48 protein-coding genes and 2 tRNA genes (2 of these 50 cut by a window edge) are annotated in these 57671 nt (G+C 62.3%); 31 read left to right on the top strand and 19 right to left on the bottom strand.

Annotated features, from left to right (window positions below; all coding sequences use genetic code 11):
- A protein-coding gene (locus F6X62_RS19925; protein WP_153774493.1) for a hypothetical protein crosses the window boundary here: on the top strand, positions 1–79 show its end. Its footprint begins 659 nt before the window's first position; 79 of the gene's 738 nt are visible here — the last part of the coding sequence; the start codon falls outside the window, past its left edge; its stop codon occupies positions 77–79.
- A gap of 50 nt (positions 80–129) precedes the next feature.
- Here F6X62_RS19925 and F6X62_RS19930 read toward each other — a convergent pair whose 3' ends face one another.
- The 3 genes from F6X62_RS19930 to F6X62_RS19940 form a co-directional block, all read right to left on the bottom strand.
- The gene (locus F6X62_RS19930) at positions 130–1740 is read right to left on the bottom strand and encodes a methyl-accepting chemotaxis protein (protein WP_153774494.1); all 1611 of its coding nucleotides are present in this window, start codon (positions 1738–1740) and stop codon (positions 130–132) included.
- A gap of 180 nt (positions 1741–1920) precedes the next feature.
- A complete protein-coding gene (locus tag F6X62_RS19935) occupies positions 1921–3840 on the bottom strand; it encodes a methyl-accepting chemotaxis protein (RefSeq protein ID WP_153774495.1) in 1920 nt (639 codons plus the stop codon).
- A 189-nt stretch (positions 3841–4029) separates the two neighbouring features.
- Positions 4030–4914: a neutral zinc metallopeptidase gene (locus F6X62_RS19940; RefSeq protein ID WP_125930820.1), complete on the bottom strand. Its 885-nt coding sequence runs from the start codon at positions 4912–4914 to the stop codon at positions 4030–4032.
- Positions 4915–5156: 242 nt separating this feature from the next.
- Between F6X62_RS19940 and pcaH the strand changes: the two genes are divergently transcribed.
- Together pcaH and pcaG are read left to right on the top strand one after the other, a co-directional pair.
- Complete coding sequence (gene pcaH / locus F6X62_RS19945; RefSeq protein ID WP_063542708.1) at positions 5157–5876, top strand: protocatechuate 3,4-dioxygenase subunit beta; 720 nt, start codon at positions 5157–5159, stop codon at positions 5874–5876.
- A gap of 11 nt (positions 5877–5887) precedes the next feature.
- Positions 5888–6493 (top strand): protocatechuate 3,4-dioxygenase subunit alpha, encoded by a 606-nt coding sequence (gene pcaG / locus F6X62_RS19950; RefSeq protein ID WP_065861563.1) that lies wholly within the window; start codon positions 5888–5890, stop codon positions 6491–6493.
- 42 nt (positions 6494–6535) lie between these two features.
- Here pcaG and trmA read toward each other — a convergent pair whose 3' ends face one another.
- The 6 genes from trmA to F6X62_RS19980 all read right to left on the bottom strand — a co-directional run bounded on the left by trmA (position 6536) and on the right by F6X62_RS19980 (position 16382).
- Positions 6536–7621: a tRNA (uridine(54)-C5)-methyltransferase TrmA gene (gene trmA, locus F6X62_RS19955; protein ID WP_054892636.1), complete on the bottom strand. Its 1086-nt coding sequence runs from the start codon at positions 7619–7621 to the stop codon at positions 6536–6538.
- The gene (locus F6X62_RS19960) at positions 7618–8913 is read right to left on the bottom strand and encodes an NCS2 family permease (RefSeq protein ID WP_054892635.1); all 1296 of its coding nucleotides are present in this window, start codon (positions 8911–8913) and stop codon (positions 7618–7620) included. The genes trmA and F6X62_RS19960 overlap by 4 nt, the downstream gene beginning before the upstream one ends.
- Positions 8914–9129: 216 nt before the next feature.
- Entirely contained in the window at positions 9130–10353 is a 1224-nt protein-coding gene (locus F6X62_RS19965; RefSeq protein WP_063542712.1) for an MFS transporter, read from the bottom strand.
- A gap of 264 nt (positions 10354–10617) precedes the next feature.
- Positions 10618–13428 carry an FAD-binding and (Fe-S)-binding domain-containing protein gene (locus F6X62_RS19970; protein ID WP_153774496.1) on the bottom strand — a complete coding sequence of 937 codons (2811 nt, stop codon included), beginning with the start codon at positions 13426–13428 and terminating at the stop codon, positions 10618–10620.
- Between the two features lie 74 nt (positions 13429–13502).
- Entirely contained in the window at positions 13503–14648 is a 1146-nt protein-coding gene (gene lldD / locus F6X62_RS19975; RefSeq protein ID WP_153774497.1) for an FMN-dependent L-lactate dehydrogenase LldD, read from the bottom strand.
- Between the two features lie 63 nt (positions 14649–14711).
- The gene (locus F6X62_RS19980; RefSeq protein ID WP_054892631.1) at positions 14712–16382 is read right to left on the bottom strand and encodes a lactate permease LctP family transporter; all 1671 of its coding nucleotides are present in this window, start codon (positions 16380–16382) and stop codon (positions 14712–14714) included.
- Between the two features lie 254 nt (positions 16383–16636).
- Here F6X62_RS19980 and F6X62_RS19985 point away from each other — a divergent pair, with 254 nt between their 5' ends.
- Positions 16637–17404, top strand: coding sequence for an FCD domain-containing protein (locus F6X62_RS19985; RefSeq protein WP_153774498.1), 768 nt, complete (start codon positions 16637–16639; stop codon positions 17402–17404).
- 35 nt (positions 17405–17439) lie between these two features.
- Here F6X62_RS19985 and smpB read toward each other — a convergent pair whose 3' ends face one another.
- Positions 17440–17922, bottom strand: a complete 483-nt coding sequence (smpB, locus tag F6X62_RS19990) for an SsrA-binding protein SmpB (RefSeq protein WP_027917703.1) — start codon at positions 17920–17922, stop codon at positions 17440–17442.
- Between the two features lie 160 nt (positions 17923–18082).
- Between smpB and F6X62_RS19995 the strand changes: the two genes are divergently transcribed.
- Both F6X62_RS19995 and F6X62_RS20000 read left to right on the top strand, forming a co-directional pair.
- Positions 18083–18517, top strand: a complete 435-nt coding sequence (locus tag F6X62_RS19995) for a type II toxin-antitoxin system RatA family toxin (RefSeq protein WP_054892629.1) — start codon at positions 18083–18085, stop codon at positions 18515–18517.
- Positions 18510–18812: an RnfH family protein gene (locus F6X62_RS20000; RefSeq protein WP_065861569.1), complete on the top strand. Its 303-nt coding sequence runs from the start codon at positions 18510–18512 to the stop codon at positions 18810–18812. The genes F6X62_RS19995 and F6X62_RS20000 overlap by 8 nt, the downstream gene beginning before the upstream one ends.
- Positions 18813–18881: 69 nt before the next feature.
- Here the strand turns inward: F6X62_RS20000 and F6X62_RS20005 are convergent, their stop codons facing one another.
- On the bottom strand, positions 18882–19403 hold the full coding sequence (locus F6X62_RS20005) for an outer membrane protein assembly factor BamE (protein ID WP_054892627.1): 522 nt from the start codon (positions 19401–19403) through the stop codon (positions 18882–18884).
- 97 nt (positions 19404–19500) lie between these two features.
- Between F6X62_RS20005 and fur the strand changes: the two genes are divergently transcribed.
- Complete coding sequence (gene fur, locus F6X62_RS20010) at positions 19501–19905, top strand: ferric iron uptake transcriptional regulator (protein ID WP_046788147.1); 405 nt, start codon at positions 19501–19503, stop codon at positions 19903–19905.
- 81 nt (positions 19906–19986) lie between these two features.
- On the opposite strand, the gene recN is transcribed toward fur, so the two are convergent.
- Positions 19987–21660, bottom strand: a complete 1674-nt coding sequence (gene recN, locus F6X62_RS20015; protein WP_153774499.1) for a DNA repair protein RecN — start codon at positions 21658–21660, stop codon at positions 19987–19989.
- A gap of 180 nt (positions 21661–21840) precedes the next feature.
- On the opposite strand from recN, the gene grpE reads away from it, so the two are divergent.
- From grpE to F6X62_RS20055, 8 genes are all read left to right on the top strand, one after another.
- Positions 21841–22395: a nucleotide exchange factor GrpE gene (gene grpE, locus F6X62_RS20020; RefSeq protein ID WP_054892625.1), complete on the top strand. Its 555-nt coding sequence runs from the start codon at positions 21841–21843 to the stop codon at positions 22393–22395.
- A gap of 101 nt (positions 22396–22496) precedes the next feature.
- On the top strand, positions 22497–24422 hold the full coding sequence (gene dnaK / locus F6X62_RS20025) for a molecular chaperone DnaK (protein WP_054892624.1): 1926 nt from the start codon (positions 22497–22499) through the stop codon (positions 24420–24422).
- Between the two features lie 201 nt (positions 24423–24623).
- Positions 24624–25748 (top strand): molecular chaperone DnaJ, encoded by a 1125-nt coding sequence (gene dnaJ, locus F6X62_RS20030; protein WP_054892623.1) that lies wholly within the window; start codon positions 24624–24626, stop codon positions 25746–25748.
- Between the two features lie 13 nt (positions 25749–25761).
- Positions 25762–26568: a 4-hydroxy-tetrahydrodipicolinate reductase gene (gene dapB / locus F6X62_RS20035; RefSeq protein ID WP_063542722.1), complete on the top strand. Its 807-nt coding sequence runs from the start codon at positions 25762–25764 to the stop codon at positions 26566–26568.
- A 222-nt stretch (positions 26569–26790) separates the two neighbouring features.
- The gene (gene carA / locus F6X62_RS20040) at positions 26791–27927 is read left to right on the top strand and encodes a glutamine-hydrolyzing carbamoyl-phosphate synthase small subunit (RefSeq protein WP_153774500.1); all 1137 of its coding nucleotides are present in this window, start codon (positions 26791–26793) and stop codon (positions 27925–27927) included.
- A 106-nt stretch (positions 27928–28033) separates the two neighbouring features.
- Complete coding sequence (gene carB / locus F6X62_RS20045) at positions 28034–31255, top strand: carbamoyl-phosphate synthase large subunit (protein WP_153774501.1); 3222 nt, start codon at positions 28034–28036, stop codon at positions 31253–31255.
- Positions 31252–31734 carry a transcription elongation factor GreA gene (greA, locus tag F6X62_RS20050; protein WP_162714345.1) on the top strand — a complete coding sequence of 161 codons (483 nt, stop codon included), beginning with the start codon at positions 31252–31254 and terminating at the stop codon, positions 31732–31734. Before carB ends, greA begins: the two co-directional genes overlap by 4 nt.
- Positions 31712–32161: an MFS transporter gene (locus F6X62_RS20055; RefSeq protein ID WP_081255198.1), complete on the top strand. Its 450-nt coding sequence runs from the start codon at positions 31712–31714 to the stop codon at positions 32159–32161. Before greA ends, F6X62_RS20055 begins: the two co-directional genes overlap by 23 nt.
- Before the next feature lie 12 nt (positions 32162–32173).
- On the opposite strand, the gene yhbY is transcribed toward F6X62_RS20055, so the two are convergent.
- Complete coding sequence (yhbY, locus tag F6X62_RS20060; protein WP_054892619.1) at positions 32174–32482, bottom strand: ribosome assembly RNA-binding protein YhbY; 309 nt, start codon at positions 32480–32482, stop codon at positions 32174–32176.
- Positions 32483–32584: 102 nt separating this feature from the next.
- Between yhbY and rlmE the strand changes: the two genes are divergently transcribed.
- From rlmE to F6X62_RS20140, 16 genes are all read left to right on the top strand, one after another.
- Positions 32585–33211: a 23S rRNA (uridine(2552)-2'-O)-methyltransferase RlmE gene (gene rlmE / locus F6X62_RS20065; RefSeq protein WP_054892618.1), complete on the top strand. Its 627-nt coding sequence runs from the start codon at positions 32585–32587 to the stop codon at positions 33209–33211.
- 203 nt (positions 33212–33414) lie between these two features.
- Entirely contained in the window at positions 33415–35322 is a 1908-nt protein-coding gene (gene ftsH, locus F6X62_RS20070) for an ATP-dependent zinc metalloprotease FtsH (RefSeq protein ID WP_054892617.1), read from the top strand.
- An 8-nt stretch (positions 35323–35330) separates the two neighbouring features.
- Complete coding sequence (folP, locus tag F6X62_RS20075; RefSeq protein WP_153774502.1) at positions 35331–36182, top strand: dihydropteroate synthase; 852 nt, start codon at positions 35331–35333, stop codon at positions 36180–36182.
- Positions 36183–36199: 17 nt separating this feature from the next.
- Positions 36200–37540, top strand: a complete 1341-nt coding sequence (glmM, locus tag F6X62_RS20080) for a phosphoglucosamine mutase (protein WP_054892615.1) — start codon at positions 36200–36202, stop codon at positions 37538–37540.
- A gap of 66 nt (positions 37541–37606) precedes the next feature.
- Positions 37607–38362 (top strand): triose-phosphate isomerase, encoded by a 756-nt coding sequence (tpiA, locus tag F6X62_RS20085; RefSeq protein ID WP_153774503.1) that lies wholly within the window; start codon positions 37607–37609, stop codon positions 38360–38362.
- A 4-nt stretch (positions 38363–38366) separates the two neighbouring features.
- Positions 38367–38759 (top strand): preprotein translocase subunit SecG, encoded by a 393-nt coding sequence (gene secG, locus F6X62_RS20090; protein WP_054892613.1) that lies wholly within the window; start codon positions 38367–38369, stop codon positions 38757–38759.
- Between the two features lie 21 nt (positions 38760–38780).
- A tRNA-Leu gene (locus F6X62_RS20095) sits at positions 38781–38866 on the top strand.
- Positions 38867–38964: 98 nt separating this feature from the next.
- Positions 38965–39041 (top strand) — tRNA-Met (locus tag F6X62_RS20100).
- Between the two features lie 130 nt (positions 39042–39171).
- On the top strand, positions 39172–39630 hold the full coding sequence (gene rimP, locus F6X62_RS20105) for a ribosome maturation factor RimP (RefSeq protein WP_054892673.1): 459 nt from the start codon (positions 39172–39174) through the stop codon (positions 39628–39630).
- A 59-nt stretch (positions 39631–39689) separates the two neighbouring features.
- On the top strand, positions 39690–41171 hold the full coding sequence (gene nusA / locus F6X62_RS20110) for a transcription termination factor NusA (RefSeq protein WP_054892612.1): 1482 nt from the start codon (positions 39690–39692) through the stop codon (positions 41169–41171).
- A gap of 27 nt (positions 41172–41198) precedes the next feature.
- Complete coding sequence (infB, locus tag F6X62_RS20115; protein WP_153774504.1) at positions 41199–43736, top strand: translation initiation factor IF-2; 2538 nt, start codon at positions 41199–41201, stop codon at positions 43734–43736.
- Positions 43737–43854: 118 nt separating this feature from the next.
- Positions 43855–44253 (top strand): 30S ribosome-binding factor RbfA, encoded by a 399-nt coding sequence (gene rbfA, locus F6X62_RS20120; RefSeq protein ID WP_054892610.1) that lies wholly within the window; start codon positions 43855–43857, stop codon positions 44251–44253.
- 3 nt (positions 44254–44256) lie between these two features.
- Positions 44257–45174, top strand: coding sequence for a tRNA pseudouridine(55) synthase TruB (gene truB, locus F6X62_RS20125; protein ID WP_065861581.1), 918 nt, complete (start codon positions 44257–44259; stop codon positions 45172–45174).
- Between the two features lie 151 nt (positions 45175–45325).
- Complete coding sequence (gene rpsO / locus F6X62_RS20130) at positions 45326–45595, top strand: 30S ribosomal protein S15 (protein ID WP_029613930.1); 270 nt, start codon at positions 45326–45328, stop codon at positions 45593–45595.
- A 259-nt stretch (positions 45596–45854) separates the two neighbouring features.
- On the top strand, positions 45855–47960 hold the full coding sequence (gene pnp / locus F6X62_RS20135; RefSeq protein ID WP_065861582.1) for a polyribonucleotide nucleotidyltransferase: 2106 nt from the start codon (positions 45855–45857) through the stop codon (positions 47958–47960).
- A gap of 264 nt (positions 47961–48224) precedes the next feature.
- Positions 48225–48578 (top strand): BON domain-containing protein, encoded by a 354-nt coding sequence (locus F6X62_RS20140; protein ID WP_054892607.1) that lies wholly within the window; start codon positions 48225–48227, stop codon positions 48576–48578.
- 96 nt (positions 48579–48674) lie between these two features.
- On the opposite strand, the gene F6X62_RS20145 is transcribed toward F6X62_RS20140, so the two are convergent.
- The 6 genes from F6X62_RS20145 to panB all read right to left on the bottom strand — a co-directional run.
- A complete protein-coding gene (locus F6X62_RS20145; protein WP_153774505.1) occupies positions 48675–51611 on the bottom strand; it encodes a DUF748 domain-containing protein in 2937 nt (978 codons plus the stop codon).
- 76 nt (positions 51612–51687) lie between these two features.
- A complete protein-coding gene (locus tag F6X62_RS20150) occupies positions 51688–52557 on the bottom strand; it encodes an oxygenase MpaB family protein (RefSeq protein ID WP_153774506.1) in 870 nt (289 codons plus the stop codon).
- 30 nt (positions 52558–52587) lie between these two features.
- Complete coding sequence (gene acs / locus F6X62_RS20155; RefSeq protein WP_153774507.1) at positions 52588–54522, bottom strand: acetate--CoA ligase; 1935 nt, start codon at positions 54520–54522, stop codon at positions 52588–52590.
- Between the two features lie 157 nt (positions 54523–54679).
- Complete coding sequence (gene pgi / locus F6X62_RS20160; protein ID WP_153774508.1) at positions 54680–56344, bottom strand: glucose-6-phosphate isomerase; 1665 nt, start codon at positions 56342–56344, stop codon at positions 54680–54682.
- Positions 56345–56544: 200 nt separating this feature from the next.
- On the bottom strand, positions 56545–57408 hold the full coding sequence (gene panC, locus F6X62_RS20165) for a pantoate--beta-alanine ligase (protein ID WP_153774509.1): 864 nt from the start codon (positions 57406–57408) through the stop codon (positions 56545–56547).
- Positions 57405–57671: the 3' end of a 3-methyl-2-oxobutanoate hydroxymethyltransferase gene (gene panB, locus F6X62_RS20170; protein ID WP_153774510.1), read on the bottom strand. The gene runs 534 nt beyond the window's last position; 267 of the gene's 801 nt are visible here — the last part of the coding sequence; its start codon lies beyond the right edge, outside the window; its stop codon occupies positions 57405–57407. The genes panC and panB overlap by 4 nt, the downstream gene beginning before the upstream one ends.

Raw genomic sequence — 57671 nt, forward strand, 5'->3', positions numbered from 1 at the left:
CGGTTGGTTTGCCTACAGCCTGAGCAAAGTGGCAGGCGACAGGGTGTTCTCGGAGCTGCGAGAGTACGATAACTGGTGAACCACCCTGCCACAGTATGACCGGGGCCATGGCACGGCACCGTTCATGACTCAGACGCGGAAGTGGCTGACCATCGTCTGCAACTGCCCGCCCAACCGCGCCAGCTCCACGCTTGACGCTGCTGTTTCCTCGCTGGCTGCCGCCGTTTGCTCCGACACATCGCGCACATTCATGATGCTGCGGCCGATTTCGTCGGCCACGGCGCTCTGCTGCTCGGCTGCCGCTGCGATCTGCTGGTTCATCGCCTGGATCCCCGACACGGTACGGGTGATGCTGGCCAATGAGGTGCCCGCCTTGCGTGCCAGTTCCACGCTGCTGTCGGTCAGCCCGCTGCTGCCTTGCATGGCGGTGGCCACGCGCTGGGTGCCGTTTTGCAGGCTGGCGACCAGCTCTTCGATCTCTTCGGTGGATTTCTGCGTGCGCTGGGCCAGGGCACGGACCTCATCGGCGACCACCGCAAAGCCGCGCCCGGCTTCACCGGCACGCGCCGCTTCGATGGCGGCATTCAGTGCCAGCAGGTTGGTCTGCTGGGCCACCGACTTGATCACGTCCATGACGCTGCCGATCTTCTGGCTTTCCTGTTGCAGCAGGTTCATCGCCTCGGTGGAGTGCTGTACTTCAGCGGCCAGGCGTTCGATCTGGCCGATGGCCTCGTTCACCACCCTGTCGCCGGCACGGGCCTCGCCGTCGGCCTGGGTGGCGGCCTGGGATGCCTGCTCGGCATTGCGTGCGACCTCCTGTACGGTCGCCGTCATCTCGTGCATGGCGGTGGCGACCTGGTCGGTCTCGACCTTCTGATTGTTGACCCCGGCACTGGTCTGCTCGGTCACCGCCGACAGTTCCTCGGCGGCGCTGGCGATCTGGGTCACGCCGTCGCGGATACCGGTGATCAGTGCGCGCAGGGTGTCGCCCATGCCCGCGATGCCCTGCTGCAGGGCACCGAGTTCGTCATGCCGGGTGATTTCCAGGCGCTGGGTGAGGTCGCCTTCGGCGATCTTCTTCACCACCTCGAGGGTTTCCTGCAAGGGGCGGGTGATCTGGCGGGTGATGACCACGGCGCCGAGCAGGCCGAACACCAGCGCCAGCAGCGCCACGCCCAGTTGCAGGTTGCGCGCCTGGGCGGTATCGACGTCGCGTCTGCCAAGTTCGATCTTGTACAGCTCGTCGCTGCGCTTGGTGATCTGCGCCTGCTCCTCGATCATTTCCTGGCGTGCCGTGGCGATCGCCGCCCGGGCGTCGCGTACCGGCTGCTCGGCGTCGGGTTTGCTGGCGATGGTGCGGTAGCCCTGGCGCATCTTGTCCAGCGAGGCGCGGTACTGGTCGATGTAGGTGGCCTGTTCGCGCAGCAGTTGCAGGCTCTGGGGATGGTCGAAGCTGGCGAGCAGTTCCTGCTTGTGCTGTTCGAAGGTGTCCAGGCGGGCCAGCACGGTGGCGGCGGCGCTCTCGTCGCCATCGGCGAGCATGTATTGCAGACGCGCCACGCGCAGGTTGTTCAGGTGCGTGTTGAATTGGGTGATCTGCCCCATCGAGTTGCTGCGTGCGACGAGGTTTTCCAGGCTGTTCCAGCCGGTCAAGGCCAGTGCAGTGGTGAGTAGAAGGACCAGGCCGAAGCCCAGCATCAGTTTGAGTTTGACGCTGATGTTGGCAAACCAGTTGCTCATGGAGGTTCCCCGGGGGAAAGCGCCTGCTCGCGGGATGTCCCGTCACTCGGCATTTGTTTTTGTGATGGGCCCTCCGTTGCCGCAGAAGAGATATCGGCAATGTTTGCAGGAGCTGAAACGCCGTTCAGCAGATTTTTTGGGGGAAGGATTGGGGCCGCGACGCGGCCCCGGAAGGCGTGGTCAGACGCGGAAATGGCTGACCAGGGTTTGCAACTGTCCACCCAGGCGCGCCAGCTCGACGCTGGAGGCGGCTGTCTCGTCGCTCGCGGCGGCGGTCTGCTCGGACACATCGCGTACGTTGAGGATGCTGCGGCTGATCTCTTCGGCCACGGCACTCTGCTGCTCTGCGGCGGCGGCGATTTGCTGGTTCATCGATTGGATGCCCGACACGGTACTGGTGATGTTCTCCAGCGACGCGCCGGCCTTGCGTGCCAGTTCCACGCTGCTGTCGGTCAGGGTGCGGCTGCCGAGCATGGCGTTGGCCACCTGCTGTGTGCCGTTCTGCAGGCTGGCGACCAGCTCTTCGATCTCTTCGGTGGACTTCTGCGTGCGCTGCGCCAGGCCACGCACTTCGTCGGCGACCACGGCGAACCCACGTCCCGCCTCACCGGCACGAGCCGCTTCGATGGCGGCATTGAGCGCCAACAGGTTGGTCTGCTCGGCCACCGACTTGATCACGTCCATGACACTGCCGATCTTCTGGCTTTCCTGTTGCAGCAGATTCATCGCTTCGGTGGAGCGGTTGACCTCGGCGGCCAGGCGCTCGATCTGGTTGATCGCCTCGCCCACCACTTTGTCACCGGCACGGGCTTCGCCGTCGGCGTTGGTTGCTGCAAGCGACGCCTGTTCGGCGTTGCGCGCGACTTCCTGCACGGTGGCGGCCATTTCGTGCATGGCGGTGGCGACCTGGTCGGTCTCGACCTTCTGGCTGTTGACACCGGCGCTGGTCTGCTCGGTCACCGCCGACAGCTCCTCGGCCGCACTGGCGATCTGGGTAACGCCGTCACGGATGCCGCTGATGAGGTCACGCAGGGTCGTACCCATGCGCGCAATGCCTTGCTGCAGCACGCCCAGTTCGTCGCGGCGGGTGACCTGCAGGTTGTGGGTCAGGTCGCCACCGGCGATCTTCTCCACCACGGCGAGGGTCTCGCGCAGCGGGCGAGTGATCTGGCGGGTGATGATCACGGCGGCGAGTACGCCGATGAGCAGAGCCAGCAGCGTCGCGCCGATCTGCAGGGTGCGGGCCTCGGCACTTTCGATGTCACGGCGTTCGAGCTGGATCTTGTACAGGTCGTCGCTGAGCTTGACGATGTCGCCGCCCTGCACGGTCATTTCCTGGCGGGACACAGCGATCTGGGCTGTCGAGGCGCTGAGCTGGCGAACCGACTCGCCATAGGCACGCACTGCGCCTTCGAACTGCTCGATGGCAGCGCCATCGCTGGTCAGCTGGCGCTTGAGGCCGTCGATCTCGGTGAAGGTCTGCTGCAGTTGGCGCAGCACCGCTTGCTCGGCGACGTCGCTTGGCGCCGCGACATAGCTGCGTACGTCCAGGCGCAACTGGGTAAGTTGCTGGCGGGCCTTGCTGATCACCAGGTACTGCTGCAGGCGGGTCGCATCGCTTTCGTCACGGGCCAGGACATCCTTGCTGATCGTTTCGATCAACTGGATCGCCTTGGTCGCGTTCTGGTCGAGGGTTTCACGGGCCGCAAGGGTGATCTTGTAGCCTGCGCGCATCTTGTCGAGCGAGATGCGATAGTCGGCGATGATCTTGCCCAGCTCACGCAGCAGCTTGAGGTTCTCGGGGCTCTTGAAGGTGCTTTCCAGGTGCTGCTGCTGGGCGCTGAAGGTTTCCAGCTTCGCCAGCGTGTTGGCGGCGGCGGCGTCGTCGCCGTTGGCGATCATGTATTGCAGGCGCGCCACGCGCAGATTGGTCAGGTCAGTGTTGAGGCGGGTAATGTCGCTCATCCAGTTGCTGCGATTGATGAGGCTGCCCAGGCTGGTCCAACTGGCCAGGGCCAGCAGGCCGGTCAATACCAGGACCAGGCCGAAGCCCAGCCCGAGTTTGAGGTTCACGCTCTTGTCGGCAAACCATCTGTTCATGCACGCTCTCCAGAAAATGTGTCTTGCAAAATCTCACGTCGCCGGGCGTTGTTCTTGTAGGGGCCAGCTGATGGGTCCACGGGGTTATCGGCCGAATCGGCTGCGGCTGAAACGTTTATCAGCAGAAAAATGACCCATTGGTCGTATTGCGTTCTGGAGAGGCTCTGCAACGCCCGTTGCAGCAGGGCGTTACAGGTTGCGTGCGTTGAAAGTATCGCAGCGGTTGAGATCGCCACTGCCGAAGCCAGCCTTGAACCAGCGTACCCGCTGCGCCGAGGTGCCATGGGTGAAGGAGTCGGGCACCACGCGCCCTTGACCCTGTTGCTGGAGGCGGTCGTCGCCGATGGCGTTGGCGGCGTTGAGTGCCTCTTCGACATCGCCGGGCTCCAGCCAGTTGAGACGTTTCTGAGCCTGGTAGGCCCAGACACCGGCCAGGCAGTCCGCCTGCAGTTCCTGGCGTACCAGCAGGCCATTGTCGCCCTCCAGGCGCTGGCCGCTGCGGCGTGCGGCATCGACCTTGGCCGAGACGCCGAGCAGGGTCTGTACGTGGTGGCCAATCTCGTGGGCGATCACGTAGGCCTGGGCGAAGTCGCCGGCGGCAGCGAAGCGGGTTTCCATTTCGCGGAAGAACGACATGTCCAGGTACACCCGCTGATCAGCCGGGCAATAGAAGGGGCCGACCGCCGAGGAGGCGAAGCCGCACGCGGAGTTGACCTGGCCGCTGAACAGCACCAGCTTGGGGTCGCGGTATTGCTTGCCGGCCTGGGCGAACAGGGCCTTCCAGGTATCTTCGGTGTCGCCCAGGATCGAGGCGACGAACTCGGCCTGTTGATCATTGGCCGGCGGTGCCTTGCCGCCAGCACCGCTGGGCGCTGCCTGCTGTTGCTCCATCTGGCCGGCGAGCTGGCCGAGGATCTGCAGCGGATCCTGGCCGGTGATCCAGCCGATGCCGATGATCAGCAGCACGGCACCCAGCCCCAGGCCCTTGCCACCGCCGAAGCGCATCCCGCCGCCACCGCCTTCGCCGCGTGCATCCACCACATTGTCGCTGCGTCGGCCTTTTCGCCAATCCATAGAAGTTCTCCGCTGTGAAGGTCGTGCCTGGTTGAAGGGCCGTGGGCTCTGCGCAGCCAGCACCGCAGTCCATCCAGAATAGTCCAGCGCTTCAGATCAGGTGGTCTGACGAAAAGTTGCATAACCAAATGGTTATGTCTGGCGCCCATGTTTTCAGTTTTCGCCCTGCGCGACCTGCCGGAAACTGCGAGTCCGCCTGCCACGCACAGGTGGTTCGAACAATTCCAAGAGAGGAAAACGGCATGCCCGCTCAGGACACCAGCCGCTTCGTGATCCGTGATCGCAACTGGCACCCCAAGGCCCTCACGCCTGATTACAAGACATCCATCGCCCGCTCGCCGCGCCAGGCGCTGGTGAGTATTGCCCAGTCGGTCAGCGAAAGCACCGGCCCTGATTTTTCCCACCTGCGCTTCGGCGAGCATGACCATGACCTGTTGCTGAACTTCAACAACGGTGGCCTGCCGATCGGTGAGCGCATCATCGTTGCCGGGCGGGTCGTCGACCAGTACGGCAAGCCGGTGCCCAATACCCTGGTGGAGATGTGGCAGGCCAACGCCGGTGGTCGCTACCGCCACAAGAACGACCGCTACCTGGCCCCGCTCGATCCCAACTTCGGTGGCGTCGGTCGCTGCCTGACCGACCGTGACGGCTACTACAGCTTCCGCACCATCAAGCCCGGCCCCTATCCCTGGCGCAACGGCCCCAACGACTGGCGTCCGGCGCACATCCACTTCTCCATCAGCGGCCCTTCGATTGCCACCAAGCTGATCACCCAACTGTATTTCGAAGGTGATCCGCTGATTCCGATGTGCCCGATCGTCAAGTCGATCGCCAACCCGGACGCGGTGCAGCGCCTGATCGCCCGGCTCGACATGAGCCACGCCAACCCGATGGACTGCCTGGCCTATCGCTTCGACATCGTGCTGCGTGGCCAGCGCCAGACCCACTTCGAGAATCGCTGAGGAGACCCGTCATGCCTATCGAACTGCTGCCGGAGACCCCCTCGCAGACCGCCGGCCCCTATGTGCACATCGGCCTGGCCCTGGAAGCTGCCGGTAACCCGACCCGCGACCAGGAAATCTGGAACCGCCTGGCCCGCCCGGAGGCTCCGGGCGAGCACATCCTGCTGATCGGCCAGGTGTACGATGGCAATGGCCATCTGGTGCGTGATTCCTTCCTCGAGGTGTGGCAGGCCGACGCCAACGGCCACTACCAGGACATGTTCAACCTGGAGAACACCTTCAACAGCTTCGGCCGGACCGCCACCACCTTCGATGCAGGTGAATGGACCTTGCACACGGTCAAGCCAGGCGTGGTGAACAATGCTGCCGGGGTGCCGATGGCACCGCACATCAACATCAGCCTGTTCGCCCGGGGGATCAACATCCACCTGCACACCCGTTTGTATTTCGATGACGAGGCCGAGGCCAACGCCAAGTGTCCGGTGCTCAACCTGATCGAGCAGCCGCAGCGGCGCGAGACGCTGATCGCCAAGCGTTGCGAGGTGGACGGGAAGACGGCGTATCGCTTCGATATCCGTATTCAAGGGGAAGGGGAGACGGTGTTCTTCGACTTCTGAACGAATGCCGGGGCCTGTCAGGTGGCCCCGGCAATCCATCGATCAGCGCCGCACCAGCAGGACCCCGCTTTCCATGTGGTGGGTGTAGGGGAACTGATCGAACAGCGCGCAGCGTTCGATACGGTGGGTATCGTGCAATTGAGCGATGTTCTGCGCCAGCGTCTCGGGGTTGCAGGAGATGTACAGGATCCGCTCGAAACGCCGGGTCAGCTCGCAGGTGTCCGGGTCCATGCCGGCGCGTGGCGGGTCGACGAACACGGTGCCGAAGTCGTAGCTTTTCAGGTCGATGCCTTCCAGGCGACGGAATGGGCGGACCTCGTTCAGCGCCTCGGTCAGTTCCTCGGCCGACAGGCGTACGAGGCGCACGTTGTCGATGCCGTTTTCGTCGAGGTTGTGCAGGGCGGCGTTGACCGAGGTCTTGCTGATCTCGGTGGCCAGCACCTGGCGCGCGCGGGTGGCCAGGGGCAGGGTGAAGTTGCCGTTGCCGCAGTACAGCTCCAGCAGGTCGTCGCTGCGCTCGCCCATCGCCTCGCAGGCCCAGCCCAGCATCTTCTGGTTCACTGCACCGTTGGGCTGGGTGAAGGCGCCCTCAGGCTGGCGGTAGCTGAAGGTGCGGCCGGCGATGTCGAGCTTCTCCACGGCATAGTCACGGCCGATCACCACGCGCTTGCCTTTGGAACGACCGATCACGCTGACGCCCAGTTGTGCGGCCAGTTGCTGCGCGGCAGCTTCCCAGGCCTCGTCGAGCGGGCGGTGATAGCACAGGGTGACCATGGCATCGCCGGCCAGTGTGGTCAGGAACTCGACCTGGAACAGACGATTGCTCAGGTCTTCGTTGCCCTGCCAGGCGGCCTTGAGACGGGGCATCAGTTCATTGATGCGCTGGCTGGCGATGGGGAAGTCGTCGATCAGAATTGCCTTGTGCTTCTCGCCCGGGGCGAACATCGCGTAGTGGCGTTGACCCTCTTCGCGCCACAGACGGAACTCTGCGCGCAGGCGATAGTGCTCGCGCGGCGACTCGAACACGGCAGGTTGCGGTGCATCGAAGGGCGCCAGCAGCTCGCGCAGGCGCTCGACCTTGGCCTGCAGTTGGGTCGTGTATTGCGAAGGGTCGAAGACGGCACTCATGCGTTGAACCAGCCCAGCTTGATGACGAACAGAATGGACAGGATCACCAGGGCCGGGTTCAGGTCGCGATGACGACCGGAGATCAGCTTGATGGCGGTCCAGGCGATGAAGCCGAAGGCGATGCCGTTGGCGATCGAATAGGTCAACGGCATGGCCAGGGCGGTGACCACTACCGGCGCGGCCTCGGTGACGTCGTCCCAGTTGATCTCGGCCAGGCCCGAGGCCATCAGCACGGCAACGAACAGCAGTGCCGGCGCGGTGGCGTAGGCCGGCACGCTACCGGCCAGCGGCGCGAAGAACAGCGCCAGCAGGAACAGCACGGCTACCACGATGGCGGTCAGGCCGGTGCGTCCGCCGGCACTTACGCCGGCAGCCGATTCGATATAGCTGGTGGTGGTCGAGGTGCCCAGCAGCGAGCCGGCCATGGCTGCGGTGCTGTCAGCGATCAGCGCACGGCCCATCTTCGGCATGTGGCCGTCCTTGCCCATCAGGCCGGCGCGCTTGGCCACGCCGATCAGGGTGCCGGAGTTGTCGAACAGGTCGACGAACAGGAAGGCGAAGATCACGCTGATCAGCCCGACGTCCAGCGCGCCCTTGATGTCCAGTTGCAGGAAGGTCGGGGCCAGCGATGGCGGCATGGAAACGATGCCGCCGAATTGGCTGGCACCCACCAGGATCGACACCACCGTCACGGCGAGGATGCCGATCAGCACGGCGCCGCGCACTTTCAGCGACTCGAGGCCGACGATGAGGAAGAAGCCGAGGGTGGCAAGGATCGGTGCAGGCTGCTTGAGGTCGCCCAGGCCGACCAGGGTGGCTGGGTTATCGACGACGATGCCCGCATTGTGCAGGGCGATGAGTGCCAGGAACAGGCCGATACCGGCGGCGATCGCCGAGCGCAGCGGCAGCGGGATGCTGTTCACGATCCACTCACGGATGCGGAAGATCGACAGCAGGAAGAACAGCACCGCCGAGAGGAATACCGCACCCAGTGCCACCTGCCAGGTGTGGCCCATGTGCAGGACCACGGTGTAGGTGAAGAAGGCGTTCAGGCCCATGCCCGGGGCGAGGGCGATCGGATAGTTGGCGATCAGGCCCATGGTGACCGAGCCGATGGCGGCGGCAAGGCACGTGGCGACGAAGATCGCGCCCTTGTCCATGCCGGTTTCGCCGAGGATGCTCGGGTTGACGAACAGGATGTAGGCCATCGCCAGGAAGGTGGTGACGCCCGCGAGGATCTCGGTGCGCACGTTGGTGTTGTGTGCTTTTAGTTGAAACAGCCTTTCCAGCATGCCTGCTCCCATGGCGCCGCGGCGCCGTGAATGTATTCGACCCCATCAGCAAAGCACAGACCGTACCGGTTGCCGTGGTTTTGTGGGGGCGGAAAAAAGCCGCGCATCATACCAGCATGGGGGGCGGGGGCCTATGGCTGTTGGTCTTTGTGGCGTGGCGCCCACTGTCGGCGCGGCCTGGTGCCGCGAAAGGGCTGCCAGGCAGCCCCATGAAGACTATTGCGGAGTGTGCATGCGGTCGCGGTTGGCCAGGGTCGGGAACAGCTTCATCCACACGCCGGTGACCACCAGCGTGCCCACACCACCCAGTACCACCGCCGGAACTGTGCCAAACCAGTGCGCAGTGACCCCGGATTCGAACTCGCCGAGCTGATTCGAGGCACCGATGAACAGCCCGTTCACCGCGCTGACCCGGCCGCGCATTTCATCGGGTGTCTCCAGTTGCACGAAGGCGCTGCGGATAACCATGCTGATCATGTCTGCCGCGCCCAGTACCACCAGCACCGCCAGCGAGAACCAGAACGAGGTCGACAGACCAAAGGCGATGGTCGCCACGCCGAACACGCCGACGGCGGTGAACATGGTCCGGCCGACCTTGCGTTCTACCGGGAAGCGCGCCAGCCACAGCGACATCAACAAGGCACCTACCGCCGGGGCCGAGCGCAGCAGACCCAGGCCCCAGGCGCCGGTGAGCAGGATATCCTTCGCGAACACCGGCAGCAGCGCCGTGGCACCGCCGAGCAGCACGGCGAACAGGTCCAGCGAGATGGCGCCGAGGATGTCCGGGCGACTGCGAATGAAGCGGATGCCGGCCAGCAGCGACTCCAGGCTGGCACGGCCGCGCTGGGGTGTCTGCTGGCGCGAGTCGAGGCTGAGCATCAGCAGGCAGGCAATGGCGTACAGCAATACCGTCGGGCCATACACCCAGATGCTGCCGAAAGCGTAGAGCAGGCCGCCGACCGCCGGGGCGACGATGGTCGCTGCCTGGGTCGCCGACGCCGACGCAGCGACGGCGCGCGGGAACAGCCCCGGCGGCACCACGTTGGGCAGCAGTGCCTGGGTCGCAGGCATCTCGAAGGAGCGGGTGGCACCGAGCAGGAAGGCCAGCACGAAGATCAGTTCACGGGTGACGCTGTCGGTGGCACTGCCCAGCGCCAGGGCCAGGGCGATGAGCCCTTGCAGGCACTGGCACAGGGCGGCGACCTTGCGCCGGTCGTAGCGGTCGGCGACATGCCCGGTGTGCAGCATGAACAGCACCCGTGGGGCGAATTCGACCAGGCCGACCAGGCCCAGGTCCAGGACGTTGCCGGTGAGCTGGTAGAGGTGCCAGCCGATGGCCACGGTGAGCATCTGGAAGCCACTGGCGGTGAAGACCCGCGCAAGCCAGAACGCGATGAACGGACGGTGGTGACGCAACAGCAACGGTGCGGACTCAGACATCGGGGGCCAACGGCAGCGGAAGAAGGGGGCTGCAGATTAGCATTTACTTGTAACAAATGGTTGCTAGCTGCTGGGTCAATCGCCTGGGTAGCCGCTCAATTGTAGGAGCGGGTTTACCCGCGAAAAAAACACCGCGCTGCCTGGCACGGGCTACGCCCGTGTTCGCGGGACAAGTCGCAGCGGCGAACCGCCGCTCCCACAGGGGATTGGGCTGACCTTTAGATTTTGAACAAGACAGTTGCACACACAGGGATTGGGCAGACCTCAGATAGCTCGTGCGCGCGTCACCCGGTCCACCAGATAGACCAATCCGTGATAGTCGATACCACTATGGCTCGACAGCCCGATCTCGCAGGTACGGCTGGTGGAAATCCCTTCGCTGCAGTACTGCACCGCATCTTTCAGGCTGCGCAGGGAATGGGCATTGAGCTCTGGCGTGGTGAAGCCCTTGTCGCCAGCGAACCCACAGCAGTGGATACCCTCGGGAATCACCACCTGCTTGCTGCAACGCCGCGCGAGGTCGATCAGCGCCTGGCTTTCGCCCAGGTGCTGGGTGCTGCAGGTGACATGTACGGCCACAGGTTCCTCCTGCGGAGTGAACTCCAGCTTGTCGAGCAGATGCATGCGGATGAAGCGCACCGGATCGTAGAGGTCCAGCCGGGTTTCGCCCAGGTCCTGTACCAGGCGCAAGGTGCAGGGGCTGGTGTCGCAGTAGATTGGATCGAGGCCGCCGCGGCTGGCATGCAGCAGGGCGGCGATCAGTTCCTGGCGCTTGTGCTCGGCCTGCTCGGCGTAGCCCTTGGAAGCAAATGGCTGGCCACAGCAGAGGCTGTCGGCGTTGTCGGGGAAGATCACCTGGTAGCCGGCCTTTTCCAGCAGGGCCTGGGTCTTGTCCAGCAACGAGCGCTGCTCGCGATCGCCATAGGCCGGACCCATGACACGCGACACACAGGCCGCAAGGTAAACCACCCGGGGTCGTGCATCGTGGCTTGCCGGGCCGAAGTCGATCGGTTTGAGCGGTTGCGGCATGGCTGCTGTCCACTGCGGCAGGCGACCGTTGCTGACCTTGCGCAGGCCACTGCTTAGGCGCGCCAGGCGTGGGGCACCGAGCAGCTTGCGTGCGCCGTTGGCCGCGGCGAGGGTCAGGCGTGCGCCATTGAGGGCCGAGTGGAAGTGCTCGGCCAGCCAGTCGGCAGTCTTCAGGTGATCGGCGGCCTGGCCGCGCAGTTTTTTCACCAGTTCGCCGGTATTGATCCCCACCGGGCAACGCTGGGCGCACAGGCCGGTAGCGGCGCAGGTATCGATGCCCTGGTATTGATAGGTCTGCAGCAGCTCGCGGGTGTCGAGGCCGGCACGACGCTTGGCCTGGATATCGCGCCACATGACAATGCGTTGGCGTGGGCTGAGGGTCAGCCCCTTGGACGGGCACACCGGCTCGCAGAAACCGCACTCGATGCATTTGTCGACGATCTCGTCGGCCGCCGGCAGTGGCTTGAGGTTTTTCAGGTGGACGTCCGGATCGTTGCTGAGCACCACATCCGGGTTGAGGATGCCGTTGGGGTCGAGCAAGCGCTTGAGTGCCCACATCAATTGGTAAGCGTCGTTGCCCCATTCCAGCTCGACGAAGGGCGCCATGTTGCGTCCGGTGCCGTGCTCGGCCTTGAGCGAGCCGCCGAATTCCACCGCCACCAGTTGCGCGACGTCCTCCATGAAGGCCTGGTAACGCGCGACTTCCTCGGCGCTGTTGAAGCCCTGGGTGAAAACGAAGTGCAGGTTGCCTTCCAGTGCATGGCCGAAAATGATCGCCTCGTCATAGCGATGCCTGTCGAACAGCTGGATCAGGCGGTTGACGCCCTCGGCCAGTTGTTCGACCGGGAAGGTCACGTCTTCGATGATCACTGTGGTGCCGGTCTGGCGCACGGCGCCGACGGCAGGGAAGGTGTCCTTGCGAATCTTCCACAGCAGGTTGTACACCGTCGGGTCTTCGCTGAACTCGACCTTCTGCTCGAGCGGGAATTCGGCGATTGACCCCATCACCAGCGCCAGTTGTTCGTGCAGCAGGCTCTGGCTGGCGGCGCGGGACTCGATCAGCAGGGCGCAGGCGTTGTTCGACAGGCCTTTCACCCAGGCCGGCATGCCTGGCATCTCCTGCACCGAGCGCAGGCTGCGGCGATCGAGCAGCTCGACCGCCGACACGGGCTGGCGCTTGAGCACGGTCACTGCCCGGCAGCAGCTTTCGACAGTGGGAAACACCAGCAGGGCGCTGGCCTTGTGCGGGTGGTCAGGCACGGTGTCATAGGTGACTGCGCTGATGAAACCCAGGGTGCCTTCTGAGCCGACCAGCAGGTGCTGGAGGATATCCAGCGGCTGGTCGTAGTCCACCAGTGCGTTGAGCGAGAGGCCGGTGGTGTTCTTCAACCTGTACTTGTGGCGGATGCGGTCGGCCAGTTCGGTGTTGGCGCGAGTCTCACGGCCAAGGCGGGCAAGTTCCTCGAGCAATGCGGCGTGGCTCTGCTCGAAGGCGGCGACGCTGGCCGGGTCTTCACTGTCCAGGCGAGTGCCGTCGGCCAGTACCAGGCGCAGGCCAGCAAGGGTGTGATAGGTGTTCTGCGCGGTACCGCAGCACATGCCGCTGGCATTGTTGGCGACGATACCGCCGATCTTGCAGGCATTGATCGACGCCGGATCAGGTCCGATCTTGCGCCCGTAGGGGGCCAGCCAGGCATTGGCCTGGGCACCGATGACCCCGGGCTGCAGGCGGATCTGTTCGCCCTGGTTGCGAATCTCGCGGCCGTTCCAGTTGTCGCCCAGCACGATCAGCACCGAGTCGCTGATGGCCTGCCCGGAGAGGCTGGTGCCTGCAGCGCGGAAGGTTACCGGCACGCGCTCACGCTGGGCCAGGCGGATCAGCTCGACCACCTCGTCCTCGGATTCGACGCGCACCACCAGCTTGGGGATCAGCCGGTAGAAACTGGCGTCGGTGCCGAAGGCCAGGGTCGAGGTCGGGTCGTCGAAACGGCGTTCGGCAGGGATCAGGCGCTCGGCATCACGCAGGAACGCAGCGGGCAGGCTCATGCAATCTCCTCGCGGGGCCGGCGCGTCTGGCGCGCGACGTGCCCCGGACTATCAGGCGTTTGTTTCGTAAGGGCTCAGGCGCCCAGCTCGCGTACCAGTGAATCGCGGCTGATCTCGCCGATCGACTTGGCGCCGGTCAGCACCATGGCCACGCGCATTTCTTTCTCGAACAGCTCCAGCAGGTTCTTCACCCCAGCCTGGCCATGCACGGCCAGGGCCCAGAGGAAGGCGCGGCCGATCAGCACCGTGTCGGCGCCCAGGGCGATCATGCGCACCACGTCCAGGCCGCTGCGGATACCCGAGTCGGCGAGAATCTTCAAATCACCCTTGACCGCGTCGGCGATGGCCGGCAGGGCGCGGGCGCTGGACAGCACGCCGTCGAGCTGGCGGCCGCCGTGGTTGGAGACGACGATGCCGTCGGCACCGAACTTCACTGCGTCGCGGGCGTCATCGGCGTCGAGGATGCCCTTGATGATCATCGGGCCGTCCCAGAATTCGCGGATCCACTCCAGGTCCTTCCAGGAAATCGACGGGTCGAAATTGTTGCCCAGCCAGCCGATGTAGTCGGCAAGGCCGGTCGGGTTGCCGCGATAGGTGGAAATGTTGCCCAGGTCGTGGGGGCGTCCCATCACGCCGACGTCCCAGGCCCATTGAGGGTGGGTCATGGCTTGCAACACACGACGCATCGGGCCGTTGGCGCCACTCATGCCGGAATGGGCGTCGCGGTAGCGGGCGCCGGGCACGGGCATGTCGACGGTGAACACCAGCGTCTTCACCCCGGCGGCCTTGGCACGCTCCAGGGCGTTGCGCATGAAGCCGCGGTCCTTGAGGACATACAGCTGGAACCACATGGGCCGGTCGATGGCCGGCGCCACTTCCTCGATCGGGCAGACCGACACCGTGGACATGGTGAAGGGAATGCCGTGCGCCGCCGCCGCGCGCGCCGCTTGCACTTCGCCACGGCGCGCGTACATGCCGGTGAGACCGACCGGGGCCAGGGCCACGGGCATGCTCAGGGTTTCGTCGAACAGCCGGGTCTGAAGGCTCAGCTCCGACATGTTTCTCAGGACACGCTGGCGCAGGGCGATGCTGGCCAGGTCCGAGACGTTGTGGCGCAGGGTGTGCTCGGCGTAGGCGCCGCCGTCGGCGTAGTGGAACAGGAAGGGGGGCAGCTTGCGCTGGGCCGCGGCGCGATAGTCGGTGGAGGCTGAAATGATCATGGATTCTCGCAGCGTGGGTGGGGTGGGTTGCCGGGCACATGCGCGCGCCCGGCCCCTGTCACTTTAGTGATGAACCAGCATACCGGTCAGCCAGTAGGCCTGGACCAGGGTGATCAGGCCGACGATGGTCGCGAAGAACAGGCTGTGCTTGACGGTGAAGCGGAACAGGTCCGACTCCTTGCCGACCAGGCCGGTAGCGGCGCAGGCCACGGCGATCGACTGCGGCGAGATCATCTTGCCGGTCACGCCGCCGCTGGTGTTGGCGGCGACCAGCAAGGTGTCGCTGACGCCGATCTGGTGCGCAGTGGTGGCCTGCAGCGAGCTGAACAGGGCGTTGGACGACGTGTCGGATCCGGTCAGGAACACGCCCAGCCAACCCAGGAACGGCGAGAAGAATGGGAACGCCGCGCCGGTGCCGGCCAGGACCAGGGCCATGGTCGAGGACATGCCCGAGTAGTTGGTGACGAAGGCGAAGGCCAGCACCATGCCGATCGACAGGATCGGCCAGCGCAGTTCCCAGAAGGTCTCTTTGAAAGTGGTAAGACCAGTTTTGACATTGATCTTCAGGACCCACATCGAGATCAGTGCCGACAGGAAGATCGCGGTGCCGGTGGCGGAGATCGGGTCGAGCTTGAACACGGCCGGCATTGCGGTCGGTGCGGTGACAATCGGGGCAGTCTTGATCACCAGTTGATCGAGGTGCGGGATGGCGAAGTTGAACACGAAGTTGTACATCGCGCCGCCCGGCGCGAACGCAGCCTTGAAGGGCTTGAGGGTCCAGATGGTCACCAGCACGGTGAGAATCAGGAATGGCGACCAGGCCTTGAAGATCTCGCCGAAGCTGTACGGCGAAGGCTGGCTGCCGCCACTGCTGACCACGGCTGCACCGACGCTGCCCTTGGCCTCGGCGAACGCGCGCTTGGGCTGCCAGACCTTGAGGAACAGGGTCAGGGCGATCAGGCTGGCCAGAGCCGAGGTGATGTCCGGCAGTTCAGGGCCGATGAAGTTGGACGTGAAGTACTGGGTCACGGCGAAGCTCAGGCCGGCGACCAGCGCGGCGGGCCAGGTCTCTTTCACGCCACGCAGGCCATCCATCATGAACACCAGCCAGAACGGCACGAACAGCGACAGCAGCGGCAGCTGGCGGCCGGTCATGGCGCCAATGTGGAAGGCGTCGATACCGGTCACTTGCCCGGCGACGATGATCGGGATGCCCAGGGCGCCGAAGGCGACCGGCGCGGTGTTGGCGATGAGGCACAGGCCCGCGGCATACAGCGGGTTGAAGCCCAGACCCACCAGCAGTGCGGCGGTGATGGCCACGGGCGCGCCGAAGCCGGCTGCGCCTTCGAGGAAGGCACCGAAGCAGAAGCCGATCAGCAGCACCTGCAGGCGCTGGTCGTCGGTGATCGACAGTACCGAGCTGCGGATGACTTCGAACTGACCGCTCTTGACCGTGAGTTTGTACAGGAACACCGCGGCAACGATGATCCAGGCAATCGGCCAGAGGCCATAGAGGAAGCCGTAGCCTGCTGCGGCAAGGGCCATGTCGACAGGCATCTGGAAGGCGAAGATCGCCACCAGGATTGACAGACCGAGGGTAATGCTGCCTGCCACGTGGCCCTTGAGGCGGAACACGGCGAGGGCGAGGAAGAAGAACACGATGGGGATGACCGCCGCCAGTGCGGACAGGCCGAGACTACCAAGCGGTGTGTAGAGTTGTTGCCAGGTTTGCATATGGGGTGACCCCTAATTGTTGTTGGTCAGCACTGGCATTGGATAATTGGTAAGACCAATTTACAATGACTGGTCGCTAGGTTAAAAGCCGGATACGGGGTGTGTCAATTTGTCCCAAGCAAAACTTTGGTCGAGTGCCGATGAGCGGAGGGCGAGATCGCGTCGGATCAATCGAGGAATATCTGTCGGGCTGTCGCGGATAGGCGCAGAATAGGCGCCCCGAAATCGGTGCCGGGGTTTGTGGAGAGCATGTGATGGTTTTTGATCAGGTCCGCCAACGGCGCCTGTCCGACGATATCGTCGATCGACTGGAAGGGATGATTCTCGAGGGGACGTTGACCTCAGGGCAGCGCCTGCCCGCCGAACGCGCCCTGGCCGAGCAGTTCGGCGTTTCCCGCCCGTCGTTGCGCGAGGCGATCCAGAAACTGGTGGCCAAGGGACTGCTGGTCAGTCGCCAGGGGGGCGGCAACTATGTGGCCGAGTCGCTGGGATCGACGTTCAGTGATCCCTTGTTGCAGTTGCTCGAGCACAACCCTGAGGCTCAGCGCGACCTGCTGGAGTTTCGTCACACCCTTGAGGCCTCATGCGCCTTCTACGCAGCCCAGCGTGCTACCGAGCCGGATCGGGCGCGGTTGAAGGCCGCCTTCGATGCGCTGCAGGATTGCTATGCCCGCGTCGATGAGGTCAGTCGTGCAGAAGAAGGCGCAGCGGATGCCCGTTTTCATCTGGCGATTGCCGAGGCCAGCCACAATGCCGTGCTGCTGCATACCATTCGTGGTCTGTTCGACCTGCTCAAGCGCAATGTGGTGACCAACATCGGGGGTATGTACCAGCAGCGTACGGAAACGCGCGACATGCTGATCAGTCAGCATCGCGAACTGTACCAGGCGATCGTCGAGGGGCGTGCAGAAGATGCGCGGGAGGTGTCGAGCCGGCACATCCTGTACGTGCAGGAAGTGCTGGAAGAAGCGCAGCAGGAAGCCCAGCGCGTGGCGCGCGCTGAGCGACGCAGTGGGCGCTAGGCAGGTATCGCAGCTATCGCAGGCAAGAGGAAGATCTACTCTTCCTTGCCCTTGTTGCGCACCGCACGCTGCAGCTCGCGGTTGGAGTCGCGCTCGCGCATCGTGTCGCGCTTGTCGAACTCCTTCTTGCCCTTGCCGAGCGCGATTTCGCACTTGATCAGGTGCTTGCTCCAGTACAGCGCCAGGGCCACACAGGTGTAGCCTTTTTGCGCCACGGCAGCCTCCACGCGCTCGAGCTCGCGCTTGTTCAGCAGCAGCTTGCGGGTACGCATGGGGTCGGCGATGACGTGGGTGCTGGCGGTGTTCAGCGGGGTGATGTGGCTGCCGAACAGCCAGGCTTCGCCATCCTTGAGCAGCACGTAGCTGTCGGTCAGGTGCGCCTTGCCGGCCCGCAGGCTTTTTACTTCCCAACCGGACAGGACCAGCCCGGCCTCGAACTTGTGTTCGATGAAGTAATCGTGTCGCGCTTTCTTGTTCTGCGCGATGGTCCCGGTCGGATGTTTCTTTTGCTTAGCCATAGGGGCGGCATTATAGGCAGTCGCCACGTCCTCTGGCTATGGGGTTCGGTGCGCTTGAGCCAGCAGGATGAATCCCGGACAATGCAGGCCTCGTTCCGTTGTACGGAACCGTTCCGAAGCGCTGCGATGCGCTGCCGCCCAGCTTGGAAGTGATGCCTGGATGACTACCCATATTCAACGCTCCGCCCTGCTGCCATACCCTGCCCAGGCGCTCTACGACCTGGTCAACGACGTGGCCAGCTACCCTGAGTTTCTTCCCTGGTGCTCGGACTCGACGGTGCTCGAGGCGAGTGACACGCACATGCGGGCGAAGCTGGAGGTAGCCAAGGGTGGCATGAGCCAGCAGTTCGTCACGCGCAATGTGTTGGTCCCGGGGCAATCCATCGAGATGAACCTGGAAGAAGGGCCCTTCACCCAGTTGCATGGTGTGTGGGTGTTCAAGGCGTTGGGCGAGAAAGCCTGCAAGATCAGCCTCGACCTGTCGTTCGATTACGCCGGGCCGCTGGTGCGCGCCACCCTCGGGCCATTGTTCAACCAGGCAGCCAACACCCTCGTCGATGCCTTCTGCCAGCGAGCCAAGCAGCTGCATGGCTGAGACGCTGGGTATCGAGGTGGCTTACGCGACTGCTGCACGCCAGTGGCTGCTGGCGTGCCGGGTGCCGCAGGGCGTGACGCTGCGTGAGGCTTTGCGTTTGTCTGGTATCGCTGCGCAAGTGCCAGGGCTGGATATTGAAAGCTGCCCGGTGGGTGTGTTCGGCAAGGTCGTCGCTGATCCGCAGCAGCGTCAGGTAGAGGAGGGCGAGCGCCTGGAAATCTACCGGCCGCTGCTGGTCGACCCGAAGGCGATGCGCAGACAGCGAGCCGAAAAGGCCAAGGCCGCACGCGGGTAAGGTTGTTGCTGTATGCGCTGCCCATGAAAAAGCTCGGACCATGTCCGGGCTTTTTCATGGGCCATACCGTTATTGCGGCGAGGTCTCCAGGGGAGCCGGTGTGGGCACCGGTGTCGTCTCGATGGTGTCGATTTCACGCTGGATCGACTCTTCCGTCGAGCCGGCCTTGGCTGGCTTCTCTGGCTGTTGAGACGGCTGGTTGGCCGGGCTGACGGTCGTGGTGCTGCTGCCGCCCAGGATTTCCTGGTCGCGGCTCACACCTGGCATGAAGTCGCCGGACAGGCTGACCAGTTGGTCGCTTTCGTTGAAGAAGATGCTCATGCGCTCCTGCTGGCGCTTACCGCCGCCAGGCTGGATGCTGTAGAGATAATCCCACCGATTGGTGTTGAAGGTGTCCTGCAGGAGCGGGTTGCCCATGATAAACCTTACTTGCCGTCGGGTCATTCCGGGGCGCAATTGGTCTATCATGTCCTGCGTGACGACATTGCCCTGCTGGATGTCGATTTTGTAAACCCCGGGAAACGAGCAACCGGCGAGTGCGAGCAGTCCCACGAGGGTGAGGCTGGTTAGCAAGAGCTTGGTGTTTTGCATCGGTGGGCGACTTCCACTATCTTGGCTGGACAACGTAAACCCCGATCATACCCGTATTAAGAGAAGCTGCGAAGCAGCATCGGCGAGAAAGCTGACCATGGTTGAAAATAGCGAATTGCGCAAAGCCGGTCTCAAGGTGACCCTGCCTCGAGTCAAGATCCTTCAGATGCTCGATTCGACCGAGCAGCGTCACATGAGCGCCGAGGATGTCTACAAGGCGCTGATGGAAGCAGGTGAGGATGTCGGTCTGGCGACCGTCTACCGTGTACTGACCCAGTTCGAAGCAGCGGGTCTGGTGGTTCGCCACAACTTCGATGGCGGCCACGCAGTGTTCGAGCTGGCCGATGGCGGCCACCACGACCATATGGTCAACGTGGATACCAGCGAAGTGATCGAATTCATGGATGCGGAGATCGAGCGCCGTCAGAAAGAGATCGTGGCTGAGCATGGCTACGAGCTCGTGGACCACAATCTGGTCCTGTATGTGCGTAAGAAAAAGTAACGATTTCGATCGTTATGAACAGCAAAGGCGACCTTCGGGTCGCCTTTGTGCTTTCTGCAACGTGTTGAGGAGTGTGCTGCCTCAGGCCTTGCCGCTAACCACCATCTTGCGCGCATGCGCCAGGGATTCCTTGGTCAGGTCTATCCCGCCCAGCATGCGTGCCACTTCTTCGACCCGCTCACGTTTGCCTAGGCTGGCCACGGCTGTATGGGTGGTGTCGCTGTTGCGCACCTTGTGTACGAACAGGTGGTGGTGCCCTTGCGCTGCAACCTGCGGCAGGTGGGTGACGGTCAGGACCTGGCCGCGCTCACCCAGGCGGCGCAACAGTTGGCCGACGATCTCGGCGGTCGGGCCGCCGATGCCCACGTCCACTTCGTCAAAGACCAGCGTGGGAATGCGCGAGGTTTGTGCGGTGATGACCTGAATCGCCAGACTGATGCGTGACAGCTCGCCTCCCGACGCCACCTTGGCCAGGCCCTTGAGCGGCTGGCCGGGGTTGGCGCTGACCAGCAGCTCGACCTGCTCCAGCCCGTGGGGCGAAAGCTCATCGCTCTCGTTGGGCGACAGCTCGATGCAGAAGCGCCCGCCAGGCATGCCCAGGCGCTGGATCTCCTGCTCGACCGCCACCGCCAGTTGCACTGCGGCCTGGCGGCGCAGGTTGCTGAGCTCGACGGCCTTCTCTTTATAGTGCTGTGCATAGGCGGCCAGTTCGCCGCCCAGGCGCTCGATGGATTCATCGCTGGCGTTGAGCCCTTCGAGCTCCTCCATGAGGCGCTGTTGCAGGTGTGGCAGCTCGCTCGGGTGCACGCGGTGCTTGCGAGCGAGCGTATAAAGGGTGTCGAGCCGCTCTTCCAGCGCCTGCAGGCGCAGAGGGTCGGCGTCGAAGTTGTCAAGGAAGCGGTTGAGCTCGCCAACCGCTTCCTCGATCTGGATCTGCGCACTGGCGATCAGATTGACGGCCTCGCCCAATGCCTTGGGTGCATTGTTCACGGCGGTCAGGCGATTGAGGCTGACCGTCAGGGCGCTGAGCACGTTGCCGGAGTCGCTTTCGCTGCATTGATCGATGACCTGTCGGCAGATGCCGAACAGGGCTTCGGCATTGGTCAGGTTCTTGTGCTCGTGCTCAAGCTGTTCCAGCTCGTTTTCGCCCAGGCCCAGATTGTCGAGCTCTTCGAGCTGGTAGCTCAGCAGCTGATGACGGGCGCGTTGCTCATCGCCGGAGTTGGACAGACGCTCCAGCTCCAGGCGGGTCTGGCGCCAGCGCTGGGCCGCCAGTTGCACCTGGCGGGCGAGGTCGGTGGCGCCGGCGTACTCGTCGACCAGGCGACGATGCGTATCGGTCTTGAGGAGCGACTGGTGTTCGTGCTGGCTGTGAATGTCGATCAGCAACTCACCGAGTGCCTTGAGGTCGCCGAGCGGGCAAGGGGTGCCGTTGATGTAGCCGCGGCTGCGGCCTTCGGCGGTGATCACTCGGCGCAGGATACATGGGCCGTCGTTGTCGAGGTCGCGCTCTGCCAGCCAGGTGCGGGCTTCGGGGATGTCGATCAGGTCGAAGGTGGCAAGCAGGTCGGCCTTGTCGGCGCCCGGGCGCACCACGCCGCTGTCGGCACGATCGCCCAGCGCCAGGCCGAGCGCGTCCAGCATGATCGACTTGCCGGCCCCCGTTTCGCCGGTGATCACCGACATCCCGCGGGCGAGTTCGAGGTCGAGGTGCTCGACGATGGCGTAGTTGTGAATGGACAGGTGCACCAGCATGAGGGCCGCTCCCGAAGGTCATGTCTGGTTATTTATACAGTACTTTTTTCGCGTCTGCCAATGCCCGCCTGTTGAATGTGGAAATGCCGCTTGCCCCTTGAACCTGATTTTTCCGACCCCATATAACCGGCAGACAAGGCAGGCATGACCTGTAACCAGAAATTGCGGAGGAGAGCACCGATGGCTGACGAACAGCTGGATGAACAAAACCTTAACGCCGAAGAAGCCGGATCCGAAGACCTCGGTGCCCGCGTCCAGGTGCTCGAGGAGCAGCTGGCCGCCGCCAAGGATCAGTCGCTGCGTGTGGCGGCAGACCTGCAGAACATCCGCCGTCGTGCCGAGCAGGATGTCGAGAAGGCTCACAAGTTCGCCTTGGAGAAATTCGCTGGCGACCTGCTGCCGGTGATCGACAGCCTGGAGCTGGCCCTGACCCACTCCAGCGCCGATGACGAAAACGTCAAGCAGATCCGCGAAGGTGTCGAGCTGACCCTGAAGATGTTCCAGGACACACTCAAGCGCTACAACCTCGAAGCCGTCGATCCTCATGGCCAGCCATTCAACCCTGAGCATCACCAGGCCATGGCCATGCAGGAAAACGCCGAGGTAGAGCCGAACAGCGTGCTCAACGTGTTCCAGAAGGGTTATCTGCTCAATGGCCGCCTGCTGCGCCCCGCCATGGTGGTGGTCAGCAAGGCGCCGGCAGCGCCCCAGCCTTCCATCGATGAAAAGGCTTGAAATCCACCGAGGCACCCCCATCTAGGTGTCAAGCCTTCAAGTATTACCGCAGTTGGCCAAAGTAGTCGCTGCTACCAAATTCAAGTTTCGGGAGAGTTAACATGGGCAAAATCATCGGTATCGACCTGGGGACGACCAACTCGTGCGTCTCCATTCTGGAAAACGGTAACGTCAAGGTCATCGAGAACGCCGAAGGCGCGCGTACTACCCCTTCGATCGTGGCCTACGCCAACGACGGCGAAATCCTGGTTGGCCAGTCGGCCAAGCGTCAGGCCGTCACCAACCCGCACAACACCCTGTTCGCAGTGAAGCGCCTGATCGGCCGCCGCTTCGAAGAAGACGTCGTGCAGAAAGACATCAAGCTGGTTCCGTACAAGATCGTCAAGGCCGGCAACGGTGACGCCTGGGTCGAGGCTGCTGGCAAGGAAATGGCTCCGCCGCAGATCAGCGCCGAAGTCCTGAAGAAAATGAAGAAGACCGCCGAAGACTACCTCGGCGAGCCTGTCACCGAAGCGGTCATCACCGTTCCGGCATACTTCAACGACAGCCAGCGCCAGGCTACCAAGGATGCCGGTCGCATCGCCGGTCTGGACGTCAAGCGCATCATCAACGAACCGACCGCCGCTGCACTGGCCTATGGCATGGACAAGGCCAAGGGCGACCACACCGTCATCGTCTATGACCTGGGTGGTGGTACCTTCGACGTGTCGGTCATCGAAATCGCCGAAGTCGACGGTGAGCATCAGTTCGAAGTACTGGCCACCAACGGTGACACCTTCCTGGGTGGTGAAGACTTCGACATGCGCCTGATCGACTACCTCGTCGACGAGTTCAAGAAAGAGTCCGGCATGGACCTGAAGAACGATCCGCTGGCGCTGCAGCGTCTGAAAGAAGCCGCTGAAAAGGCCAAGATCGAGCTGTCTTCCGCCCAGTCGACCGACGTCAACCTGCCGTACATCACTGCTGATGCAACCGGTCCGAAGCACCTGAACGTGAAGATCTCCCGCGCCAAGCTGGAGTCGCTGGTCGAAGACCTGGTCAGCCGTACCATCGAGCCTTGCCGCATCGCCCTGAAAGATGCCGGTATCGATGCGAGCAAGATCGACGACGTGATCCTGGTCGGTGGCCAGACCCGTATGCCGCTGGTACAGAAAGCGGTCGCCGATTTCTTCGGCAAGGAAGCGCGCAAGGACGTCAACCCGGACGAAGCCGTTGCCATGGGTGCTGCCATCCAGGGCGCCGTACTGGCCGGTGACGTGAAGGACGTCCTGTTGCTCGACGTCAGCCCGCTGACCCTGGGTATCGAAACCATGGGTGGCGTGATGACCGCGCTGATCGAGAAGAACACCACCATCCCGACCAAGAAGTCGCAGGTGTTCTCGACTGCCGACGACAACCAGGGTGCAGTGACCATCCACGTCCTGCAGGGCGAGCGCAAGCAGGCCGCGCAGAACAAGTCGCTGGGCAAGTTCGACCTGTCGGACATTCCGCCAGCTCCGCGTGGCGTTCCACAGATCGAAGTGACCTTCGACATCGACGCCAACGGCATCCTGCACGTCGGCGCCAAAGACAAGGCCACCGGCAAGGCTCAGTCGATCGTGATCAAGGCCAACTCCGGCCTGTCGGACGAAGAGATCGAGCGCATGGTGCGTGACGCCGAGGCCAACGCCGAGGAAGACCGCAAGTTCGAAGAGCTGGCTGCTGCCCGCAACCAGGGTGATGCGCTGGTTCACTCGACCCGCAAGATGGTCGTCGACGCCGGTGACAAGGCTACTGCCGAGGAAAAGGCTGCGATCGAAGCTGCCGTGGTTGCTCTGGAAGCCGCCGTCAAGGGCGACGACAAGGCCGCCATCGACGCCAAGGTCGAGGAGCTGTCCAAAGTCTCCGCGCCAGTTGCCCAGAAGATGTATGCCGAGCAACAGGCTCAGCAGCCTCAGGGCGGCGCCCAGCAGGCAGAGCCGGAAGCCAAGCACGATGACGTGGTTGACGCCGAGTTCGAGGAAGTGAAAGACAACAACAAGCAGTAATGCCTGCATGTTGTCGGCCAGTTCATCGCCATTGGTCGGTGAGCTGGTAGGATGTCGCCGCGCGGGGGCTTGCTCCCGCGTTGGCGTGTCTGGAACACGGGAAATATTTCCAGCATCTGTCAGGGCGCATCAGGCGTGTTGCGGCAGGTGCTGACGGCACGGTGCACAGATGCCGAAAGCCCTCAAGAGTGCAAATGACCTATGGCAAAGCGTGATTTTTATGAGGTCCTGGGTGTCGAGCGCGGCGCCAGCGAAGGTGACCTCAAGAAGGCCTATCGCCGCCTGGCGATGAAGTTCCACCCTGACCGCAACCCGGGCGACAAAGAGTCGGAAGAGAAATTCAAGGAGGCCAACGAGGCCTATGAAGTGCTCTCCGACGCCAGCAAGCGCGCGGCCTACGATCAGTACGGCCATGCCGGTGTCGACCCGAGCATGGGTGGCGGTGGTGCCGGCTTCGGCGGCGCCAACTTCTCCGATATCTTCGGCGACGTCTTCAGTGATTTCTTCGGCGGTGGCCGTGGCGGTGGTCGTGGCGGCGCCCAGCGCGGCAGTGACCTGCGCTACACCCTCGAGCTGAACCTGGAAGAAGCGGTGCGTGGCACCACGGTCAATATCCGTGTGCCGACGCTGGTCAACTGCGCGCCGTGCGATGGTACCGGCGCCAAGAAGGGCTCGACGCCGTCGACCTGCCCGACTTGCGGCGGTATCGGTCAGGTGCGCATGCAGCAAGGTTTCTTCTCGGTGCAGCAAACCTGCCCGCGTTGCCATGGCTCGGGCAAGATCATCACCGACCCGTGCAACTCCTGCCACGGCGAAGGCCGTGTCGAGGAATACAAGACCCTGTCGGTCAAGGTGCCGGCGGGTGTTGATACGGGTGATCGCATCCGCCTGTCTGGCGAGGGCGAGGCCGGGGCGCATGGTGGCCCGACCGGCGACCTGTATGTGGTCATCAGTGTCCGTGAGCATTCGATCTTCCAGCGCGATGGCAAGCACCTGTATTGCGAAGTGCCGATCAGCTACACCGATGCGGCGCTCGGTGGCGAGCTGGAAGTGCCGACACTGGACGGCCGGGTCAAGCTGAAGATCCCGGAAGGCACCCAGACCGGCAAGCAGTTCCGCCTGCGCGGCAAGGGCGTGGCGCCGGTGCGTGGTGGTGCGGCGGGCGACCTGTTGTGCCGCGTCGCGGTCGAGACACCGGTCAACCTGAGCCGCCGCCAGCGCGAGCTGCTTGAAGAGCTGCGTGATTCGCTCGATGGCGACAGCTCCCATTCGCCCAAGGCCAGTGGTTGGTTCGAGGGTATGAAGCGCTTCTTCGGCGATCTCTGACAAGGAACAGGCTATGCGACGTATTGCAGTGATGGGTGCGGCAGGGCGGATGGGCAAGATCCTCATCGAAGCCGTGCAGCAGCAGGCTCCCCAGGCGGGCCTGACGGCAGCGATCGATCGCCCGGACAGCACCCTGGTGGGGGCTGACGCCGGCGAGCTCGCGGCGTTGGGCCGTATCGGCGTACCGATTTCCGATGATCTGACCAAGGTCGCCGACGAGTTCGATGTGCTCATCGACTTCACTCACCCCTCGGTGACCCTGAAGAACCTGGCGTTCTGCCGCAAGGCAGGCAAGGCCATGGTCATCGGTACCACCGGTTTTTCGCAGGACGAAAAGGCCCTGCTGGCGGAGGCGGGCAAGGAGATTCCGATCGTCTTCGCTGCCAACTTCAGCATTGGCGTCAATCTGTGCCTGAAGTTGCTCGATACTGCTGCGCGGGTACTGGGTGACGAGGTGGACATCGAGATCATCGAGGCTCACCACCGGCACAAGGTCGACGCGCCTTCGGGTACTGCGCTGCGCATGGGAGAGGTGGTTGCCCAGGCGTTGGGGCGCGATCTGCAGGAAGTGGCTGTCTATGGTCGTGAAGGCCAGACCGGCGCGCGCAAGCGCGAGACCATCGGTTTTGCCACCGTGCGTGCCGGGGATGTGGTCGGCGATCACACCGTGCTGTTCGCGGCAGAGGGTGAGCGCGTCGAGATCACCCACAAGGCCTCGAGCCGCATGACCTTTGCCAAGGGGGCCGTGCGTGCGTCGCTGTGGCTCGATGGGCGCGAGCCTGGGCTGTACGACATGCAGGATGTGCTCGAGCTGCATTGAGTCGTCACTGGCGACGTCGTTCTGTCGCAATCATGTGTTTTAGAGGCACATATGCGGTAGACCGAAACCTCACTTTTCTGTAAACTACAGCTTTAGTGTATCCACTAAAAGCGCGCAGAGAATTGAATTCAGCACATAAAAGCGGGGTGACGTATCCATACGGCACTCCGCTTTTTTGCAACCTGCGATCGCCCCTTCATGCGTCATTTACGGGAGGTCTTCTTGACAAAGCCAGCCATACTCGCCCTTGCTGATGGCAGCATTTTTCGCGGTGAGGCCATTGGGGCCGACGGGCAAACCGTTGGTGAGGTGGTGTTCAACACCGCTATGACCGGCTACCAGGAAATCCTTACAGACCCTTCCTACGCCCAGCAAATCGTTACCCTGACTTACCCGCACATCGGCAATACCGGCACCACCGCCGAAGACGCCGAGTCCGATCGCGTCTGGTCCGCGGGCCTGGTGATTCGCGACCTGCCGCTGCTGGCCAGCAACTGGCGTAACACCCAGTCCCTGCCGGACTACCTCAAGGCCAACAATGTCGTGGCCATCGCCGGTATCGATACCCGTCGCCTGACCCGCATCCTGCGTGAGAAAGGCGCACAGAACGGCTGCATCCTGGCCGGTGACGATATCAGCGAAGAGGCCGCCATCGCGGCTGCACGTGCCTTCCCGGGCCTCAAGGGCATGGATTTGGCCAAAGTGGTCAGCACCAAGGAGCGTTACGAGTGGCGTTCCAGCGTGTGGGAGCTGAAGACCGACAGCCACCCGACCCTCGAAGCGTCCGAGCTGCCATATCATGTCGTCGCCTACGACTACGGCGTCAAGCTGAACATCCTGCGCATGCTGGTTGCTCGCGGCTGCCGCGTGACCGTGGTACCTGCCCAGACGCCGGCAAGCGAAGTGCTGGCCCTCAACCCTGACGGCGTGTTCCTGTCCAACGGCCCTGGCGATCCCGAGCCGTGCGACTACGCGATTCAGGCGATCAGAGAGATTCTCGAGACCGAGACTCCGGTGTTCGGCATCTGCCTCGGCCACCAGTTGCTGGCCCTGGCCTCCGGTGCCAAGACCGTCAAGATGGGGCACGGCCACCACGGTGCCAACCACCCGGTCCAGGACCTGGATACCGGTGTGGTCATGATCACCAGCCAGAACCACGGTTTCGCCGTCGACGAAGCCACCCTGCCGGGCAATGTGCGTGCCATCCACAAGTCGCTGTTCGACGGCACCCTGCAGGGTATCGAACGCACCGACAAGAGCGCGTTCAGCTTCCAGGGCCACCCTGAGGCGAGCCCAGGCCCGACCGATGTCGCGCCACTGTTCGATCGTTTCATCGATGCCATGGCCAAGCGCCGCTGAGCATCCTGCATCAAGGCCCCGGACCGGCACACGCCGCGTCCGGAAGCGCCTGACCCAGATTGTTCAAGACGGCTTGCCGACTGACCCGCGGATTTGAGTGACAACCATGCCAAAACGTACAGACATCAAAAGCATCCTGATTCTCGGCGCTGGCCCGATCGTGATCGGCCAGGCCTGCGAATTCGACTATTCCGGCGCCCAGGCCTGTAAAGCCCTGCGCGAGGAAGGTTTCCGCGTCATCCTGGTGAACTCCAACCCGGCCACCATCATGACCGACCCGGCCATGGCCGACGCCACCTACATCGAGCCGATCAAGTGGCAATCGGTGGCCAAGATCATCGAAAAGGAGCGCCCTGACGCGGTGCTGCCAACCATGGGCGGCCAGACGGCACTGAACTGTGCCCTGGACCTGGAGCGCCACGGCGTTCTGGAAAAGTTCGGTGTAGAGATGATCGGTGCCAACGCCGACACCATCGACAAGGCCGAAGACCGTTCGCGCTTCGACAAGGCGATGAAGGACATCGGCCTGGAGTGCCCGCGCTCCGGTATCGCCCACAGCATGGAAGAGGCCTACGCGGTTCTCGAGAAACTGGGCTTCCCGTGCATCATCCGTCCTTCGTTCACCATGGGTGGCACCGGTGGCGGCATCGCCTACAACCGTGAAGAATTCGAAGAAATCTGCACCCGTGGCCTGGACCTGTCGCCGACCAAGGAACTGCTGATCGACGAGTCGCTGATCGGCTGGAAGGAATACGAGATGGAGGTGGTCCGCGACAAGAAGGACAACTGCATCATCGTCTGCTCCATCGAGAACTTCGACCCGATGGGCGTGCACACCGGTGACTCCATCACCGTTGCTCCCGCACAGACCCTGACCGACAAGGAATACCAGATCATGCGCAACGCCTCGCTGGCGGTGCTGCGTGAGATCGGCGTCGAAACCGGCGGTTCCAACGTGCAGTTCGGTATCTGCCCGAACACCGGTCGCATGGTCGTGATCGAGATGAACCCGCGGGTTTCGCGCTCGTCCGCCCTGGCTTCGAAAGCGACTGGCTTCCCGATCGCCAAGATCGCCGCCAAGCTGGCCATCGGCTACACTCTGGACGAACTGCAGAATGACATCACCGGCGGTCGTACTCCGGCGTCCTTCGAGCCGTCCATCGACTACGTCGTTACCAAACTGCCACGCTTCGCCTTCGAGAAATTCCCGAAAGCCGACGCCCGCCTGACCACCCAGATGAAGTCGGTCGGTGAAGTCATGGCCATTGGCCGTACCTTCCAGGAGTCCCTGCAGAAAGCCCTGCGCGGCCTGGAAGTTGGCGCCTGCGGCCTGGACCCGAAAGTCGACCTGGCCAGCGCCGATGCCTCCAGCATCCTCAAACGCGAGCTGACCGTACCGGGCGCCGAGCGTATCTGGTACGTGGCTGACGCCATCCGCTCGGGCATGACTATCGAAGCAATCTTCGAGCTGACCGGTATCGACCTGTGGTTCCTGGTGCAGATGGAAGATCTGATCAAGGAAGAAGAGAAGGTCAAGACCCTGGCCCTGTCGGCCATCGACAAGGACTACATGCTGCGCCTCAAGCGCAAGGGCTTCTCGGATCAGCGCCTGGCCAAGCTGCTCGGCATCACTGACAAGAACCTGCGTCGTCACCGCCACAAGCTGGAAGTGTTCCCAGTCTACAAGCGCGTCGACACCTGCGCGGCCGAGTTCGCCACCGACACCGCCTACCTGTACTCCACCTACGAGGAAGAGTGCGAGGCCAATCCGTCGACCCGCGACAAGATCATGATCCTGGGCGGTGGCCCGAACCGTATCGGTCAAGGTATCGAGTTCGACTACTGCTGCGTACACGCAGCCCTTGCCCTGCGTGAAGACGGTTACGAGACCATCATGGTCAACTGCAACCCGGAAACCGTCTCCACCGACTACGACACCTCCGATCGCCTGTACTTCGAGCCGCTGACCCTGGAAGACGTGCTGGAAGTCTGTCGCGTCGAGAAGCCGAAGGGCGTGATCGTCCACTACGGCGGCCAGACCCCGCTGAAACTGGCCCGTGCCCTGGAAGAAGCCGGTGTGCCGATCATCGGTACCAGCCCGGACGCCATCGACCGCGCCGAAGACCGCGAGCGCTTCCAGCAGATGGTGCAGCGCCTGAACCTGCTGCAGCCGCCAAACGCCACCGTGCGCAGTGAAGAAGAAGCCATCAACGCTGCTGGTGGCATCGGCTACCCGCTGGTCGTGCGTCCGTCGTACGTCCTGGGCGGTCGCGCCATGGAGATCGTTTACGAGCTGGACGAGCTCAAGCGCTACCTGCGCGAAGCGGTCCAGGTGTCCAACGACAGCCCGGTCCTGCTCGACCACTTCCTCAACTGCGCCATCGAGATGGACGTGGACGCTGTCTGCGACGGCACCGACGTGGTGATCGGCGCGATCATGCAGCACATCGAACAGGCTGGCGTTCACTCCGGTGACTCGGCGTGCTCGCTGCCACCTTACTCGCTGAGCCAGCAAGTGCAGGACGAAGTCCGCGTTCAGGTCAAGAAAATGGCCCTGGAACTGGGCGTTGTCGGCCTGATGAACGTGCAGATGGCCCTGCAGGGCGACAAGATCTACGTGATCGAAGTCAACCCGCGCGCCTCGCGTACCGTACCGTTCGTGTCCAAGTGCATCGGCACCTCGCTGGCGATGATCGCGGCCCGCGTCATGGCTGGTAAAACCCTCAAAGAGCTGGGCTTCACCCAGGAAATCATCCCGAACTTCTACAGCGTCAAGGAAGCCGTCTTCCCGTTCGCCAAGTTCCCAGGGGTTGACCCGATCCTCGGCCCTGAGATGAAATCGACCGGTGAAGTCATGGGTGTCGGTGACAGCTTCGGTGAAGCCTTCGCCAAGGCCCAGATGGGTGCCAGCGAAGTGCTGCCGACCGGCGGTACCGCGTTCATCAGCGTGCGTGACGACGACAAGCCACAAGTGGCTGGCGTTGCCCGCGACCTGATCGCCCTGGGCTTCGAAGTGGTTGCTACTGCCGGCACCGCCAAGGTTATCGAAGCGGCTGGCCTGAAAGTGCGCCGTGTGAACAAGGTGACCGAAGGTCGTCCGCACGTGGTCGACATGATCAAGAACGACGAAGTGTCGCTGATCATCAACACCACCGAAGGCCGCCAGTCGATCGCCGATTCCTACTCGATTCGTCGCAATGCGCTGCAGCACAAGATCTACTGCACGACCACCATTGCGGCAGGTGAAGCCATCTGCGAGGCGCTGAAATTCGGTCCCGAGAAGACCGTTCGTCGCCTGCAGGATCTGCATGCAGGACTCAAAGCATGAGCATTACCAAGTACCCGATGACCGTCCAGGGCGCTCGCGCCCTGGAAGAAGAGCTTTTGTTCCTGAGCAAGACCGAACGTCCACGTCTGAGCCAGGCGATCGGCGAGGCTCGTGAGCTCGGCGATCTCAAGGAAAATGCCGAGTACCACGCCGCCCGTGAGGAGCAGGGCATGGTCGAGGCGCGTATCCGCGACATCGAAGGCCGTCTGCAGAACTCGGTGGTGATCGATGTCACCACCATCGCCCATACCGGCAAGGTGATTTTCGGGACCACCGTGGACCTGGAGAATACCGAGACCGGCGATCAGGTGACCTACCAGATCGTTGGCGAGGATGAAGCGGACATCAAGAAAGGCAAGCTCTCGGCGAGCGCGCCTATCGCCCGTGCCATCATTGGCAAGGAAGAGGGTGATACGGTCGTGGTCAAGACGCCGAGCGGCACCGTCGAGTACGAGATTGTCGAAGTCAAGCACATCTGATCGGCGCCAGCGCGCGCCGTCCCTCGAGGGCATCCTCTGGCAACTGGCCCAGGTATTCTGGGTCGGTGGCCTGTGGGTGTTTCATGTGGGGCTGGTGCCGGCGCTGAAGGTCAGCGGCCTTGCGCCATTATTGGTGCAGGACATCGCCGGGCAGATCGATCGCTGGTTGATCGGCGTGGCGCTGCTCGGGCTGTTGACCCAGTTGGCAGTGCTGGCGAGGGTGGATGGCCTGGCGGCCTGGTGGCGGCAGTTCCGCGGCCAGATGCTGTTGCTCGGCTTTGGTGCCTGTGTCGGCTACTACACGCTGCGCTACGGGATTTCCGTAGGGGAGCGCTGGCAGATGTTCTGTTTCCTGGTGCTGGGCTTTTCTGGCATCGTGCTGGTGGCCCAGCCGGTCCCGGTCAGGGTGCGCAAGGCGCGCCACTGACCGGCGCCACCTTTACTTGTAGCGGTGGATGTTGGACAGCTGCTTGTTCGGCTGTGGGTTCTTGCGATAGATCAGTGCCTTCTTGCCAATGGTCTGTACCAGCTCGGCACGGCCTGCCTTGCACAGTTCGGCAATAGCGGCGGCGCGCTCTTCGCGATCTTCCGAGCGAATTTCGACCTTGATCAGCTCGTGATCGGCCAGCGCACGCTCCAGTTCGGCGATCACACCTTCATTCAGGCCGTTACCGGCAACGATCAGGACCGGTTTCAGGTCGTGACCAATAGACTTGTACTGTTTCTTCTGCTCGTTATTGAGCGGCATAATCTGACCCTTTTCGTCTGATTCTGTAAAATTGGTGGCCATTTTACCCGAGGGCCACTGGCTCCGCCCAGTCAATCACGACGCTAATCATCGAGGTGCCCCGTGGCGCAGCGTTCCAAAAGCAGCCATAACTGGCTGAGAGAGCATTTCAACGATCCTTTCGTCAAGCAGGCGCAGAAGGACGGCTACCGCTCGCGTGCGAGCTACAAACTGCTGGAGATCCAGGAAAAGGACCGCCTCATCCGCCCCGGCATGAGCGTTATTGACCTTGGAGCGGCACCGGGCGGCTGGTCGCAGGTGACCAGTCGTCTGATTGGTGGTCAAGGACGTCTGATTGCCTCCGACATCCTGGAAATGGACTCGATCCCTGACGTGACCTTCATCCAGGGCGATTTCACCCAGGATTCGGTACTCGAGCAGATTCTCCAGGCGGTCGGCGATTCGCATGTGGACCTTGTGATTTCCGATATGGCCCCCAATATGAGTGGTACGCCCGCTGTGGACATGCCGCGAGCCATGTTCCTTTGCGAACTCGCCCTGGATCTGGCAACCCGTGTGCTCAAGCCCGGTGGTGACTTCCTGATCAAGATTTTCCAGGGAGAAGGCTTCGATGTGTACCTCAAGGACGTGCGCAGCAAGTTCGACAAGGTGCAGATGCGCAAGCCGTCGTCCTCTCGGGATCGGTCCCGTGAACAGTACTTGCTGGCCAGGGGGTACAAGGGGGAGTGAGCGGGCTGTTGCGGGCTGGCCGATAGTTATTTCCAATCGGCCGCGGCCTCAGGATCGTCCGAACTTCGTGTAGTCTAGGTTTCACAAAGGGTTACAGACGGTGCCTGCGGATGCGCAGGTAATGTAGTAAGTTAGGGCGGTGAATATCATGCGAGGCACGGCTGCGTCGTGCGCCGACCTCAGAGGGTAGCTAATTGAACGACATGGCAAAGAATCTGATCCTGTGGTTGATCATCGCGGCTGTCCTCGTGACGGTGATGAACAACTTCTCCAGCCCTAACGAGCCGCAGACCCTCAACTATTCCGACTTCATCCAGCAGGTCAAGGACGGTAAGGTCGAGCGTGTGACCGTCGACGGCGCCGTCATCACCGGCAAGCGTACCGATGGCGACAACTTCAAGACCGTTCGTCCGGCCATTGCCGACAACGGCCTGATCGGCGACCTGGTCGACAATCATGTCGTGATCGAAGGCAAGCAACCTGAACAGCAGAGCATCTGGACCCAGCTGCTGGTCGCCAGCTTCCCGATCCTCGTGATCATCGCCGTGTTCATGTTCTTCATGCGCCAGATGCAAGGCGGTGCGGGCGGCAAGGGCGGGCCGATGAGCTTCGGCAAGAGCAAGGCGCGCCTGCTCTCCGAAGACCAGGTGAAAACCACCCTGGCCGATGTCGCGGGTTGCGACGAAGCCAAGGAAGAAGTTGGCGAGCTGGTCGAGTTCCTGCGTGATCCAGGCAAATTCCAGCGCCTGGGCGGTCGTATCCCACGTGGCGTGCTGATGGTCGGCCCGCCCGGTACCGGTAAGACCTTGCTGGCCAAGGCCATCGCCGGTGAGGCGAAAGTGCCGTTCTTCACCATTTCCGGTTCCGATTTCGTCGAAATGTTCGTCGGTGTTGGTGCCAGCCGTGTTCGTGACATGTTCGAACAGGCGAAGAAGCACGCGCCTTGCATCATCTTCATCGACGAGATCGACGCTGTCGGTCGCCACCGTGGCGCCGGCATGGGGGGCGGTCACGACGAGCGCGAGCAGACACTGAACCAGTTGCTGGTCGAGATGGATGGCTTCGAGATGAACGATGGCATTATCGTCATCGCGGCCACCAACCGGCCTGATGTGCTCGACCCGGCGCTGCTGCGTCCTGGTCGCTTCGACCGCCAGGTGGTGGTCGGCCTGCCGGATATCCGTGGTCGCGAGCAGATTCTCAAGGTGCACATGCGCAAGGTGCCGGTCGGCGAGAACGTCAACGCCGCCGTCATTGCCCGTGGTACTCCCGGCTTCTCCGGTGCCGATCTCGCCAACCTGGTTAACGAGGCGTCGCTGTTCGCCGCTCGCTCCAGCAAGCGCCTGGTCGAGATGAAGGAGTTCGAGCTGGCCAAGGACAAGATCATGATGGGTGCCGAGCGCAAGACCATGGTCATGTCCGAGAAAGAGAAGCAGAACACGGCTTATCACGAGGCCGGTCACGCCATCGTTGGTCGTGTGGTGCCTGAGCATGACCCGGTGTACAAGGTCTCGATCATTCCGCGCGGTCGTGCGCTCGGTGTGACCATGTTCCTGCCCGAGGAAGATCGCTACAGCCTCTCCAAGCGTGCGCTGATCAGCCAGATCTGTTCGCTGTACGGCGGCCGTATTGCCGAGGAGATGACCCTGGGCTTCGATGGCGTCACCACGGGTGCGTCCAACGACATCATGCGTGCCAGCCAGATCGCCCGGAACATGGTCACCAAGTGGGGCCTGTCCGAGAAGCTCGGTCCGTTGATGTACGCCGAAGAAGAGGGCGAGGTGTTCCTTGGCCGCAGTGCTGGCAGCCAGCACGCCAGCGTCTCCGGGGAGACCGCCAAGTTGATCGATTCCGAGGTGCGCAGCATCATCGATCAGTGCTATGCCACCGCCAAGCAGATCCTCACCGACAACCGCGACAAGCTTGACGCGATGGCCGAGGCCCTGATGAAGTACGAAACCATCGATGCCGACCAGATCGACGACATCATGGCAGGTCGTACGCCGCGCGAGCCGCGCGACTGGGACAACGATGCCGGTACCTCCGGCAATCAGGCGTCCCAGGGTGATCGTCCAGAGTCGCCGATCGGCGGTCCGGCGGCTCAACACTAAGGGTTCATATGACCTCTCAGCAGTACCCGACCCGGTTGCCTTGCGGCAACCGGGTTCTTGATTTGTCCCGTACCCATGTCATGGGTATTCTCAACGTCACCCCTGATTCATTTTCCGACGGCGGTCGCTTCAGCCGCCGCGACGAGGCCTTGCGCCATGCCGAGACGATGGTCGCGGCGGGTGCCACGCTTATCGATGTAGGTGGCGAATCCACCCGTCCCGGCGCTCGCGCAGTGTCGCCCGTCGAGGAGCTGGAGCGGGTTGCTCCGATCGTCGAGGCTATCAGCAGTCGCCTTGATGTCATCATCTCGGTCGATACCTCTACGCCCGCGGTAATGCGCGAGACGGCTCGGCTTGGCGCCGGGCTGATCAACGATGTGCGCGCCCTGGAACGCGATGGTGCGCTGGATGCTGCGGCCGACACCGGCCTGCCGGTATGCCTGATGCACATGCGCGGTGAGCCGGGTAACATGCAGGACAATCCGCGGTATGACGATGTCACCCAAGAGGTGGCTAGCTATCTGGAGCGGCGTATGGCTGCCTGCGCGGCAGTCGGTATCGGCGCGGAACGAATCATTCTTGATCCGGGCTTCGGGTTCGCCAAGAACCTGGCGCACAACCTGAGCCTGTTCAAGCATATGGAAGCACTCTATCGCCTGGGGCGGCCACTGCTGGTGGGCGTCTCGCGCAAGAGCATGATCGGCCAGGCGCTGGATCGTCCGGTCGGCGAGCGGCTGTACGGCAGCCTCGCACTTGCGGCATTGGCCATGACCATGGGGACGAGCATCCTGCGCGTACATGATGTGGCCGAAACCGTCGATGTGGTGCGCATGATCGCTGCGGTACAGAGCGCCGAATAAGAACGTTTGGAGTTTCTATGAGCAGAAAATACTTTGGTACCGATGGTATCCGTGGTCGCGTTGGCGAATATCCAATTACTCCCGACTTCATGCTGAAGCTCGGCTGGGCGGCGGGCATGGCCTTCCGCAAGCAGGGCAATTGCCGCGTTCTGGTGGGCAAGGATACCCGTATCTCCGGCTACATGTTCGAGTCGGCTCTGGAGGCTGGCCTCTCGGCTGCCGGCGCTGACGTGATGCTCCTCGGGCCGATGCCGACTCCGGCCATCGCCTACCTGACTCGCACCTTCCATGCTGAAGCGGGTATCGTCATCAGTGCCTCGCACAATCCGCATGATGACAACGGCATCAAGTTCTTCTCGGGCAACGGCACCAAGCTGCCAGACGAGGTCGAGCTGATGATCGAGGAACTGCTCGATCAGCCGATGAATGTGGTCGAGTCGAGCAAACTGGGCAAGGTTTCTCGCATCAACGACGCTGCCGGTCGCTACATCGAGTTCTGCAAGAGCAGCGTGCCCAGCAGCACTGATTTCGCTGGCCTCAAGCTGGTCGTCGATTGCGCCCATGGTGCCACCTACAAGGTCGCTCCGAGCGTGTTCCGCGAATTGGGTGCGGATGTCACTGTACTGCATGCCCAGCCTGATGGCTTGAACATCAACGAGGGCTGTGGTTCCACGCATATCGAGTCGCTGCAGGCTGCCGTGCTGGTGGGGCATGCCGACCTGGGTATCGCCTTCGATGGCGATGGCGACCGGGTGCTGATGGTCGATCATACGGGAGCGATCGTCGACGGTGACGAGTTGCTGTTCATCATTGCCCGCGACCTCCAGGAGCGAGGCAAGCTGCAGGGCGGGGTAGTTGGCACGCTCATGAGTAACTTGGGCCTGGAGCTGGCGCTCAAGGACCTCGACATTCCATTCGCACGCGCCAAGGTCGGTGACCGCTATGTCATGGCCGAGCTGCTTGAACGCGAATGGCTGCTCGGTGGTGAGAACTCCGGCCATGTGGTGTGCTGCAACCACACCACCACAGGCGACGCGATCATTGCGGCACTGCAGGTGTTGATGGCGCTCAAGCGTCGTGGCGAAAACCTTGCCCAGGCACGTCAGGCGATTCGCAAATGCCCGCAGGTACTGATCAATGTCCGTTATGCCGCCGGTAGTGCCGATCCGCTGGAAAATCCTGCCGTGCAGGAAGCCAGCGCCAAGGTCACCGAGGCGATGGCTGGCCGTGGCCGTGTGCTGCTGCGCAAGTCCGGGACCGAGCCGCTGCTGCGGGTGATGGTCGAGGGGGACGACGAAAGTCAGGTGCGCGGCCACGCCGAAGCCTTGGCCAAGGTCGTTGCAGAAGTTTGTGCCTGAAAGACGCTTGCCAGCGCGATTCTGGTTGGGTAAGATCTGCGCCCACTTTGACCGACGAGGTAGAGCATGCGTCGCCCCATGGTAGCTGGTAACTGGAAGATGCACGGTACCCGCGCCAGCGTCGCTGAGCTGAGCCTGAGCCTGAGTAATCTGGTTCTTCCTGGTGGTGTCGAAGTTGCGGTGTTTCCGCCGTCGCTGTTCATCAATCAAGTCATTGATGAGTTGAGCGGCAAGGGAATCATCGTTGGAGCACAGAATTCTGCAGTACAGCCCGAACAGGGTGCGCTGACAGGTGAAGTTGCACCTAGTCAGTTGGCTGAAGTCGGTTGCAAGTTGGTGTTGATTGGCCATTCGGAGCGTCGCCAGATTATTGGTGAAACGGACGAAGTGCTGAATCGCAAGTTTGCAGCCGCACAGGCAAGTGGTTTGAAGCCGGTGCTCTGCGTAGGGGAAACCCTCGAGGAACGCGAGGCTGGCAAGACGCTCGAAGTTGTCGGGCGTCAACTAAGCAGTGTTATCGATGCATTCGGTATCAAGGCTTTTGCCAATGCAGTAATTGCCTATGAGCCTGTATGGGCCATTGGCACTGGTTTGACGGCCTCGCCTCAGCAAGCCCAGGATGTGCACGCTGCCATCCGTGCGCAGCTGAAGGCGCTGGACGCCGAAGTTGCAGCGAATGTGCAACTTCTCTACGGCGGTAGCGTGAAGGCGGCCAATGCGGCCGAACTGTTCGGCATGCCGGATATTGATGGGGGGCTCATTGGTGGAGCATCCCTGAACGCAGACGAATTCGGTGCAATTTGTCGCGCCGCAGGAAACTGAACATATGCTGGAAACAGTCGTAGTTGTTTTTCATCTGTTGGCTGCACTGGCGCTGGTAGCGCTGGTTCTGATGCAACAGGGTAAAGGTGCGGAAGCAGGTGCATCTTTCGGCGCAGGTGCTTCAAATACTGTGTTCGGAAGCCAAGGTTCTGCTACCTTCCTGAGTAAATTTACTGCTATACTTGCCGCCACTTTCTTTTTGACTGCACTTGGGTTAGGATACTTCGCCAAGCAGCAGGCACACCAGCTGACTCAAGCCGGTTTGCCAGATCCAGCAGTGCTGGAAGTTAAAGAGCAAAAGCCGGCAGTAAATGATGATGTACCGGTGCTCCAGGAACAGAAGAGTGAAGCCGCCCCAAAAGGTGACGTCCCTCCTCCTACCGAAGAGCAGAAGTAACGGGTTTCAAGATGTAATATTGCCGAGGTGGTGGAATTGGTAGACACGCAACCTTGAGGTGGTTGTGCCCATAGGGTGTAGGGGTTCGAGTCCCCTTCTCGGTACCAATTGAAGCATGAGAGCCCGCTTTAGCGGGCTTTCTTGCAGGTGGAGGTCGGATTGACCCTGCACAGGGTTCGGTCTTATACTTTCGCCCCAGCTTTGTCGCGGGGTGGAGCAGCTTGGTAGCTCGTCGGGCTCATAACCCGAAGGTCGTTGGTTCAAATCCAGCCCCCGCAACCAGCTTCAGCGGAGCCCCTTTTCAGGGGCTTTTTGCTAGCTGAACAGTTCTTCGCGTCGTTGTTCAACGGCGCTTTCAGGGATGGGCGCTTCGCCCATTTTTTATTTGCACAGCATGCACGAGGGGGTTCAGGTGTCGAGCAAGCTAGAACAGTTGCAGGCCTTGTTGGCCCCGGTTGTCGAGGGTCTGGGCTATCAGTGCTGGGGGATCGAATACGTTTCCCAGGGTAAGCATTCGGTACTACGCATCTATATCGACAAGGAAGACGGCATCCTGGTGGACGACTGCGAAGCGGTCAGCCGTCAGGCCAGCGCCATTCTTGATGTGGAAGATCCGATCAGCAGTGAATACACCCTCGAGGTGTCCTCTCCAGGCATGGATCGCCCGCTGTTCACACTGGAACAGTTTGCTTCGCATGCGGGCGAGCAAGTGAAGATCAAGCTGCGTACGCCCTTCGAGGGTCGTCGTAACTTCCAGGGCCTTCTCCGCGGTGTGGAGGATCAGGACGTGGTGATCCAGGTGGATACCAACGAATTCCTGCTGCCGATCGACTCGATCGACAAGGCCAATATTATTCCCAGTTTTGACTGAGACGTGCCGGGCCCGGCGGACATTCCGGGCCTAATGGCTTGCGCAAGGCGAGGCGTACGATGAGCAAAGAAGTACTGCTGGTTGTTGAATCGGTATCCAACGAAAAGGGTGTACCACCCGGCGTCATTTTCGAAGCGCTGGAAGTGGCCCTGGCTACTGCAACCAAAAAACGTTTTGAAGACGAAGTCGATCTGCGTGTGGAAATCAACCGCCACACCGGTAGCTACGAGACCTTCCGTCGCTGGACCGTGGTCGACGAAAACGACCTGGACGATCCGGCGATCGAAACCTGGCTGGACAAGATCAAGGACTCTCATCCGGACGCCAAGATTGGCGACGTGATCGAGGAGAAGATCGAGTCCATCGAGTTCGGTCGTATCGCCGCCCAGACTGCGAAGCAGGTCATCGTGCAGAAGGTTCGCGAGGCCGAGCGCGCCCAAGTGGTCGACGCCTACCGCGAGCGTGTCGGCGAGATCATCTCCGGCACCGTCAAGAAGGTCACTCGCGACAACGTCATCGTCGACCTGGGCAACAATGCCGAGGCGCTGCTGGCTCGCGAAGACATCATCCCGCGTGAGACTTTCCGCGTCGGTGTGCGCCTGCGTGCACTGCTCAAGGAAATTCGCACCGAGAACCGTGGCCCGCAGTTGATCCTGTCGCGTACCGCACCGCAGATGCTGATCGAGCTGTTCCGCATCGAAGTGCCGGAAATCGCCGAGGGCCTGATCGAGGTGATGGCAGCATCCCGTGATCCGGGTTCGCGTGCCAAGATCGCCGTGCGTTCCAAGGACAAGCGTATCGATCCTCAAGGCGCCTGCATCGGCATGCGGGGTTCGCGCGTCCAGGCAGTCTCCGGTGAGTTGGGTGGTGAGCGTGTGGATATCGTCCTGTGGGACGAGAACCCGGCGCAGTTCGTCATCAACGCCATGTCGCCGGCCGAAGTCGCGGCGATCATCGTTGACGAGGATGCCCACGCAATGGACATCGCCGTTGCCGAGGACAACCTGGCGCAGGCCATCGGCCGCGGCGGTCAGAACGTTCGCCTGGCCAGTCAGCTGACTGGCTGGACCCTGAACGTGATGACCGAGAAGGATATCCAGGCCAAGCAGCAAGCTGAAACAGGTGACATCCTGCGTAACTTCATCGAGGAACTGGAAGTCGACGAAGAGCTGGCACAGGTGCTGGTCGACGAAGGCTTCACCAGCCTCGAAGAAATTGCTTACGTACCGTTGGAAGAAATGCTCAACATCGATGGCTTCGACGAGGAAATCGTCAACGAGTTGCGTGCTCGTGCCAAGGACCGTTTGTTGACCAAAGCCATCGCTACCGAAGAAAAACTGGCAGACGCCCATCCGGCCGAAGACCTGCTCTCCCTCGAGGGCATGGACAAGGATCTGGCGGCGGAACTGGCGGTGCGCGGCGTGGTTAACCGCGAAGACCTGGCCGAGCAGTCGATCGACGACCTGCTCGACATCGACGGCATCGACGAAGAGCGTGCCGGCAAGTTGATCATGGCCGCCCGAGCCCACTGGTTCGAGTAATTAGGCGCGGCCTGAGGAGAGAAGTGCATGACGCAAGTCACGGTGAAAGAACTGGCCCAAGAGGTCGAGGCACCGGTAGAGCGCCTGCTGCAGCAGATGCGTGAGGCAGGTCTGCCGCACACCGACGCCGGTCAGGTAGTGACCGACAATGAGAAGCAGGTTCTGCTGACTCATCTGAAGAGCAGCCACAAGAGCAAGGCGGAAGAGCCACGCAAGATTACCTTGCAGCGCAAGACCACCAGCACCCTGCGTGTCGCCGGTAGCAAGAGCATCAGCGTAGAAGTACGCAAGAAGAAAGTATTCGTGCAGCGCAGCCCGGAAGAGATCCAGGCCGAGCAGAAGCGTGAGGCTGAAGAGCGCCGTGCCGCTGAGAATGCTGCGCGTGAGAAGGTCGAGGCCGAGACTCGCCAGCGTAACGAAGAGCAGGCTCGCCGTCAGGCCGCCGAAGCTCCGGTTGTGGCGCCTGCGCCACGTGCCGAGCCGGCTCCGGCTGCTGCCGAGCCTGTAGTGGCTGATGCCCCGGTGTCCGATGACGCCGCCGCACGTGCCGCCGAGCGCAAGAAGGACGAGAACCGTCGCAACGAAAACCGCACCCGTGACGACGATCGTCGTGGCGCTGGTGGCGAACGTCGTGGCGAAGCCCCTCGCGTTTCGATCAAGGTCAAGGTCAAGGAGAAGGAAAAAGCTCCGACTCCGCGCGCTGCACCGCGCACCACTGACGAAGAGAGCGATGGCGCGCGTCGTGGCCGTGGCGGCAAGAGCAAACTGAAGAAGCGCAACCAGCACGGCTTCCAGAGCCCGACTGGTCCGGTCATCCGTGATGTCAGCATCGGCGAGACCATCACCGTCTCCGAGCTGGCTCAGCAGATGTCGGTCAAGGCTGCCGAAGTCGTCAAGTTCATGTTCAAGCTGGGTACTCCGGTCACCATCAACCAGGTGCTTGACCAGGAGACCGCTCAGTTGGTCGCCGAAGAGCTGGGCCACAAGGTCACCCTGGTCAGCGATACCGCCCTGGAAGACTCCCTGGCCGAATCGCTGAAGTTCGAAGGTGAAGTCGAGTCCCGCGCGCCGGTCGTGACCGTCATGGGCCACGTCGACCACGGCAAGACCTCGCTGCTCGACTACATCCGTCGTGCCAAGGTCGCCGCTGGCGAAGCCGGTGGTATCACCCAGCACATCGGTGCCTACCACGTGGAAACCGACCGCGGCATGGTCACCTTCCTCGATACTCCGGGCCACGCTGCGTTTACCCAAATGCGTGCCCGCGGTGCCAAGGCGACCGACATCGTCATCCTGGTGGTGGCGGCGGACGACGGCGTGATGCCACAGACCCGTGAGGCCGTTCAGCATGCGAAAGCTGCTGGTGTTCCGCTGGTGGTCGCGGTGAACAAGATCGACAAGCCGGGTGCCGACCTCGATCGCATCCGCAACGAACTGGCCGTCGAAGGCGTGACCTCCGAGGACTGGGGTGGTGACACTCCGTTCGTCAAGGTTTCGGCGAAGATGGGTACCGGTGTCGACGAACTCCTCGAGGCCGTCCTGCTGCAGGCCGAGATTCTCGAACTGACCGCCACCCCGACCGCCCCTGGTCGTGGCGTTGTCGTCGAGTCGCGTCTGGACAAGGGCCGCGGTCCGGTAGCCACCATCCTGGTTCAGGACGGTACGCTGCGTCAGGGCGACATGGTTCTGGTTGGCTCCAACTATGGCCGCGTACGTGCCATGCTCGACGAGAACGGCAAGCCTGTGAAGGAAGCCGGCCCGTCGATCCCGGTCGAGATCCTCGGCCTGGATGGCACCCCGGAAGCCGGTGACGAGCTGTCCGTGGTCGCTGACGAGAAGAAGGCACGTGAAGTCGCCCTGTTCCGTCAAGGCAAGTACCGCGAGGTCAAGCTGGCCCGTGCTCACGCCGGCAAACTGGAAAACATCTTCGAGACCATGGGTCAGGAAGAGAAGAAGACCCTCAACATCGTCCTCAAGACCGACGTGCGCGGCTCTCTGGAAGCACTCCAGGGCTCGCTCGGCAGCCTGGGCAACGACGAAGTTCAGGTGCGTGTCATCGGTGGCGGCGTCGGTGGTATCACCGAGAGCGATGCCAACCTGGCGCTGGCTTCGAATGCAGTACTGTTCGGCTTCAACGTGCGTGCCGATGCCGGCGCGCGCAAGATCGTCGAGCAGGAAGGTCTGGATATGCGTTACTACAACGTGATCTACGACATCATCGAAGACGTCAAGAAAGCCCTGACCGGCATGCTCGGCAGCGATGTTCGCGAGAACATCCTGGGTGTCGCCGAAGTGCGTGATGTGTTCCGTTCGCCGAAGTTCGGCGCCATCGCTGGCTGTATGGTCATCGAAGGTACCGTGTACCGCAACCGTCCGATCCGCGTACTGCGCGAGGACGTTGTGATCTTCGAAGGCGAGCTGGAATCGCTGCGTCGCTTCAAGGACGACGCCGCCGAAGTGCGTAACGGCATGGAATGCGGTATCGGCGTCAAGAGCTACAACGACGTCAAGGTCGGCGACAAGATCGAAGTCTTCGAGAAAGTCCAGGTTGCCCGTACCCTGTAAGGGATGGGCGCGGCCCAGGCCCCGTCGCAAGGCGGCTGGCTGGGCCTCTGAAGGTAACGCCCGGTCAGGCACACCCGCCTGACCGGGCGTTTGCCGCTTTAAGATACAGGTAGCAAAAATGGCAAAAGAATATAGCCGTACCCAACGCATCGGCGACCAGATGCAGCGCGAGCTGGCCGAGCTGATCCGCCGTGAAGTCAAGGATCCACGTGTGGGCCTGGTGACCATCACCGCGGTCGATGTCAGTCGTGATCTCGGTCACGCCAAGGTCTTCATCACCGTGATGGGCCAGGATGACGCCGACGCCGTACCCCAGACCCTCAAGGCGCTCAACAGTGCCGCCAGTTTCCTGCGTCTGCACCTCGGGCGGGCGATGCAACTGCGCAGCGTTCCACAACTGCATTTCCACTTCGATGAAAGTGTCAGCCGGGGTGTTCACCTCTCGGCACTGATCGAACGTGCGGTGGCCGAAGATCGCCTGCACAAGGATGCCGACGAGCTGGACACCAAGGAGTAAGCGGTGGCCCAGGTCAAACGTATCCGTCGTAACGTCAGCGGTATCATCCTGCTCGACAAGCCCTTGGGGTTCACCTCCAATGCGGCGTTGCAGAAGGTCCGCTGGTTGCTCAATGCAGAAAAGGCCGGCCATACTGGCAGCCTCGACCCACTGGCCACTGGTGTTTTGCCGCTGTGCTTTGGTGAGGCGACCAAGTTTTCGCAGTACCTGCTCGATTCCGACAAGGGCTACGAAACCGTCATGCAGCTGGGGCAGACTACCAGCACCGCGGACGCCGAAGGCGAGGTGCTGCAGACCCGTGAGGTGACCGTTGGTCGCGCCGATATCGAAGCCGCGATCCCGCGTTTTCGAGGTGAAATCCGCCAGGTGCCGCCGATGTACTCGGCGCTCAAGCGTGACGGCCAGCCGCTTTACAAGTTGGCGCGTGCAGGAGAGGTAGTGGAGCGCGAGGCGCGTTCTGTTACTATTAACCGCTTGGAGTTGCTCGAGTGCGAAGGCACCCGTGCGCGCCTCTCGGTCGGCTGCAGCAAAGGCACCTATATCCGCACGTTGGTCGAGGATATCGGTGAGGTGCTGGGCTGTGGTGCCTATGTCGCAGAATTGCGTCGCACCCAGGCTGGGCCTTTCGCCCTGGCACAGACCGTGACGCTCGAGGAGCTCGAGCAGGCCCATGCCGAAGGCGGCAACGAAGCACTCGATCGCTTCCTCATGCCGTCCGACAGCGGGCTGCAGGACTGGCCGCTGGTGCTGTTGTCCGAGCACAGCGCGTTCTACTGGCTGCACGGTCAGGCAGTGCGAGCACCGGACGCGCCGCAGTTCGGCATGGTCCGGGTACAGGATCACAATGGTCGCTTCATCGGTATCGGTGAAGTGAGCGAAGACGGGCGCATTGCGCCGCGTCGGCTGATTCGGTCGGAATGACCGAAACCACAGGGCAGGGCTTCGGTCGTGCGCTGGGGAACCGAGGATGGCTGTCAGTAGGCACGGTCATACCTCTTTTTATTAATACAGGGATTCAAGTCCCTGGCCTATTGGACCCCGCTTGCGGGATCCGTTTATCAGGAGAAGCCAAATGGCCCTCAGCGTCGAAGAAAAAGCTCAGATCGTTGCCGATTACCAGCAAGCCGCCGGCGATACCGGTAGCCCGGAAGTGCAGGTTGCTCTGCTGACCGCCAACATCAACAAGCTGCAAGGCCACTTCAAGGCCAACGAAAAAGACCACCACTCCCGTCGTGGTCTCATCCGTATGGTCAACCAGCGTCGTAAGCTGCTGGATTACCTGAAGGGCAAAGACACCACTCGTTACAGCGCCCTGATCGGTCGCCTGGGCCTGCGTCGCTAATAGCGGACTGGCCAGTGGTGTGCATGGCGTGTCGCATGCTTGGGGAGCGCTGCTTGTCAGCGCTACCCTTGGACACGCCACGCGTATCTCCGAGGTTGGCAGCCTGATGCCGTCGAGCGAATTTTTCGCAAGACGCCCAGGCTCCCAGCCTCGTGTTGTATCTGGACGGTCAACGGAGTCGACACTCCCTTCCGCCCAAGAATTCGCAAGATCCCAGTTTTCCCAGTTCCCCCAAGAGCCACTGAAAAGGTAGGAAACCGTGAACCCGGTAATCAAGACGTTCCAGTTCGGTCAATCGACCGTCACTCTCGAAACGGGCCGCATTGCCCGTCAGGCCACCGGCGCCGTGCTGGTCACCGTCGACAACGATGTCACCGTGCTGGTGACCGTGGTCGGTGCCAAGCAAGCCGATCCAGGCAAGGGCTTCTTCCCGCTGTCCGTGCACTATCAGGAAAAGACCTACGCCGCTGGCAAGATCCCTGGCGGTTTCTTCAAGCGTGAAGGCCGTCCTTCCGAGAAAGAAACCCTGACCTCGCGTCTGATCGACCGTCCGATCCGCCCGCTCTTCCCTGAAGGCTTCATGAACGAAGTGCAGGTCGTCTGCACCGTGGTTTCCACCAGCAAGAAGACCGATCCGGACATCGCTGCGATGATCGGTACCTCGGCTGCCCTGGCCATCTCCGGCATTCCGTTCGAAGGCCCGATCGGCGCCGCCCGCGTTGCCTTCCATGAAAGCACCGGCTACCTGCTTAACCCGACCTACGAGCAACTGGCTGCCTCGAGCCTGGACATGGTCGTTGCCGGTACCTCCGACGCCGTACTGATGGTCGAATCGGAAGCCCAGGAGCTGACCGAAGACCAGATGCTGGGCGCCGTGCTGTTCGCCCACGACGAGTTCCAGGCTGTGATCAAGGCCGTCAAGGAACTGGCCGCCGAAGCCGGCAAACCAACCTGGGACTGGAAACCAGCCGTTGCCAACACTGCACTGTTCGACGCTATTCGCGCCGAGTTCGGTGAAGCCGTATCCCAGGGCTACACCATCACCGTCAAGGCCGACCGCTACGCGCGTCTGGGCGAGCTGCGCGACCAGGCCGTCGCCAAGTTCTCCGGTGAGGAAGGCCAGCCATCGGCGAGCGAAGTCAAAGACATCTTCGGCGAAATCGAGTACCGCACCGTTCGCGAAAACATCGTCAACGGCAAGCCGCGTATCGACGGTCGCGACACCAAGACCGTACGTCCGCTGAACATCGAAGTCGGTGTTCTGCCCAAGACCCACGGTTCGGCACTGTTCACCCGTGGTGAAACCCAGGCCCTGGTCGTTGCCACCCTCGGCACCGCCCGTGACGCCCAGCTGCTGGACACTCTCGAAGGCGAGAAGAAAGACCCCTTCATGCTGCACTACAACTTCCCGCCGTTCTCGGTAGGCGAATGTGGTCGCATGGGCGGTGCTGGCCGTCGCGAGATCGGTCACGGCCGTCTGGCTCGTCGCTCGGTTCAGGCCATGCTGCCTGCCGCTGACGTGTTCCCGTACACCATCCGCGTCGTTTCGGAAATCACCGAATCCAACGGTTCGAGCTCCATGGCTTCGGTCTGCGGTGCTTCCCTGGCTCTGATGGACGCTGGCGTTCCGATGAAAGCGCCGGTTGCCGGTATCGCCATGGGCCTGGTCAAGGAAGGCGAGAAGTTCGCGATCCTGACCGACATCCTCGGTGACGAAGACCACCTGGGCGACATGGACTTCAAGGTTGCCGGTACCGCCAAAGGCGTCACCGCGCTGCAGATGGACATCAAGATCAACGGCATCACCGAAGAGATCATGGAGATCGCCCTGGGCCAGGCCCTGGAAGCTCGCCTGAACATCCTCGGCCAGATGAACCAGATCATCGGTCAGTCGCGTACCGAGCTGTCGGCCAACGCCCCGACCATGATCGCGATGAAGATCGACACCGACAAGATCCGTGACGTCATCGGTAAAGGCGGCGCCACCATCCGCGCCATCTGTGAAGAGACCAAGGCTTCGATCGACATCGAAGACGACGGCTCGATCAAGATCTTCGGCGAAACCAAGGAAGCGGCAGATGCTGCCAAGCAGCGCATCCTGGGTATCACCGCAGAAGCCGAGATCGGCAAGATCTACGTCGGCAAGGTCGAGCGTATCGTCGACTTCGGCGCCTTCGTCAACATCCTGCCTGGCAAGGACGGTCTGGTGCACATCTCCATGCTCAGCGATGCGCGTGTAGAGAAGGTCACCGACGTGCTGAAAGAAGGCCAGGAAGTCGAAGTACTGGTACTGGACGTGGACAACCGCGGCCGTATCAAGCTGTCGATCAAGGACGTCGCCGCTGCCAAGGCATCGGGTGTCTAAGCCTTATCGGCAATGACTGAAAAAGGACCTCCTCGGAGGTCCTTTTTTATGCGCGCAGAAAAACCTGTTGGACTTGCATCTTGCATGCAGGTTTTTCGCCGGGCTTGCAAATTGCACGATTTCCCTGACAAGTGAAATGCCGTAACTCTTTGTTTTTAAAGGAATCAAGCGAAGCGGAAAAACTGGCACAGCCCCTGCAACTACCTTCATACCTGCAGCCAGGAACCACGGCGCAGATCTTTCGAATAAACAGGAGTGACCCACATGAAGAAGTTTGCCATTGCTGCCGCTACTGCTACCGCCCTGACTCTGTCGATGGCTAACGGCGCATTCGCCGCAGAGGCTACCCAAGCTCCAGTGATGCTGGCTTCCAACCAACCGGTGGCCGATGCCAAGCAAGAAACCTCGGACACCTGGATCACCACCAAGGTCAAGGCTGATCTGCTGACCGAAAAAGGCATCCCAGGCAGCGATATCAAGGTTGAAACCAGCCACGGTGTTGTCTCCCTGTCTTCGGACACGAAGGTCACCCCATCGCAGAAAGAAACCGCGGTGAACATCACCAAGAAGATCAAAGGCGTGAAAGACGTAACTGCTGAAGCGCTGAAAACCGAATAAGGATTGTCCCGCCGGTCAGAAGGATCTGGCCACCCAAAGAGAAAGCCCCGGCATCTGCCGGGGCTTTCTCTTTGCGCGTCTGAAAGTGTTCAGGGATTACTCTGCGTCCAGATGCATCGGTGTGATTACTCGCCCGTCGCTCTCGGCCTGACCCAAGGTAGTGTCGATGAAGTACACCCGGTCATCCTCCAGCTTGCCCTTGTCTACCAGGTAGTCCTTGATGCTGCTCGCCCGGTCCTGGCCGAGGTTGCGCAGCAAGGCCGCGCTTTCGGCCCAGGATTTGATCACTGCCTCGCGCAGCTTGGTGGTGCGCTCTTCGCGGCTGAGCTTTTCCCATTCTGCAGGTGGCTGCTGCTTGAGACGGGTGCGGTAGATGCCCTCGAGCATGGCCGGCTTGTCGCTGTCGTCGACCACCAGCATCGAGGCATTGGCCGGCACCTTGTCACCGCGCCGCTGCAGAATCTTGTACCAGGTCGCCTGGTATTCGCGTTCCAGACGCTGTTGGGCGATCAATGGGCCGTCGCTGCTCTGTGCGCTGGTCCCTTCGATCTCCAGGCGCAGTTCCGGCCGCTGTTGCAGGGCCGAGGCCAGTTTGTCCAGGGCCGACTGGGCCTCGCTGCTGAGATCGCTGGAGCCGGGAGCGAAGGATACGTTGCCCAGATCCTCCGAACCGCCACCGGCAATCAATCCGCCGATGAACTTGAACGGCGCCTGCGCCGCACGCAGCACCAGGTTGCGCAGGGTTTGCCAGACGATCGGCATGACGCTGAACTGCGGGTTGTTGAGATCGCCCGTGACAGGCAGCTCGATGGAGATCTTGCCCTCGGTATCCTTGAGCAACGCGACAGCGAGGCGAATAGGCAGGTCGACGGCATCGGGGCTGTCGACTTTTTCACCCAGTTGCAGTTGCTCCACCACGACCTTGTTCTCGGCCTTGAGCTGGCCCTTTGTGATCACATAGTGCAGGTCGAGATTCAGACGTCCCTTGCGGATGCGGAACCCGGCGAACTTGCCGGAGTAGGGCGTCAGGGTGGTCAGTTCGACGCGCTTGAAGCTGGTGGCGATGTCGAGGCTGGCCATCGGGTCGAACGGATTCAATGCGCCCTTGATGGTCACCGGCGCGTAGCGATCGACCTTGCCTTTGACGTCCACTTTCGCCGGGAGCGGCTTGCGGTTGTCGATGGTGCCGATCTGGCCGTTCAACTGCTGTACGGCGGTGGCGAAGTTGGGCGTCAATGTCAGGTCGGCGAAGTTGGCCGAGCCATCGTTGATATCGATCTGGCCGATTCGGATGCCCAGCGGCTTTTCATTGCTGGCTGTGGCCGGTTTCGCTTGGCTGGCGGTTGGTGCGTCAGCAGGTTGCGGGATGAGAAGGTCGTCGACACTGGTGGTGCGGTCTTCGTTGATGATGAAGCGCGCGTAGGGCTGCAACAGGGTGACCTTGTCGATCGAAAGGGCGTCGCCGTGCACATAGGACAGCCCATCGACGTTCACCTGCTGCCATTTCACGAAGTCGCGCCCCTTGATCGTGTCGAGGGTGTGCAACTGGTTGACCTGGGCCTTGCCCGCCACGCTGAAGGCCAGTGGCTCGGTGCCCTTGAGGTCGACCTTGAGATCGCTGGCGAGCATGCCGCTGCGCAGCTCCAGGCGAATGAACGGGCTGATGTAGGCCTGGGCTACGCGCAGGTCGATGTCGCGGGTACTGACGTCCAGCTTGGCGGTGACCGGTGCCAGGTTGACCTGGCCGGCAGCCTGCAGCTTGCCTTGGCGGCCCACGCCGGTGTCGAGCTTGAGCGTGAAGGGCGACTTGTTGAGGCTGTCAAAGCCTTGCATGTCCAGGTTGAGCGGCCCGACATCGAGTGCCACGGGCTCTTTCTGGCTGCGGTCGGCCAGGTGAATCATGTAGTTGCGTGCTTGAACATCCTTGAGCAGAACCTGCCAGGGTTTGCTGGGCTGCTTGGCGGCGTTTTCCTCGGGGGGCGGCGCTGCGGTGGCGGGCTCGGCCTTTTCCTTGGGGGTGGCTTTGGCGGGCTGACTGGCGAAGAGTTTCTGCCAGTCGAGCTGACCGTCACGTTCGAGGGCTGCCCAGGTTTCGAGTTTTTCGCTACGGATCTTGCCGACGGTCACCAGCTGCTTGGCCAGGTCGATGGAGGTTTCGCTGACCTCAAGGCTGGCCAGGCGCGCCAGTGGGCGGCCATCGGGCGCCTTGATGGCGAAGGGCGCGACGCGCACGGAGGCGTTATCGAGCAGCAGCTCGGTTTCCTTGGACAGGTTCAGTTTGTAGTGGGTATCGAGGCTGAGGACGCCGTCTTCCAGCACCAGCGGTACAGCATCACGTACGTAAGGCCAGAACAGCTTCATCTTGCTGTCGGTGATCTTCAGCATGCCTTCGGAGGTGATGGGCGACAGGCTCAGGTTGCCGCTCCAGTCGATACGCCCGCCATTGGGGCCGTTGGCGACCAGCGTCATGTCGGCGCTGTCGTCCGGCAAGGTGCTGAGGTTCTTCAGTTCGAGGTTCATCGAGTCATAGAGGAACTCGATGGGTTCGCTCGGGCGCAGGTCCTGGAAGTGCAGGTAGCCTTCGTTGAGCTTGATGCTGGCGATCCGCAGCGGGAACGGATCGCTCGGCGGCTCGTCCGGTTTCGGCTCGCTCGGCGGCAGCTTGAACAGCTGACTGAGGTTGAGGCTGCCGTCCTTGGCGAACAGCAGCTCGGTGCGCGGCTTGTCCAGCTCTACCGCGTCCAAGTGCAGGGCGCCGCTCCATAGGCTGTCGAGGGAGAGGTTGGCGTAGAGGCGTTCGAAGGCCACCTGCTCCTTGCCCGGCTCGCCGATCTGCAGGCCCCACAACGTCAGCTCAAGGCTGAACGGGTTGAACTCGATACGCTGCAGGTGCGCCGGCACGGTGGCGTACTGCGCCAGTTGCTGGTTGGCGATGCGCAGGCCCACACCGGGAAGAATGAAGAAGCCAAGCAGGCTGTACAGGGCCACGATGGCCAGCAAGGCGCCAATGGCGCGATTCAATCCTTTGGGCATGTGCGGCGTCGTCTGTCTCGAGCGGAGGTGCTTGGAGTATGGCACGTCAAATCAGTTCCGATACATCGGAGAACTCTTAGAGCAAGCCCATCCGCCGCCGGGCGCGATGCGCCGAACCGTCGCGCATGGCCCAGCGCAACACGGGCGCTGTACGCTCCACGCCCAGGCGCACCATGCGACGCTGCAGGGGACCTTGGTGCAGACCGAGCAGGGCGCTGGCCCAATCGGGCAGCAAGTCGATGCCCGCGTGCAGCATCAGCTTGCCCACGGGCTCTGCCAGCCGGCTGGGCGCCGGGGCTTCGAGCAGTATGCCGACCACCTCCAGGCTGCGGGCATCGCACTGCAGTTGTGGGCGCATGTGCTGCAGATAGTCGTCTACCTGACGACATGAACGCGGGACGTTGCGGGCGCCCAGGCGCTCGGCGATCAAGGCGATCTCGTCGTAGTAGGCATCCTGGTCAGCCACTGACAGCCGTGGGTTGCAGTAGCGCAGGTGGGCGGCGAGAAAACTGCTGACCTCCGCCACGTGCACCCAGGTCAGCAGGTCCGGGTCGCTGGCCGCGTAATGGCGTCCGTCGGGAGCGGTGCCGACCACCTTGAGGTGGATGCTGCGGACCTTGTCGATCAACCATTCGGCATCTCGCGTCGAGCCGAAGGTCGTACCGGAGATGAACTGACTGGTGCGGCGCAGACGGCCGAGCAGGTCTTCGCGAAAATTCGAGTGATCCCAGACCCCGGCCAGTGCCAGTGGATGCAGCAGTTGCAGCATCAATGCGCTGATGCCGCCGATCAGCATGCTGGGGAAATCACCATGTACTTGCCAGCTGACGCTTTGCGGGCCGAACAGGCCCGGGTCACCCTTGGGGGACTCCAGGTCGAGCTGGCCGAGGGCCAGCCCGGTGAGGCTCATGACCTGGGTTTCGATGCGGCGACGTAAGGCTTCCATGGCGACCTGTACTGGCCGCCTGGCGGCCGTCTAGTGGTTGAGGCGTGTGTCGATGAGGCCCTGGACCACGCTGGGGTCTGCGAGGGTCGAGGTATCGCCGAGGTTGTCCAGCTCGTTGCAGGCGATCTTGCGCAGTATACGCCGCATGATCTTGCCGGAGCGGGTCTTGGGCAAGGCCGGTGCCCACTGGATCAGCTCGGGTTTGGCGAAGCTGCCGATCTCCTTACTGACCAGCGCCAGCAGCTCGGCCTTGAGCGCATCGTCCGCGGTGATGCCATTCATCGTGGTGACGAAGGCATACACGCCCTGGCCCTTGAGGTCGTGGGGGTAGCCGACCACCGCAGCTTCGGCGACCTTGTCGTGCAGGACTAGCGCACTCTCCACCTCGGCGGTGCCGATGCGATGGCCGGATACGTTGATCACATCGTCGATACGCCCGGTGATCCAGTAGTCGCCGTCAGCATCGCGGCGTGCGCCATCGCCGGTGAAGTAGTAGCCGGGCATGGGTTTGAAGTAGGTATCGACCATACGCTGGTGATCACCATAGACGCTACGGATCTGCCCTGGCCAACTGGCCTTGATCGCCAGCAGCCCGGCACCAGGGCCTTCGATCGGTTTGCCTTTTTCGTCCAGCAGCACCGGTTGTACACCGAACATCGGTTGCGTGGCACAGCCGGGCTTCAGCCGTGGTGTGCCGGGCAGAGGGGTGAGCATGATGCCGCCGGTCTCGGTCTGCCACCAGGTGTCGACGATGGGGCAGCGCTTTTGCCCCACGGCTTCGAAATACCATTCCCAGGCTTCAGGGTTGATCGGCTCGCCGACGCTGCCGAGCAGCCGCAGGCTCTTGCGCGAGGTACCCTGCAACGGTGCGTTGCCTTCGCGCATCAAGGCGCGCAGGGCCGTGGGCGCGGTGTAGAAGATGTTCACCTGATGCTTGTCGACCACCTGCCAGAAACGCGAGATATCCGGGTAGTTGGGCACGCCTTCGAACATCAGCGAGATGGCACCGTTGGCCAGCGGGCCATAGACGATGTAGCTGTGGCCCGTGACCCAGCCGACGTCGGCGGTGCACCAGAAGACTTCGCCGTCGCGGTAGTCGAACACCACCTTGAACGTCATCGTTGCCTGCAACAGGTAGCCCGCCGTGCTGTGCAGCACGCCCTTGGGTTTGCCAGTGCTGCCTGAGGTGTAGAGGATGAACAACGGGTCTTCGGCGGCCATCGGTTCGGGGGCGCAGTCGTCGCCGGCGTGCTCGGTGGCTTCGTGGTACCAGAGGTCGCGTCCTTCGCTCCAGGCCACATCGCCCCCGGTGCGCTTGACCACCAGCACACTGCTGACATCCGGGCAATTGGCCAGGGCCTTGTCGACGTTCTGCTTGAGCGGGATACGCTTGCCGCCGCGCACGCCCTCGTCGGCAGTGATCACCGTGCGGCAGTCGGCATCAAGGATGCGGTCGCGCAGGGCATCGGGGGAGAAACCGCCGAACACCACCGAGTGAATGGCGCCGATCCGCGTGCAGGCGAGCATGGCGTAGGCGGCTTCGGGGATCATCGGCATGTAGATGCAGACCCGGTCGCCTTTCTTCACGCCGCGGGCCTTCAGGGCGTTGGCCAGGCGGCAGACCTCGCGATGCAGCTCGCGGTAGGTGATCGGTCTGGCGTCTTTCGGGTCGTCGCCTTCCCAGAGCAGGGCGGTCTGGTCGCCACGTTTGTCGAGATGGCGGTCGATGCAGTTGTAACTGACGTTGAGCTGGGCGCCATCGAACCAGCGTGCGGTGCCGGTCTTGAGGTCGCACTGTTGCACGCTCGACCAGGGCTTGATCCAGTCCAGGCGTTTGGCCTGCTCGGCCCAGAAGGTATCGGGGTCGTCCACCGACTGGCGGTAGAGGCGGCGGTAATCTGCGTCGGAGAGTTCGGCGGCCTGGCTGACAGACAGGGCCTGGGGGTAGTCGCGGATATCGAACATGGCGGGTGGTCCTGCTCTTGTCGGAGGGACTTCAACGGCTATTCGATGGACAGTGTAGCTGGAACTGTTGTTCAACCTGCGCTGGCCTCTTCGCGGGCGAGCCCGCTCCTACAGAGGGCCTGTAGGAGCGGGCTCGCCCGCGAATGCAGCGTTCAGGTCAGCCGCGATGACGGCCGCGGAAGTAGTTGATCAGCCCTTGGGTCGAGCCATCTTCGGCGCTGTCTTCCAGGCTGCCGACCAGACGCTGGTAGACGCCCTTGCCCAGCTCCTTGCCCAGCTCCACGCCCCACTGGTCGAAGGCGTTGATGCCCCAGACCACGCTCTGCACGAAGACCTTGTGCTCGTACATCGCCACCAGCGCGCCGAGGCGGCGTGGGCTGATGCGCTCGACCACCAGGGTGTTGCTCGGGCGGTTGCCCGGAATCACCTTGTGCGGTGCCAGCTTTTCGACATCTGCTTCGTTCAGGCCTTTGGCGCGCAGCTCGGTCTCGGCTTCCTCGCGAGTCTTGCCGAGCATCAGCGCCTGGCTCTGCGACAGGCAGTTGGCATACAGCCACTGGTGATGGTCGGCCACCGGGTTGAAGCTCACCACCGGCACGATGAAGTCGGCCGGAATCATCTGGGTGCCTTGATGCAACAACTGGTGATAGGCGTGCTGACCGTTGCAGCCAACGCCACCCCAGATCACCGGGCCGGTCTCGGTTTTCACCGGGGAACCGTCGGTCAAAACGCTCTTGCCGTTGGACTCCATGTCCAGCTGTTGCAGGTGCTTGGTGATGTTACGCAGGTAGTGGTCATACGGCAGGATCGCGTGGCTGCTGGCATTCCAGAAGTTGCCGTACCAAACGCCGAGCAGGGCCAGCAGGACCGGCATGTTCTTTTCGAACGGCGCGGTCTGGAAATGCTGGTCCATGGTATAGGCGCCGGACAGCAGCTCCTTGAAGTTGGCAGTACCGATGGCCAGGGCGATCGGCAGGCCAATGGCCGACCACAGCGAATAGCGCCCGCCCACCCAATCCCACATCGGGAAGATGTTTTCTTCACGAATGCCGAAGGCCACGGCGGCGGCCTTGTTGCTGGAGACTGCGATGAAGTGGCGATAGAGCTCGGCTTCCGAGCCGCCCTGGGCCAGGTACCAGGTGCGTGCCGCCATGGCGTTCTTCAGGGTTTCGAGGGTGTTGAACGACTTCGACGAAACGATGAACAGGGTGGTTTCGGCGCGCAGGTTGGCTGACAGCTCGTGGAACTCGCTGCCGTCGATGTTGGCCAGGTAATGGCAGCGCACGCCGCGCTGGGCGTAGGGCAGCAGGGCCTCGGAGACCAGTTCGGGGCCGAGGAAGGAGCCGCCGATGCCGATGTTGACCACGTCGGTGATCGGCTTTTCGCTGTAGCCGCGCCATAGGCCGTCGTGGATGCGGCCGACCAGTTCGGTGATCTGGTTGAGAACCTTGTGCACTTCGGGCATCACGTTGACGCCCCCCACGCTGAGCTTGTCGCCAACCGGGCGGCGCAGGGCGGTGTGCAGTACCGGACGGCCTTCGGAGCCGTTGATGATCTCGCCGCTGAACATCGACTTGATCGCATCAGCCAGGCCGACTTCCTGGGCCAGTTCGACCAGCAGTTCGCGGGTCTTTTCGTTGATCAGGTTCTTCGAGTAATCGAGAAAAAGGCCGCAGCTGCTGAGCGAGAATTGCTCGAAGCGCTTGGGATCGGCGGAGAAGGCGTCGCGCATGCTGAATCCCTGCATGGCATCGCGGTGCTGCTGGAGCGCCTGCCAGGCGGGCAGGGCCGTCACATCGTGGGGAGTGCGGTAATACGCCATTGCGGATGGTTTCCTTGGGGCATGGTCAGGCTTTGACACTGGCAGTCTTTGCCAGTTGCAGGAGAGGCCCATTATAGGCATTGGCCAGGCGGCGGGAATGGGCAGGGGCAGGAGGAGGATGAAATTTTTGCGGGGTTTCGGGACAAGGTAAGACAGTTGCGGCCTCCTCGCACGTAGTGCTGCGAAGAGGCCGGTCTGGATTACGCCGAAGGCTCGTCCAGATGCAGGTAGAGGTTGTCGATCAACCGCGTGCTTCCCTGATACGCCGCCCCCAGAATCACCAGGTCGCGATCGTCCGGTTGCGCAGGCTTCAGGGTCAGTGCATGACGCACTTCCAGGTAGTCCGGGCGGAACCCGGCGGCCACCAGTTTGGCCTGGCCCTCGTCGAGCAATGCCGCGAAGTCGCGTCGCCCGCGACGAATACCATCGGCCAGTTGGCCCAGCGCCTGGTACAGCGCAGGTGCTGCAGCGCGTTGCTCAGCGTTGAGATAACCGTTGCGCGAAGACAGTGCCAATCCGTCTTCAGCCCGCACGGTCGGCTCACCGATGATCTGAATTGGCATGTTCAGGTCACGCACCATGGCGCGGATGACCGCCAGCTGCTGGTAGTCTTTTTCGCCAAACACGGCCAGATCTGGCTGGACCATGTTGAACAGCTTGCTGACCACCGTCGCCACACCCTCGAAGTGCCCTGGGCGGCTGGCGCCGCACAGGCCTTCGGACAGTTGTGGCACGCTCACCCGCGTCTGCACGGTCATGCCGTCGGGGTACATCTCTTCGACCGTGGGCGCGAACAGCAGATGGCAACCGGCCTGCAACAGGGTTTCCTGGTCGGCGGCGAGGGTGCGTGGGTATTTGTCGAGGTCTTCGCCTGCGCCGAACTGCAGCGGGTTGACGAAGATGCTGGCCACCACGAAGTCGGCGCGCTGGGCAGCCTTGGTCACCAGCGCGGCATGGCCGCTGTGCAGGTTGCCCATGGTCGGGACGAAGGCGATACGCTTGCCTTCGCCACGGGCGCGCGCTACGGCGGCGCGCAGTTCGCGGACAGTCTTGACGGTATTCATGCGCTGAACCCGTGCTCAGGTGCTGGGAAGCTCACGTCCTTGACCTGCTTGACGTAGGCAGCCAGGGCGCTCTGGATATCGGGCTGGCCAGCCATGAAGTTCTTCACGAATTTCGGCACGCGGCCGCTGAGCGACAGGCCCAGCATGTCGTGCAGCACCAGTACCTGACCGTCGGTACCACTGCCGGCACCGATACCGATTACTGGAATGCTCACCGCCTGGGAAATCTCCGTGGCCAGCTCGCTGGGCACGCATTCGAGCAG

It is taken from the genome of Pseudomonas sp. MNR3A, from assembly GCF_009650575.1.
Lineage (GTDB): Bacteria > Pseudomonadota > Gammaproteobacteria > Pseudomonadales > Pseudomonadaceae > Aquipseudomonas > Aquipseudomonas machongensis.

Coding starts and splice junctions, on each gene's coding strand:
- F6X62_RS20150 (WP_153774506.1), bottom strand. CDS start 52,557: ATGGAAGCCTTACGTCGCCGCATCGAAACCCAGGTCATGAGCCTCACC.
- F6X62_RS19940 (WP_125930820.1), bottom strand. CDS start 4,914: ATGGATTGGCGAAAAGGCCGACGCAGCGACAATGTGGTGGATGCACGC.
- dnaJ (WP_054892623.1), top strand. CDS start 24,624: ATGGCAAAGCGTGATTTTTATGAGGTCCTGGGTGTCGAGCGCGGCGCC.
- F6X62_RS20000 (WP_065861569.1), top strand. CDS start 18,510: ATGGCTGAGACGCTGGGTATCGAGGTGGCTTACGCGACTGCTGCACGC.
- nusA (WP_054892612.1), top strand. CDS start 39,690: ATGAGCAAAGAAGTACTGCTGGTTGTTGAATCGGTATCCAACGAAAAG.
- glmM (WP_054892615.1), top strand. CDS start 36,200: ATGAGCAGAAAATACTTTGGTACCGATGGTATCCGTGGTCGCGTTGGC.
- F6X62_RS20005 (WP_054892627.1), bottom strand. CDS start 19,403: ATGCAAAACACCAAGCTCTTGCTAACCAGCCTCACCCTCGTGGGACTG.
- tpiA (WP_153774503.1), top strand. CDS start 37,607: ATGCGTCGCCCCATGGTAGCTGGTAACTGGAAGATGCACGGTACCCGC.
- infB (WP_153774504.1), top strand. CDS start 41,199: ATGACGCAAGTCACGGTGAAAGAACTGGCCCAAGAGGTCGAGGCACCG.
- secG (WP_054892613.1), top strand. CDS start 38,367: ATGCTGGAAACAGTCGTAGTTGTTTTTCATCTGTTGGCTGCACTGGCG.
- acs (WP_153774507.1), bottom strand. CDS start 54,522: ATGTTCGATATCCGCGACTACCCCCAGGCCCTGTCTGTCAGCCAGGCC.
- smpB (WP_027917703.1), bottom strand. CDS start 17,922: ATGGCTAAGCAAAAGAAACATCCGACCGGGACCATCGCGCAGAACAAG.
- pcaG (WP_065861563.1), top strand. CDS start 5,888: ATGCCTATCGAACTGCTGCCGGAGACCCCCTCGCAGACCGCCGGCCCC.
- dapB (WP_063542722.1), top strand. CDS start 25,762: ATGCGACGTATTGCAGTGATGGGTGCGGCAGGGCGGATGGGCAAGATC.
- F6X62_RS19970 (WP_153774496.1), bottom strand. CDS start 13,428: ATGAGCCTGCCCGCTGCGTTCCTGCGTGATGCCGAGCGCCTGATCCCT.
- rpsO (WP_029613930.1), top strand. CDS start 45,326: ATGGCCCTCAGCGTCGAAGAAAAAGCTCAGATCGTTGCCGATTACCAG.
- F6X62_RS19930 (WP_153774494.1), bottom strand. CDS start 1,740: ATGAGCAACTGGTTTGCCAACATCAGCGTCAAACTCAAACTGATGCTG.
- fur (WP_046788147.1), top strand. CDS start 19,501: ATGGTTGAAAATAGCGAATTGCGCAAAGCCGGTCTCAAGGTGACCCTG.
- dnaK (WP_054892624.1), top strand. CDS start 22,497: ATGGGCAAAATCATCGGTATCGACCTGGGGACGACCAACTCGTGCGTC.
- folP (WP_153774502.1), top strand. CDS start 35,331: ATGACCTCTCAGCAGTACCCGACCCGGTTGCCTTGCGGCAACCGGGTT.
- F6X62_RS20140 (WP_054892607.1), top strand. CDS start 48,225: ATGAAGAAGTTTGCCATTGCTGCCGCTACTGCTACCGCCCTGACTCTG.
- F6X62_RS19980 (WP_054892631.1), bottom strand. CDS start 16,382: ATGCAAACCTGGCAACAACTCTACACACCGCTTGGTAGTCTCGGCCTG.
- F6X62_RS19935 (WP_153774495.1), bottom strand. CDS start 3,840: ATGAACAGATGGTTTGCCGACAAGAGCGTGAACCTCAAACTCGGGCTG.
- carB (WP_153774501.1), top strand. CDS start 28,034: ATGCCAAAACGTACAGACATCAAAAGCATCCTGATTCTCGGCGCTGGC.
- pcaH (WP_063542708.1), top strand. CDS start 5,157: ATGCCCGCTCAGGACACCAGCCGCTTCGTGATCCGTGATCGCAACTGG.
- trmA (WP_054892636.1), bottom strand. CDS start 7,621: ATGAGTGCCGTCTTCGACCCTTCGCAATACACGACCCAACTGCAGGCC.
- recN (WP_153774499.1), bottom strand. CDS start 21,660: ATGCTGGTGCACCTGTCCATTCACAACTACGCCATCGTCGAGCACCTC.
- lldD (WP_153774497.1), bottom strand. CDS start 14,648: ATGATCATTTCAGCCTCCACCGACTATCGCGCCGCGGCCCAGCGCAAG.
- yhbY (WP_054892619.1), bottom strand. CDS start 32,482: ATGCCGCTCAATAACGAGCAGAAGAAACAGTACAAGTCTATTGGTCAC.
- rbfA (WP_054892610.1), top strand. CDS start 43,855: ATGGCAAAAGAATATAGCCGTACCCAACGCATCGGCGACCAGATGCAG.
- panC (WP_153774509.1), bottom strand. CDS start 57,408: ATGAATACCGTCAAGACTGTCCGCGAACTGCGCGCCGCCGTAGCGCGC.
- grpE (WP_054892625.1), top strand. CDS start 21,841: ATGGCTGACGAACAGCTGGATGAACAAAACCTTAACGCCGAAGAAGCC.
- greA (WP_162714345.1), top strand. CDS start 31,252: ATGAGCATTACCAAGTACCCGATGACCGTCCAGGGCGCTCGCGCCCTG.
- F6X62_RS19985 (WP_153774498.1), top strand. CDS start 16,637: ATGGTTTTTGATCAGGTCCGCCAACGGCGCCTGTCCGACGATATCGTC.
- F6X62_RS19960 (WP_054892635.1), bottom strand. CDS start 8,913: ATGCTGGAAAGGCTGTTTCAACTAAAAGCACACAACACCAACGTGCGC.
- pgi (WP_153774508.1), bottom strand. CDS start 56,344: ATGGCGTATTACCGCACTCCCCACGATGTGACGGCCCTGCCCGCCTGG.
- F6X62_RS19965 (WP_063542712.1), bottom strand. CDS start 10,353: ATGTCTGAGTCCGCACCGTTGCTGTTGCGTCACCACCGTCCGTTCATC.
- F6X62_RS20145 (WP_153774505.1), bottom strand. CDS start 51,611: ATGCCCAAAGGATTGAATCGCGCCATTGGCGCCTTGCTGGCCATCGTG.
- F6X62_RS19995 (WP_054892629.1), top strand. CDS start 18,083: ATGACTACCCATATTCAACGCTCCGCCCTGCTGCCATACCCTGCCCAG.
- ftsH (WP_054892617.1), top strand. CDS start 33,415: ATGGCAAAGAATCTGATCCTGTGGTTGATCATCGCGGCTGTCCTCGTG.